Source organism: Kaistia adipata DSM 17808 (assembly GCF_000423225.1).
Classification (GTDB): domain Bacteria; phylum Pseudomonadota; class Alphaproteobacteria; order Rhizobiales; family Kaistiaceae; genus Kaistia; species Kaistia adipata.
In genome coordinates, this window is the sequence record NZ_KE383991.1 from 54,543 (window position 1) to 111,283 (window position 56,741).

Sequence of the window (56,741 nt, forward strand, 5' to 3'; positions counted from 1 at the left end):
CGCGCCGACGGCCGCTTCGGTCATCGCGACATCGACCGCGTCGAGCACGATGAACAGCGTCGCCATCAGGAAGCTGTAGATGCCGAGCAGGACGACGGCGGCGAACAGGCCGCGCACGCGGACAATGCCGATCGTCACGGCCCCGAGCATGAGCAGGATGACGATCGTGACGCTCGTTTCGATCACGGCTTGCCTCCGCCCGACGTCGCCGCCCGCGCCGCGCTCTTCTTGCGGGGTTTGTGACCCTCCGCCTTGCCGCCGCCGGCCTGCTTTCCGGCCAGGATCGGCTTGACGCCGGCCTTGAGCGCCGCGGCGGCGAGCGCATGCGAGGCCACCGGCCCCATGAAGAGCAGGAAGGCGAGCAGGAACAGGAGCTTGACCGTCACCAGCGTGAAGCCGCCGAGGACCACCATGCCGATCAGCATCAGGCTGACGCCGAGCGTGTCGCCGACGGAGGCGGCATGCATGCGGGTGAAGAGATCCGGCATGCGGTTCATGCCGATCGCGCCGGCGAGCAGGAAGAAGGCGCCGGCGAACAGGAACGCCCCCGCGACGATCTGGGGCACGATGTCCATCATGACTTGTCCGCCTCCGCCTCGGCGCCCAGCGAACCGAGCCGGAAGAACTTCAGCACGGCGAAGATGCCGACATAGTTGAGAAGCGCATAGGTGAGCCCGAGATCGAGGAATTCGGGCCGGTCGGTCAGGAAACCGAACAGCGCCAGCACCAGGATCGCGCCATTGCCGATCGAGTTGGCGGCGAGCAGCCGGTCGAAGGTCGTCGGCCCGCGCAACGCCCGGACGAGAACCAGCGCCATGGCGGCCAGGACTGCGAACAAGGCCGCCGCGATCATGCGTCCCTCCCCTCGAAACGGGCGACGCGACGGTCCATCTCGCCGGCCTCGACGTCGTCGGCGCCGGCCTTCGTCAGCGAATGGACCAGGAACCGGTCGTGCTCGCGGTCGATCGCGACCGTGATCGTGCCGGGCGTCAGCGTGATCGAGTTGGCATAGGTCGCGACACCGACGGGCGTGCGCGCCGTCACCTTGGCGTGGAACAGCTGCGGCGAGATCGGCAGCTTCGGATCCAGGATGATGCGGGTGACGCCGATCGCCGACTTGACGATCTCGACCGCAAGCCACGGCCAGTAGCGCAGGCCGGCGAGCAGGCGATCGCTTGGATGCCCCTCCTCGTCGACGAAACCGAAGCGAAGACCAAGAAGCGCCAGAGCCACCGAGACAACCGCCCCCGCCGTCACCAGCCAGACTGTGTAGTGCCCCGACAGCAACAGCCAGAATGCGAACAGGAAGAGGGCGACGCTGGCGGTACGCAGCATGTATTCGACTCCTCCTCTTGCGGACATCTTGAAAACGGAATGCGCGATTCGATGGTGCGGTCGAGATAAAGCACGATGTGCCGGCCAACCCAAGACAAACCGGACGGAAAATCGCACGACTGCGACAAGGCGTTCACCCGCGATTGTGAATTCGCCACAAGGGCCTATCTAGGGTCCGTACTGCATTGGAAACGAGGCAGCGCTTGATGGAAACCGATGCAGTTCCAGGAGATGGCGGTGACGTTGGGCTTCACCCAACGAGCCGACGGCGACGCCGAAATGCGTCGGTTTCCGTCAAGCCCTTCGGGTTGGGCGAAAATCGTGCGCCGGTGCGTCGCCGATCCGCGCCGATGCTTCACCCAACGAGCCGACGGCGACGCCGAAATGCGTCGGTTTCCGTCAAGCCCTTCGGGTTGGGCGAAAATCGTGCGCCGGTGCGTCGCCGATCCGCGCCGATGGACAGCCATCGGCTATGGTCGGCTCCTGCCCGCGCGCGATTTTGGCCCAACGCTGCCGCATTTCCAATGCAGTACGGACCCTAGGACTATGACCGCGTGTTTCCCCGGTATATCTGCAGCCAGGCCGATCCGAGGCTGAGGAGCGCACATGACCACCACCGACCGCACCAAGATCGAGAAGACCGACGCCGAATGGCGGGCGGAACTCACGCCGGAGCAATATGCCGTCACCCGGCAGCACGCCACGGAACGCCCCGGCACCGGCCCCTATCTGCACGAGAAGCGCGACGGGCTGTACGCCTGCGTCGCCTGCGGTGCGCCGCTGTTTCGCTCCGAGACCAAGTATGAATCCGGCAGCGGCTGGCCGAGCTTCTTCGCGCCCGTCGACGAAACCGCGATCGGCGAGACGACGGATCGCACGCACGGCATGGTGCGGACCGAGATCCACTGCGCCAACTGCCAGGCCCATCTCGGCCACCTCTTCCCGGATGGCCCGCAGCCGACCGGCCTGCGCTATTGCACCAACGGCACGGCGCTCAAGCTCAAGACCGACGACGGCAGCGCGGCCTGAGCCGCCCTGCCCAATCGACCGCGCCGGAGCCGCGCCCGCCGCCCAAGGCGGTCGCGTCCGGCTGCGCATTGAACGCCGCCATCCCCGGCAGTACCAATATCCGCCTCAACTCGGGCGGCGCCCTCAACGCCGCCCCGTGATCCTCCCGCAGGAGCCAGCATTCCCGTGACCCCGCCGATCGCCGCCAAGCGCCCCGTGACATCAACCCACCATGGCGTCACCCGCACCGACGACTATGCCTGGCTGCGCGCCGAGAACTGGCAGGAGGTGATGCGCGATCCGAGCGTTCTCGCGCCCGATATCCGTACCTATCTCGAGGCGGAAAACGCCCATACCGAAGCGGCGATGGCCGACACGGAGGCGCTGCAGGCGACCCTGTTCGCGGAGATGCGGGGACGGATCAAGGAAGACGATTCCTCCGTTCCCTCGCCCGATGGCCCGTTCGCCTACGCCATGCGCTTCACCGAGGGGGCCGAGCAGCCGATGGTGGTGCGCACGCTGCGCGAGGGCGGAACCGAGACGGTCCTGCTCGACGGCAACGTTCTGGCCGAGGGCCGCGCCTATCTCCGCCTCGGCAGCGCCGACCACAGCCCGGACCACAAGCTCCTTGCCTACGCCTATGACGACAAGGGCTCGGAATATTACACGCTGCATGTCCGCGACATCGCGAGCGGCGGCGACCTCGCCGACACGATCGAGGCGACGACGGGCGGCGGCGTCTGGGCGGCCGACAGCCGGACGCTGTTCTACACCGTGCTCGACGACAACCACCGCCCCTGCCGGGTCTATCGCCACGTCGTCGGCACGCCGCAGGCGGACGACGTGCTGGTCTTCGAGGAGCAGGATCCCGGCTTCTTCCTCGGTGTCGGCCAGACGCAGTCGTCGCGCTACATCCTGATCGACAGCCACGACCACGAGACATCCGAGATCCACCTGCTCGACGCAGAGGATCCGACCGGCACGCCGCGCCGGATCGCGGAGCGCAAGACGGCGGAGGAATACTCCGTCGATCACAGCGGCGACACGCTCTACATCCTCACCAATGCCGGCGGCGCCGAGGACTTCAAGATCGTCACCGCCCCGGTCGAGGCGCCGGGCCGCGAGAACTGGAAGGACCTGGTGCCGCACAATCCCGGCACGCTGATCCTCGGCATGACGGTCTACAAGGACTTCATGGTGCGGCTGGAGCGGTTCGCCGGCCTGCCGCGCATCGTCGTCCGCGCGCTCGCGACCGGCGAGGAACACGCGATCGCCTTCGACGAGGAGGCCTATTCGCTCGGCATGGGCGACGGCTACGAGTTCGACACCACGACGCTGCGCTTCACCTATTCGTCGATGACGACGCCGTCGCGCGTCTATGACTACGACATGGCGACGCGCGAGCGGAGCTTGCGCAAGGAGGAGGAGATCCCCTCCGGCCACAACCCGGCCGACTATGTGACGCGCCGCGTCTTCGCGCCGGCCGCTGATGGCGAGACGGTGCCGGTGTCGCTGCTCTACCACAAGGACACCAAGCTCGACGGCAGCGCGCCCTGCCTGCTCTACGGCTATGGCGCCTATGGCATCACCATCCCCGCCTCGTTCTCGATCTCGCGCCTGTCGCTGGTCGATCGCGGCTTCGTCTATGCCATCGCCCATATCCGCGGCGGCAAGGACAAGGGCTTCCGCTGGTACACCGACGGCCGTCGCGAGACGAAGGTGAACACCTTCAAGGATTTCATCGCGGCGGGTGAGTATCTGGCCAAGGAAGGCTACACGTCGCGCGGAAAGATCGTCGCCTGGGGCGGCTCGGCCGGCGGCATGCTGATGGGCGCCGTCGCCAACATGCAGCCGGACCTGTTCGGCGGCATCATCGCCGAGGTGCCCTTCGTCGACGTGCTCAACACCATGCTCGACGACACGTTGCCGCTGACGCCGCCTGAATGGCCCGAATGGGGCAATCCGATCGAGAGCGCCGCCGACTACGCCGTGATCGCCGCCTATTCGCCCTATGACAATGTCGGCGCCCACGCCTATCCGCCGATCCTGGCGATCGGCGGCCTGACCGACCCGCGCGTGACCTACTGGGAGCCCGCCAAGTGGGTCGCGAAGTTGCGCGAGAAGAAGGTCGGCGATGCGCCGCTGCTGCTCAAGACCAACATGGACGCCGGCCATGGCGGCGCCGCCGGCCGCTTCGACCGGCTGAAGGAAACGGCGTTCTCGACCGCCTTCGCCATCAAGGTCGCCGGCTGATCTTTTCCTGAACGAACCCCGGCGGCGCTTGACTTCGTCCGGCGCCGCCGCACCTTTATCGACAGCATCAACCGGGGTGATGTCGATGAAACGGCTGGCTTCCATCGCGCTTCTGTCTGCGGCCCTCGCGGCCGCCCTGCCGGCGACCGCCGGCGCACAGGTCTTCTTCGGCCTTTCCTACGGGCAGAACGTCTCCGAGGGCGACTGCAAGGGGCTCGCCGCCAAGATCGGCCCCCGCAAGGTCTGGTTCTCGCGCTTCTCCGGCTCGAAGCCGGATGTCTGGGATCGCGGCCTCGAGCCCGCCTGGGGCGTCGGCTGCTTCCGCACCCAGAAGGAATGCAAGCGCTGGCTCTACAACACCCAGTCCGAATGGCCGCGGCTGATGAATTTCACCTTCTGCAAGCAGGGGCTTCCGGCAAAGTACTGACGGACTCCGCCGCAATCCCCTCCCCCTTGCGGGGAGGGAGATGAACAAAAAACCCCGGCGCGAGGCCGGGGTTTCCGTATCCGATCGAGAAAGCGGATCAGGCCTTCTCGTAGAGCTCCAGGACGTAGTCCCAGTTGATCAGGCTGTCGACGAACGCCTCGAGGTACTTCGGGCGGGCGTTGCGGTAGTCGATGTAATAGGAATGCTCCCAGACGTCGACGCCGAGGATCGGGGTCGCGCCGTGGACGAGCGGGTTCTCGCCGTTCGGGGTCTTGGAGATGGCGAGCTTGCCATCCTTGACCGAGAGCCAGGCCCAGCCCGAACCGAACTGGGTCGTGCCGGCGGCGATGAAGTCGGCGCGGAACTTGTCGTAGCCGCCGAGGTCGGAGTCGATCGCCGCCTGCAGCTTGCCCGGCAGCTTCTTGCCGCCACCGTCCTTCTTCATCCAGTTCCAGAAGTGAAGGTGGTTGTAGTGCTGGCCGGCATTGTTGAAGAGGCCGGCGTTCTTGCCGTAGCTCTCCTTGACGATGTCCTCGAGGCTCTTGCCCTCAAGGCCCGAGTCCTTCAGCAGGTTGTTGCCGTTGGTGACATAGGCCTGATGGTGCTTGTCGTGGTGATACTCCAGCGTCTCCTTCGACATGAAGGGCGCGAGCGCCTCGTAGTCATAGGGCAGCGGCGGAAGTTCGAAAGCCATGGGGGACTCCTATCGACCATGTCGGTTGTTTGAGGCACGCGGAAAACGGTGCCCCGGCGGGAAGGTTCCGCACGCAACATAGGCAGCGCCACCGCGTCCGGCAACTCGTCTGCGGGCCGATGCACAATCAAGGCATGCGAATTTCGCGCGGGCCCTGCGTTCGCGCCGCTCGCGCGCTTTCGTGGAGCGCCATCATTTCTGCGTGACGCTTTTCCGTCTGACTTGCCCCTGTCATGTTTGGCAGGAAGGCTTAGGATGATCTCGCTCACCACGGAGGACTTCGATGCGTTTCAAGACCATTCTGGCCGGCCTGGCGCTTTCGCTCGGCGTACTGACGCTGGCGCACGCCGCCGATCCCGTCGCCGAGCGACAGGCGCTGATGAAGGACAACGCCGCCGCCGCCAAGACCATTTTCCAGATGGTGCAGGGCAAGGAGCCCTACGACGCCGCGGCCGCCCAGGCCGCCTTCGAGAAGATCGCCGCCGACATGAAGACGTTCCCGTCGCTGTTCCCGGCGGGCTCTGACCAGGGCAAGACCACGGCCTCGCCGGCGATCTGGCAGGACAAGGCCGGCTTCGACGCGATCGCGGCCAAGCTCGGCGCCGACGCCGCGGCCGGCGCGGCAGCGGCGACCGGCGGCCTCGATGCGATCAAGGCGGCCGCCACGGCGATCGGCGGCAGCTGCCAGAGCTGCCACGAGAAGTTCCGCGTGAAGAAGTCCTGACCATGCGGATACGCTCGGCCGCCCTCGGCCTCGCCGCCCTGGCCATCGTGGCCGGTGCGGCGTTCTGGGTCCTGACCCTGCCGCAACCACTCGATGCGGCCGTTCTGCCCGACAAGCCCGGCGACGCGGCGAAGGGCGAGCGCTGGTTCTGGGCCGGCGGCTGCGCGTCCTGCCACGCGGCGCCGGGAGCCAAGGACGGCGAGCTGCTGAAACTGTCGGGCGGCGTGGCGATCGCCTCGCCGTTCGGCACCTTCCATGCGCCCAACATTTCCCCCGACAAGGTGCAGGGCATCGGCGACTGGAGCGCGCTCGACTTCGTCAACGCCATGAAGCGCGGCCTGGCGCCGGACGGATCGCATCTCTATCCGGCCTTTCCCTACACGTCCTACCAGCGCATGACGGTGCCGGATCTCCTCGACCTCAAGGCCTATCTCGACACGCTGCCGGCGGACGCAACCGCCAGCAAGCCGCACGAACTCCCTTTCCCCTTCTCGATCCGGCGCGGCGTCGGCCTCTGGAAGTCGCTCTATCTCGATGGCGAGACCTTCGCGCCCGATCCGGCCAAGAGCGAGCAGGTCAATCACGGCGCCTATCTGGTCGAGGGGCCCGGCCACTGCAACGAGTGCCACACCCCGCGCACCGCGCTGGGCGGGCTGGACAGGAGCCACGCGCTCGGCGGGGCGCCGGATCCGAGCGGCAAGGGCCGCGTGCCCGACATCACGCCCGGCCCCGGGGGTATCGGCGACTGGTCCGAGCATGACATCGCCAACGCGCTCGAGACCGGCTTCACGCCGGACTTCGACTCGATCGGCGGCACCATGGCGGAGGTCCAGCGCAACATGGCGAGGCTGCAGGCCGAGGACCGCGACGCGATCGCCGCCTATCTGAAGCAGGTCGCGCCCGTGACGGCGGCGGAAGCCAGATAGACAGCCGGCCAGCGAGGCCCCTCAGGATGAGGGCGGAGGCGGTCGACCAACTCAAGTCCGAAGCAGCGGAAAGGATAAGGCCGCCCCGTCCCTCACGCCTCAGGCGGCAATCTCACCGCTCGGTCGGGCCGATCCATTTCGCCAGCGCGACCGGCTCGTAGCGGTCATAGCGGTCGAGCAGCGAGACCGGATTGTCGTCGACGATCAGCATGTCGCGGTGCTCGGCCCGCACGAAGCCGGCCTCGACCGTGTGGTCGAGGAAGCCCCGCAGCTGATCGTAGAAACCGGCGACGTCGAGCAGGCCGACGGGCTTGCGGTGGTAGCCAAGCTGGGCCCAGGTCCAGATCTCGAACAATTCCTCCAGCGTGCCGAGGCCGCCCGGCAGCGCCACGAAGCCGGTCGAAAGATCGGCCATCATCTGCTTGCGCTCGTGCATGGAGCCGACGACGTGCAACTCGGTCAGCCCCGGATGGGCGATCTCCTTGTCGCGCAGCGCCGTCGGGATGACACCGATCGCCTCGCCGCCCGCCATCAGCACCGCGTCCGCGACCGCGCCCATCAGGCCCACCTTCGAGCCGCCATAGACGAGCGTCGCGCCGCGCAGCGCGATCGCGCGGCCAAGCGCGACCGCCGCGTCGCGATAATCCGGCCGGTAGCCGGCGCTCGAACCGCAGAAGACGCAGATCTTCACGAGGCGCCCTCCTCCGACAGCTCCGCCAGGATGCGGGCCCAGGAGCGGATGCCGCCATGGAAGCTGGAGAGGTCGTATTTCTCGTTCGGCGAGTGGATGCGGTCGCTCTCCTGCGCGAAACCGACCATCAGCGCGTCGAGGCCGAGCACCTCCTTGAAGTCGCCGGCGACCGGGATCGACCCGCCCGAACCGACGGTGACACACTCATGGCCCCACTCGGCGGCCAGCGCGGCGCGCGTCTTGACCAGCGCGGGATTGTCGGCCGGCAGGCGGATGCTGGGAGAGCCGCCATGCGGCGTGAACTCGACCGTGCAATCGGCCGGCAGCTTCGACCGGACATAGGCGCGGAAGGCGGCGCGGATCTTGTCCGGATCCTGCTTGTCGACGAGACGGAACGAGACCTTGGCCGAGGCCTGCGAGGCGATCACCGTCTTGAAGCCCTCGCCGGTGTAGCCGCCGGTGATGCCGTTGACCTCGCAGGTCGGCCGCGCCCAGATTTTCTCCAGCACGCTGCGGTCGATCTCGCCGGCCGGCACGGAAAGGCCGACCTCGCCAAGGAACTCCTCGGGGTCGAAGCCGAGCGACTGCCATTGCTGGCGGATGCTGTCCGGCACCTCGCCGACGCCGTCATAGAACCCCGGCAGCGTGACGCGGCCATTGGCGTCACGGAGCCCGTCGAGGATCGACACGAGGACGTGGATCGGATTGCGCGCCGCGCCGCCATACATGCCCGAATGCAGGTCGCGCGAGGCGGCGGTGATGGTGATCTCCTCGCCGACCAGGCCGCGCAGCATGGTCGTGACGGCCGGCGTCTGGCGATCCCACATGTTCGTGTCGCAGACGAAAGCGAAATCCGCCTTCAGCTCGTCCTTGTTGGCCCGCATGAACGGCACGAGATTGGCGCCGCCCGATTCCTCCTCGCCCTCCAGCAGGATGGAGACGGGAATCGGCAGCTTGCCGGTGACTTCCTTCCAGGCGCGGAACGCCTCGATGAAGGTCATCAGCTGGCCCTTGTCGTCGGAGGTGCCGCGGGCGACGATCTGCTTGGTGCCGTCCGCCGCCGTGACGATCCTCGGCTCGAACGGCGCCGTGTCCCAGAGCTCGATCGGATCGACCGGCTGCACGTCGTAATGACCGTAGAACAGCGCGCGCGGGCCCTTGCCGCCATCCTGGTGGCCGACGACCATCGGATGGCCGGGGGTCGGCCGGGCGCTGGCGTCGAAGCCGATCGAGGCGAGATCGGCGGCGATCAGCTCGGCCGCCTCGCGACAGGCGCCGGCATAGGCAGGGTCGGTCGAGATGCTCTCGATGCGGATCAGCTTGAACAGCCGCTCCAGGCTGTTTTCGAGATCGGCGTCGATATGGGCGAGAACGTCGGCAAGGCGGTCGGACACGGCGGGCTCCGGGAGGTGAGCGCGCGCAGGCACGCGCGGAAACGGTTCTGATACGCCTGCATCCTGGAAAAGAAAAGGCAAGGACTGGTTGACGCTGCGAGCACCGATCGATGGCTTGAATGTCGGCGTTACAAAGCTCACCTTACGAACCGTACGATTTGCCCGGCCCGCGCCCGCGGGCGACCGCTCCCTAGGAAACACGCATGAAGCTCTACTACGCCCCCGGCGCCTGCTCGCTGTCGCCGCATATCGCGCTCCGCGAGGCCGGCCTTCCCTTCACGATGGAAAAGGTCGACCTGCGCGCCAAGGCGACGGAAACCGGCGCCGACTACAAGGCGATCAATCCGCGCGGCTACGTGCCGGCGCTGCAGCTCGAGGACGGTCGCGTGGTCGCAGAAGGCCCGATCATCGTGCAGGTGATCGCCGACCTGGCGCCCGAGAAGGCGCTGGCGCCAGCGCTCGGCTCGGAAGCGCGCTACCAGCTGATGGACTGGCTCGCCTTCATCTCGACCGAGCTGCACAAGGGCTTCAGCCCGTTCTTCAATCCCGCGGTCAACGACGAGGCCAAGGCGAGCTTCAAGGAGCGCCTGATGATGCGCCTCGGCTACATCGCCGATGAGCTGGGCGACAAGCCCTACCTGATGGGAGAGAATTTCAGCGTCGCCGACGGATATCTCTTCACCGTGCTGCGCTGGGCCAAGGGCTTCAAGTTCGAGCTCGGCCCGACGCTCGACGCCTATTTCGACCGCGTCGCGGCCCGCCCGGCGGTCAAGGCGGCGCTCGAGGCCGAAGGCCTGCTCAAGGCCGCCTGAACCGGCCCCGAGACTCCACGAAAACGAAATCCCCGGAGCCTTCGCCCCGGGGATTTTTTTTGTGCCGCGCCGCGATGCGCGTTCAGCGGACGCGCAGGATGCTGCCCAGCACGCCGCGCACGATGGAGCGGCCAACCGAGCCGCCGATCGAGCCGGCGACGCTCTTGCCGATATTGGCGGCGACGTCGCCCGCCACCTTGTTGGTGACGGTCCGCGTCACGTCGCGCGCCACGCGCTGGGTCGCCGTGAACCGTTCGCCGCGCTTCTTGTTGGTGCCGAGCAGTGAGCCGAGGATCGAGCCGACGTCGAAGCCGCCCGACTCCGGCGCGGCGCCGGCCTCGCCCTCCGCCGCCGCGGCCTGCGCCTGCTGCTGGCCGAGGATCTCGTAGGCGGACTCGCGATCGACCGTCTTGTCATAGGCCATGCCGACCGGGCTGGTGGCGATGATCTGTGCCCGCTCGGCAGGCGTCACCGGCCCGATGCGCGAGGACGGCGGCCGGATGAAGGTGCGCGCGACCATGCTCGGCACGCCCTTCGGCTCCAACGTCGAGACCAGCGCCTCGCCGACGGCGAGCTGGGTGATCACGTCCATCGTCTTGAAGGCCGGGTTGGGCCGGAACGTGTCGGCGGCGACCTTGACCGCCTTCTGATCGCGCGGGGTGTAGGCGCGCAGCGCGTGCTGGACGCGGTTACCGAGCTGCGACAGCACGCTGTCCGGAACGTCGAGCGGATTCTGGGTGACGAAATAGACGCCGACGCCCTTCGAGCGGATCAGCTTCACCACCTGCTCGACCTTTTCGAGCAACGCCTTCGGCGCCTCGTCGAACAGCAGATGCGCCTCGTCGAAGAAGAAGACGAGACGCGGCTTGGCCGGATCGCCGACCTCGGGCAGGACCTCGAACAGCTCCGACAGCAGCCAGAGCAGGAAGGTCGCGTAAAGGCGCGGCGACTGCATCAGCTTGTCGGCGGCGAGCACGTTGACCATGCCGCGGCCGTCGATCGTGGTGCGCATCAGGTCGGCGATGTTGAGCGCGGGCTCGCCGAAGAAGGCGTCGCCGCCCTGGTTCTCCAGCACCAGCAGCTGGCGCTGGATGGCGCCGACCGAGGCCTTGGTGACGTTGCCGTACTTCGCCTGGATCTGGTCGGCGTTCTCGGCCATGAAGCCGAGCATGGCGCGCAGGTCCTTGAGGTCGAGCAGCAGCAGGCCCTGTTCGTCGGCGACGCGGAAGGCGATGGTGAGCACGCCCTCCTGGGTGTCGTTCAGATTCATCAGCCGCGCCAGCAGCAGCGGCCCCATCTCGCTGACCGTGGTGCGGATCGGATGCCCCTGCTGGCCGAACAGGTCCCAGAAGATCGTCGGGCAGGCGCTGAACTTGTATTCGTCCTGGAAGCCGAGCTCCTCGGCCCGCTTCATCAGGAAGTCCTGCGGCGTGCCGGCCTCGGCGATGCCGGAGAGATCGCCCTTGATGTCGGCGCAGAAGACGGGAACGCCGGCATCGGAAAAGCCCTGCGCCAGCACCTGCAGCGTCACCGTCTTGCCGGTGCCCGTGGCGCCGGTGACCAGTCCATGCCGGTTGGCGAGGCCGAGCAGGAGGTATTCCGGCTTGTCGCTGGTCCCGAGATAGATCTTGTCCGCTTGCAGCATCGACATCGAGCATTCCTCTGGCGTCATCCCTTCCTGATATCGAAGGGCTTTGGCGACCTTATAGGACTGAAATCCGCCCGTGCAATCTGCCGATTGCCGTCCCGGCCGACGAGATGGCTTGCCATAGCGGAAGGCACAAGCGAACATCCCTGCCTAGACTTCAAACACTTGGGATTCGCTCAGGAGAGTTCGAGAATGTCTTACCCGATCAAGGATATCGAGGGCATCGGCCCCGTCTTCGCCGAGAAACTCACCGCCGCCGGCATCAAGACGACGGGCGCACTGCTCGAGCAGGCGAAGGATCCGAAGGGACGCAAGGCGGTCGCCGAGAAATCGGGCATCGACGAACAGAAGATCCTGAAATGGGCCAACATGGCCGACCTGATGCGGATCAAGGGCGTCGCCGAGGAATATTCCGAGCTGCTCGAGGCGGCCGGCGTCGACACGGTCAAGGAACTGAAGACCCGCCGCGCCGACAACCTCACCGCCAAGATGACCGAGATCAACGCGACCAAGAAGCTGGTCCGGCAGCTGCCGGCGGAAAAGCTGGTCGAGAGCTGGATCGAGCAGGCCAAGGCCCTGCCGCCGATGCTGACCTACTGAGCCGGCGGGACCGCCACCCCGACCAACATCGCAAAAGCGCCAGCGCGTCCGCCCGGCGCTTTTCCATTTGGCGGTCCCCCATGCGGTCGCCGCCCCGGAAGGCGGGGCTTCCTCCGGAGCGGCGCCTTGGCATCCATCGCCGGGAGCGATGGATGCGCGGAAGGTCGACGGCACCGTCAGGAGGCAAGGAGACGGCGTCGCCCACCGGTTCCGCAGATACGCGCTCGCCCGGCGAAAGGTTTCACGTCGTCGGAAATCGGGACGGCGTTCCGCGTTGGCGACAAAAAGAGCCCGGCCGAATGGCCGGGCCCAGATGTCCTCGTCCCGGGGAGGTCAGGGGATGAGAACCGTATCGATCACATGGATGACGCCGTTCGACTGGTTGACGTCGGCAATGGTGACCTCGCCCTTGCCGCCCTTCTCGCCCATCAGCCAGACCTTCTTGCCGTCGACCTTGAACTTGATGCTCTCGCCCTCGACGGTCTTGTACTCGGCCATGCCGTTCATCTTCTTGGCGGCAGCGACGATGTCGGCGGCGGAGATCTTGCCGGGCACGACATGATAGGTCAGCACGGCGGTCAGCTTGTCCTTGTTGGCGGGTTCGAGCAGCGTCTCGACGGTACCCTTGGGCAGCGCGGCGAAGGCTTCGTTGGTTGGCGCGAACACCGTGAACGGACCCTTGCCCGACAGCGTGTCGACCAGGCCGGCCGCCTTGACCGCCGCGACGAGCGTCGTGTGGTCCTTCGAATTGACGGCGTTCTCGATGATGTTCTTGTCGGGATACATGGCCGCGCCGCCGACCATCATGGTCTTGGCGATGGCGGGCGCGGCGATCGTAGCGACCCCGCCGAGCGCGATCGTTGCGATGGCGGCGGCACGGGCGATATTGGCGAAACGAGACATTAGACGTCCTCCTGCGACGGCGAGCCATGCCCGCGCGTCGATCTATGCCCAGATCCGGATGTCACGCCTCGGGAAACGATAATAGAACCTGCGGCAACGGGCCAAAAACATCCCAAGCATGGACAGCATGATTGCCGACCAATCCTGTATAACCACCGATGACGCAGCTTCTACTGGGGCATCCCGAAGCGTTCTTCCACCGACTTATACGAGACGCAGGTAGAACGGTTTCACACCCGCTCCAAAAAAATCGAGCTGGCGCCGCGGACTTTGCCGGCGGCGGGGAAAAGGCTGCTGCGGGAAACCGGCGCGATGGCACGCCATTGCTTGCACCGGCCGAGACCCCGCCATAATCTCCGCGCCGAGTGGAGTTCCCAATGAAAACGACCAATCCCGTCTTTACCGGCCTGCCGACGACCATCTTCGAAGTGATGTCGCGGCTCGCCATCGAGCATGGTTCGATCAATCTCGGCCAGGGCTTTCCCGATGTCGACGGACCGGAAGATGTTCGTCGCGCCGCCGCCGAGGCGCTGATCGCCGGCCCCAACCAGTATCCGCCGATGATGGGCGTGCCGGCGCTCCGCCAGGCGGTCGCCGCCGCGAACCAGCGTTTCTACGGCCTCGACGTGGACTGGAAGACGGAGGTCTTGGTCACCTCCGGCGCCACCGAGGCGCTGTCCGACATCTTCACCGCGCTGATCGAACCGGGCGACGAGATCGTCGTCATCGAGCCGCTCTATGATTGCTACCTGCCGCTGATCCGCCGCGCCGGCGGCATCCCGAAGCTCGTACGCGTGACGCCGCCGCACTGGGAACTGGATACGGACGCGTTGGCCGCCGCCTTCTCGGACAAGACCAAGGCGATCCTGATTAACAATCCGATGAACCCCGCCGCCAAGGTGTTCACACGCGACGAACTCGCCTTCATCGCCGAGCTCTGCGTGCGCCACGACGCCTACGCGGTCTGCGACGAGGTCTACGAGCACATCGTGTTCGACGGACGCGAGCACATCCCGCTGATGACCTTGCCCGGCATGCGCGAGCGCGCCATCCGTATCGGTTCGGCCGGCAAGACCTTCTCGCTGACCGGCTGGAAGGTCGGCTACGTCACCGCGACGCCGCGCCTGCTCGATCCGATCGCCAAGGCGCATCAGTTCACGACCTTCACCACCCCGGCGGCCCTGCAGTCGGCGGTCGCTTTCGGCCTCGGCAAGGGCGACGAGTATTACGCGTCGCTCGCCGGCGACCTGGCCAAGAAGCGCGACCGGCTCGCCGCCGGCCTCGAACGCCTCAGCTTCGGCGTCGCGCCCTGCGCCGGCACCTATTTCGTCACCGCCGACTTCTCCCCGCTCGGCCTCGCCGGCACCGACGCCGAGCTTTGCCAGCGCATGACGATCGAGGCCGGCGTCACCGCCGTGCCGGTCTCCGCCTTCTATGACGGCAACGCGCCGGAGAGCTTCATCCGCTTCTGCTTCTCGAAGCGCGACGAGATCCTCGACGGCGCGCTCGACCGTCTGTCGGCATGGATCGACAAGCGCGTGAAGGCCGTCGCGTAGGACGCTTTCGAGCGATGCAGTGAAGGCTGGCGGCCGCTCACTCGGCCGGCAGCAGATCGCCGATATAGACGACCGGGCCGGTCGCCTGGCCCGTCGGCGAACCGCCCTTCGGCTCGACCGAGATGGCGAGTTTCTCGCCCGGTTTCAGCGAGACGTTCATCGGCATCAGGTCGCTCAGATTGTCGGCGACGCCCATCGAGACGGTCGGCCCCTCGGCCGGCACCTGCCAGAGCTCGAAGCTCTTGTCGGGCGGCGGCGCCTCGCCGACGCGCCGCAGCTTGATCATGCCGGTATCGGTGTTGACCATGGCGACGAAGGCCGGCTTGCCGCCCTCCCCGTTCAGGACCGCGACATAACTCATCCCGGCCATCGGCGGCGGCGCCACCTCGCGCTCGTTCAGGACGAAGATGGCGAGCGCCGCGGCGAGCGCGCCGAAGCCGATCGTGGCGATGCGCAGCCGGCGCACGGTGCGCTCCAGCAGCAGCACGCGCGCATCGCCCCCGACGGCGCGGATCCGGCCGAGGATACCGCTCCAGACGCTGGCGGGCGGCGGCGTCTCGCCGGCTGCGTCGGCAAGCGGCTGCAGGCGGCCGGCCCACTCGCCGATCGCGGCGCGCAGCGCGGGATCGGCGCCGCTCTGCGCCTCGACCGCCGCGCGCTCGCCCTTGTCGAGCGTGCCGAGCACATATTCGCCGGCCAGTCCCTCAATCTCGTCGCTATCGGCCACCGAGACACTCCTTCAAGGCGATCAGGCTGCGCCGCAATATCGTCTTCACCGTCGCGACCGGCTTGTCGAACCGGCGCGACAGCTCCTCGCGGCTGTAGCCATAGCTGTAGGCGAGCAAGACCATGCCACGCCGCTCCCCATCCAGCCCCTCGAGGCAGCGCTGCAGTTGCAGGCCGGTCAGGCCATCGGTCGCCGCACCCGGCGCCGGCAGTTTCTCCGCCAGCTCCTCGTCGATGGCGGCGGCCGTCGCCGACACCCGTTCGGCACCCTTGCGCACGGCATCGATCGCCGCATGCCGCGCGATCGTCGTCATCCAGGTTATCGGGGACGCTAAAGCGGGATCGAACCGGTCGGCATGGTTCCAGATCCGGACCCACGCCTCCTGCAACGCCTCTTCGGCCGCTGCCTCACTGACTGCGATACGCCGGACAATGGCGAATAGTTTCGCGGAACTGCGCTCATAGAGCTGCTTGAACGCGGTTTCGTCGCGCGCCGCGACCGCCCGCATCAGCGCGACCAGATCCGCCTGTGGCGCCGCTCCGGCTTTCCGATCGTCCAAGTTCGTCCTCCCGAGACGGCCTCCGGTCGCGTCAGCTTAGGGCAAACGCCGCCGCGTCACCATGGCCCGGCATGATCCGCCTTGCCCCCGCCCGCGGCGACGGCTACATCCCGCGCATGGCTCCTCCACTGCTTCTCCTCCAGGATATCCGCCTCACCTTCGGTGGTCGTCCGCTGATCGAAAACGCGACCTTGTCGGTCTCCGCCGGCGAGCGGCTCTGCTTCGTCGGCCGCAACGGCTCGGGCAAGTCGACGCTGCTGAAGATCGCGGCCGGCACGGTCGAAGCCGATTCCGGCACGCGCTTCGTGCAGCCCGGCGCGACGCTGCGCTACCTGCCGCAGGAGCCGGACCTCTCGGCCTTTCCGACCGTGCGCGCCTATGTCGAGGCGGGCCTCGGACCGGGCGACGACCCGTATCGCGCCACCATGCTGATGGAGGCGCTCGGCCTCACCGGCGAGGAGACGCCCGGCCAGCTTTCCGGCGGCGAGGCGCGCCGCGCGGCGCTGGCGCGTGCCATCGCGCCGGAGCCGGACGTGCTGCTGCTCGACGAGCCGACCAACCATCTCGACCTGCCGGCGATCGAATGGCTGGAAGAGACGCTGAAATCCATGCGCTCGGCGCTGGTGCTGATCAGCCATGACCGTCGTTTCCTGGAGCGCCTGTCGAAGGCCACGCTCTGGCTCGACCGCGGCACGACGCGCCGGCTCGAACAGGGCTTCTCCGCCTTCGAGGAATGGCGCGACAACGTCCTGCACGAGGAAGAGAAGGAACGCGAGCGGCTCGATCGCAAGATCAGCCAGGAGCTCGACTGGGTGCGCTACGGCGTCACCGCGCGGCGCAAGCGCAACATGGGCCGCCTGCGCAAGCTCGAAGGCCTGCGCCAGGAACGGCGCGACCAGCGCCGCGCCGTCGGCAGTGTCAATCTGCAGGCGAGCGAGGGCAATGTCTCCGGCAAGTCGGTGATCGAGGCGATCGACGTCTCGAAGGCATTCGGCGAACGCGAGATCGTGCGCGATTTCTCGACCCGCATCCTGCGCGGCGACCGTATCGGCCTGGTCGGCGCCAACGGCGCCGGCAAGACGACGCTTCTGAACCTCCTGACCGGCGTGCTGGCGCCCGACAGCGGCACGATCAAGCTCGGCACCAATCTGCAGATGGTGACGCTCGACCAGCGCCGCGAAAGCCTGGACGCGAACCTTCGCCTCGCCGACGCGCTGACCGAGGGGCGCGGCGACAACGTGATGGTCAACGGCCAGCCGCGCCACGTCATCGGCTACATGAAGGACTTCCTGTTCACGCCCGAGCAGGCCCGCGCGCCGATCACCGCGCTTTCCGGTGGCGAGCGCGGCCGGCTGATGCTGGCGCGGGCGCTGGCCCGCCCGTCCAACCTCCTGGTGCTCGACGAACCGACCAACGATCTCGACCTCGAGACGCTGGACCTGCTCGAGGAACTGCTCGACGACTACGAAGGCACGATCCTGCTCGTCAGCCACGACCGCGACTTCCTCGACCGCGTCGCCACCTCGGTGATCGTGGCGGAGGGCGATGGCCGGTGGACCGACTATGCCGGCGGCTATACCGACATGCTGGCGCAGCGCGGCGCCGCCGCGCCGGCCCGCACCGCCGCCAAGTCCGAACCGCGCAAGGACGAGAAGAAACCGGCCGCCGAACGCGCCGCGCCGGCGAGCAAGGCCAAGCTCTCCTTCAAGCAGAAGCACGCGCTGGAGACGCTGCCGGCGAAGATCGACGCGCTCGGCGCCGAGATCGCCAAGCTGGAGGCGAAGCTCGCCACGCCGAACCTGTTCGCCAGCGACCGCAAGGCGTTCGACGCGGCGAACACCCGCCTCGCCGCCGCGCAACACGAGCGCGACGCAGCCGAGGAGGAATGGCTGACGCTGGAAATGCTGCGCGAGGAACTGGCGGGCTAGTCCAGCCGCCGCACGCTCTCGCGTACCACCAGCTCGCAGGGCAGACGCACCTTCGAGGTCGGCACCGCCTCGTTGCGGGCCGCCATACGGCGCAGCAGGTCGGCCGCCGCCAGCCGGCCCATCTCGGTGCGCGGCTGCCGCATCGTCGTCAGCGCCGGATCGTAGTGGATGGCGTAGTCAGTGTCGTCGAAGCCGATGACCGAGACATCCGAGGGGATGCCGACCCCCTGGTTCTTCAGCGCGCGCATGAAGCCGAGCGCGATTTCGTCGGCCGCCGCGAACACCGCCGTGGGCCGCTCGGAAAGCTTGAAGAACTGCGCCGCCGCCCGGTCGCCCGAGGCGAAGTCGAAATTGGTGGCGCCGCGCCAGATCAGCGCCTCATCGACAGGCAGCCCCGCCTCGACCAGCGCATCGCAATAGCCACCAAGGCGCTCCTGGGCCTCGAGCCCGCCCTCCGCGCCGGGGATGTGGGCGATGCGCCGGTGTCCCTGGCTGATCAGATAGCGGACGGCCGCCGCCGAGGCCTGGCGGTTGTCGACGTCGAAGACCGAGACATGCTCGTTGCCGGGAATCTCGGAGAACATCAGCGATTTCGGCACCGTGTCCGGGACGGAGGCGAACTCCTCGTCGCGCGGCACGTTGCCCGTGACGACGAGCACGCCGTCCACCTGGCCCGCGCGAATGACCCGCGCGTAGTGCGTCTCGCGTCGGCGGCTCTGCCGGGTATAGCCGATCAGCACGCCGTAGCCGGCCTCGGTGAACACCTCCTCCAGCGCGTTCAGGACGGGCGTAAAGAAGGAATTGCCGATGCCCGGCAGCAGCACCAGCACCATCTTGGTCGATTTCGCGCGTAGCGAGCGCGCCGCGGCGTTCGGCGTGTAGCCGGTCTCGCGGATGGCCGAGAAAACCGCCTCGCGGGTCGCCGCCGCGACGCGATCCGGCATCGCGAGCGCCCGGCTCACCGTGGCGGTCGAAACCCCCGCCATGCGCGCCACGTCCTGGATCGTGACGGTTCGCGCATGGCCTTCGGCGGCCTCGATATCTGATGAATCCGCCATTCCGCCCTTGCCCGACCTTTTTCTTTCGCACTGCAAAATAAGATTGCGTTGACAGCCGCAGCAAGGAGTATACGCTGGATGTAATCGATTACAACAATACGGACGGCTCAAGTCCGACGGATCGAGCCAACGTTCGTTGAGCAGACGCCTCGACGAGGCGTCGCATGTGGGAGGAAGACATGAAGCGTGTAGCGCGGGCGCTCCTGGGCGCCGTGGCGATGGTCGGACTGGCCGTGGGCGTCGCCCAGGCCGATCCGCAGAAGGCCGAGGTGTTTCACTGGTGGACCTCCGGTGGCGAAGCCGCCGCCGTGCAGGAATTCGCCAAGGCGTTCGACGCCGCCGGCGGCCAGTGGGTCGACACCGCCATCGGCGGCTCGGGCAGCACCGCCCGCCCGATCGGCATCAACCGCATCATCGGTGGCGATCCGCCGGCCGCGATGCAGTTCAACACGGGCAAGCAGATCGACGAGCTCGTCGCCCAGGGCCTGATCCGCAACCTCGACGACATCGCCGAGAAGGAAGGCTGGAAGGCCGCCCTGCCGCCGGCGTTCTACGACGCGGTGACCCGCGACGGCCACGTGATCGCCGTGCCGATCAACAATCACGGCCAGAACTGGGTCTGGTACAACAAGGCCGTCCTCGACAAGGCCGGCGTCGCCGAGCCGACCACCTGGGACGAGTTCTTCGCCGCGGGCGACAAGCTGAAGGCAGCCGGCATCATCCCGGTCGCGGTCGGCGGCCAGCCCTGGCAGCTCAACCTGATGCTGAACGCCATCCTGCTCAGCGAGGGCGGCAAGGATCTCTACCTCAAGGTCTACAGGGATCTCGACCCGGAGGCGGTCAAGTCGCCGGAGTTCAAGAAGGTCGCCGAGATCTTCGGCAAGATCCGTGACTACTCCGATCCGGGCAATCCGAACCGCGACTGGAACGTCGCCACTGGCATGGTCATCTCGGGCAAGGCCGGCTTCCAGTTCATGGGCGACTGGGCCAAGGGCGAGTTCGTGCTGGCCAACCAGGTCGCCGGCAAGGACTTCGGCTGCATCCTCGGGCCGGGCCAGAAGAACTTCATCATGGGCGGCGACGTCTTCATCTTCCCGAAGCTGAAGGATGAAGCCGGCACCAAGGCGCAGGACCTCCTCGCCACGGTGATGATGTCGAAGGACGCGCAGGTCGCGTTCAACGCCAAGAAGGGCTCGGTTCCGGTCCGTCTCGACGTTGACAACTCCGCGCTCGACGCCTGCGCCAAGATCGGCGTGGAAGTCCTGCAGGATCCCGACAAGCAGATCCCGGCCGCCGACATCCTGGCTTCGGCCGACGTCGTGCAGAGCCTGACGGACGTCGTGGCCGAATACTGGGCCAATCCGTCGATGTCGGCCGACGACTTCGTCGCGAAGTGGAACACGGCCGTCGAGCAGGCGAAGTAACGCCTCGGACGCATCAAGCCGGCGGCGCGGGTCCCTCGGGCCGCGCCGCCGGACGCGTCATACCCACGTCCAGTCTGAGCCAGAGAGGTCGGGAAGCGTGAAGCCTCGCCGCCGCCAGAACGTCGCCAGTTATGTGGCGCTGATACCCGCCTTCGTCATCGTCGTCTGCGCCTATCTCGGCACCATGCTGTGGACCGTGCAGATCTCATTCACGGACTCGAAGCTGCTTCCGTCGATGAACTTCATCGGAATCCGGCAGTACGAGCGCCTGTTCACGACGTCGCGCTGGATCATCTCGCTGGAGAACATGGTCATCTTCGGGATCGGCCTGATCCTGGTCTGCCTTGTCCTCGGTTTCCTGATGGCGGCAGCGCTCGACCAGAAGATCCGGTTCGAGAACACGTTCCGTACGATCTTCCTTTACCCCTACGCCATGTCGTTCATCGTCACCGGCCTCGCCTGGCAGTGGATCCTCAATCCGACGCTCGGCGTGCAGCAATATGTGCGCAATCTCGGCTGGACCGACTTCCGCTTCGACTGGATCATCCAGAACGACCGCGCGATCTATGTCGTCATCATCGCCGGCGTCTGGCAGGCCTCGGGCCTCGTCATGGCGCTGATGCTGGCTGGCCTCCGCGGCATCGACCAGGAGCTCTGGAAGGCGGCGCGCGTCGACGGCATCCCCGCCTGGCGCGTCTATCTCAACATCATCGTGCCGATGCTGCGACCGACGATCATCACCTCGGTGGTGCTGCTCTCGCTCGCCGTGGTGCGCGTCTACGACCTCGTCATCGCGCTGACCGGCGGCGGTCCCGGCATCTCCTCGGAAGTCCCGGCCAAGTTCATCCTCGACTACCTGTTCGGGCGCTCGAACATCGGCCTCGCCACGGCGGCCTCGTCGGTGCTGCTGGTCATCGTCCTCGTGATCATCACGCCCTGGCTCTACTACGAATATTTCCGGCCCGAGCGCGCCAAGGGAGGCAAGTGATGCTGCAGGCGACACCCACTCCCGCTACCGCGGCGGCCATGTCCGGCCCCTCCGGCCCACGTCCGCGTTCGGTCACCGCCGGCCGCGTCGGGCTCTATGCCTTCCTCTTCTTCGCGGCGCTCTTCTTCCTGCTGCCGATGTACGTGATGATCGTCACCTCGCTGAAGACGATGGGCGAGATCCGCATGGGCAACATCTTCTCGTTGCCGTCCGAGATGACGATCGAGCCCTGGATCCAGGCCTGGAATTCTGCCTGCACCGGATTGAACTGCAGCGGCATCAAGGTCGGCTTCTGGAACTCGGTCCGCATCCTGATCCCAAGCGTGATCCTGTCGATCTTCGTCGGCTCGCTCACCGGCTATGCGCTGTCGCTCTGGCGCGTGCGCGGCGCCAACCTGCTCTTCGCCGTGCTGCTGCTCGGCGCCTTCCTGCCCTATCAGGTGTTCATCTACCCGCTGGTGCGGATCTATTCGACGGTCGGCATCTACGGCACGATGACCGGCATCGTCGTCACGCACATCATCTTCGGCCTGCCGCTGATGACGCTCTTGTTCCGCAACTACTATGCGAGCCTGCCGATCGAGCTGTTCAAGGCGGCCCGCGTCGACGGCGGCGGCTTCTTCCAGATCTTCTTCCGCCTGATGCTGCCGATGTCGACACCGATCGTCATCGTTGCCTGCATCCTGCAGGTAACCGGCATCTGGAACGACTTCCTGTTCGGCGTGATCTTCGCCGGTCGCGACAACCTGCCGATGACCGTGCAGCTGAACAACATCGTCAATTCGACCCAGGGCGAGAAGCTCTACAACGTGAACATGGCGGCGACGATCCTGACCGCCCTCGTTCCCCTCGTCGTCTATTTCATATCGGGACGCTGGTTCGTGCGCGGTATCGCCGCCGGCGCCGTGAAGGGATAAGCCATGGCCACCGTCTCCATCCGTGACCTTGAAATCGAGTTCGGCAACCTCAAGGTCCTGAAGAACCTCGATCTCGAGATCGAGCAGGGCGAGTTCATCGTGCTGCTCGGCCCCTCCGGCTGCGGCAAATCCACCCTGCTCAACGCCGTCGCCGGCCTGCTCGACATCTCGGCCGGCCAGATCTGGATCGGCGGCAAGAACGTCACCTGGGAGGAGCCGAAGGACCGCGGCATCGGCATGGTGTTCCAGTCCTACGCGCTCTATCCGCGCATGACGGTGACCGGCAACCTCTCCTTCGGCCTGAAGATGGCCAAGACGCCGAAGGCCGAGATCGACAAGCGCGTCGCCCGCGCCGCCGAGATCCTGCAGATCCAGCCGCTCCTGAACCGCCGCCCAGCCGAGCTCTCCGGCGGCCAGCGCCAGCGCGTCGCGATCGGCCGCGCCTTGGTGCGCGACGTCGACGTCTTCCTGTTCGACGAGCCGCTCTCCAACCTCGATGCCAAGCTGCGCACGGAGCTGCGCGTCGAGCTGAAGCGCCTGCACCAGGGCCTCGGCTCGACCATGATCTACGTCACGCACGACCAGATCGAGGCGCTGACGCTGGCCGACCGCATCGCCGTGATGAATGGCGGCGTGATCCAGCAGCTCGCCTCGCCGAAGGAGATCTATCGCCGGCCGCTCAACCGTTTCGTCGCCGGCTTCGTCGGCTCGCCCTCGATGAACTTCGTCGACGGCACGCTCGTCGTCGAGGAGGGACGCGCGACGTTCAAGCTCAAGGATGGCCGCATCGTCGATCTCGCCGGCTATGAATTCGTCGCGCCGCCCGAGCACGGCCGCCCGGCGACGCTCGGCATTCGTCCCGAGCAGATCGACCTCGAGAAGCGCGAGCCGAACGCCACCACCATTCCCGTCAACCTGACGCTGGTGGAGCCGATGGGCGCCGACAGCCTCGTCTGGGGCGACGTCGCCGGCACGCAGTTCTCCGTCCGCATCGACGGCGACGCGCATGTCGACACGCCGTCGGTGGTTGACGCCTGGTTCGAGCCCGCGCAGGCTTCGGTCTTCGATCTGGCGACCGGCGCCAGGCTCTGATCTTTCGCTTTCCTTCCCCTGGGCCCACGGTTTCGGGCCATTCCCGCCGAACCCGCAAGAAAGACATTCGCATGTCGAAGCATAAGATCTCGTTCCAGCTCTACTCCGCCCGCAACTTCCCGCCGCTGGAAACGATCCTCGAGGGCCTCGCCAAGATCGGCTATGACGCCGTCGAGCCCTATTATCCGCTCTATGGCGAGAACCCGGCCGGCTACCGCAAAAAGGTGGATGCCGCCGGCCTCGTCACGCCGACCTTCCATGCGCCGATCGACGGCGTGACCGGCGAGACCAGCCGCTTCATCGACATCGCCAAGACGATCGGCGCCGAGACGATCGTCATCCCCTATCTCGTTGCCGAGCAGCGCCCGACCGACGTCGACGGCTGGAAGAAGCTGCATGAGACGATCGCCGTGGCGGCCGAAAAGGCAAAGGCAGCCGGCCTCGGCCTCGGCTACCACAACCACGACTTCGAATATGCGACGCTCGCCGACGGCTCGCGTCCGATCGACCACATGATCGGCAACGGCGTCTCGGCCGAGCTCGACATCGGCTGGGTCGCCCGCGCCGGCAAGGACGCCGCCGCCGAGATCGACAAGCTCGCCGGCGACACGATCGCCTTCCACATCAAGGACATCGCGCCGGCCGGCACGACGGAAGAAGACGGCTGGGCCGATGTCGGCCATGGCACGATCGACTGGAAGGCGCTGTGGCCGCACATCGCCAAGGCGCCGAAGGCCGGCATCCTTGTCGCCGAGCACGACAATCCGGCCGACTGGAAGCGGTTCGCCGAGCGTTCCTTCGCCTCCATCAAGGCCCTGGTTTCCTGAAAGGCGACCGCTTCATGTCCAAGATCCACCAGATCGGCCTGATCGGCGCCGGTAACATCTCGGAAGCCTATCTGAAGCTGGCGCCACTCTTCCCCGGCACGAAGATCGTCGCCGTCGCCGACCTCTCGGCCGAGGCGGCCAAGGCCCGCGCCGGCCAGTTCGGCGTCCGCGCCCTCGGCGTCGATGAGCTGCTTCGGGATTCCGAGATCGACACGGTCATCAACCTGACCATCCCCTCGGCGCATTACGAGGTGTCGAACGCGATCCTTTCGGCCGGCAAGCACGCCTATTCGGAGAAGCCGTTCGCGCTCTCCGTCGAGGACGGCAAGAAGCTGGTTGCCGAGGCCGACGCGCGCGGGCTGAAGCTCGGCAGCGCGCCGGACACCTTCCTCGGCGGCGGCGGTCAGACGGCGCGCCGGCTGATCGACGAGGGCAAGATCGGCCGCGTCATCGCCGGCACCATGCACGTCATGAGCCGCGGCATGGAGATGTGGCACCCCAATCCCGGCTTCTTCTTCCAGCCGGGCGGCGGTCCGATCCTCGACCTCGGCCCCTACTACATCGCCGCGCTGGTCAACCTGCTCGGTCCGATCCAGACGGTCACCGCCGTGGCCAGCAAGGGTTTTGAAGACCGCCTCGTCACTGCCGAAGGCCCGCTCAAGGGCAAGACCGTGCCGGTGGGCACGCCGACGACCATCAACGCGATCCTGAACTTCGCCTCGGGCGCGCAGGTCACGCTCTCGGCCAGCTGGGACATCTGGAAGCACGGCCACGTCAATCCGATCGAGCTGTACGGTTCGGACGGCACGATGCTGGTCCCCGACCCGAACTTCTTCGGCGGCAAGATCCGCTATTCGAAGGAAGGCGGCGACTATATCGAGGTCGACACCTCGGATGCGCCGTTCGGCAAGGCCAACTGGCAGGACGGCAAGCACGCGAACTACCGCATGCTCGGCGTCGCCGACCTGCTCGACGCGGCGGACAACAACCGCGAGCCGCGCTGCTCGGGCCGCGTCGCCGTGCATGCGCTTGACGCCATGGTGTCGATCCTGCAGGCGGCGGCCGAGAGCCGGGTGATCACGCTCTCGACCACGACCGAGCGCCCTGCCCCGCTGACGCAGGCGGACGCCGACCGGCTGACCGCCGCTCGCTGACCGGCGCCGTCCGGGCAAAACAGAAAGAGGGCCGCGACATCCGCCGCGGCCCTCTTTTCATCGCGGATTGAGGATGACGCCGGTCGGACTCAGACGAGCCCGCCATTCGGCTGCAGAACCTGGCCGGCGACCCACGACGCGTCGTCGGACAGCACGAACGACACCAGCTTCGCCACTTCCTCGGGCGCTCCGATGCGGTTGAAGGGCGACATCGCGGCGGAGCGCGCCACGGCGGCGGCATCCTTGCCATTGCGGAACAGGTCAGTGTCGACCGGGCCGGGAGCCACCGCGTTGACGCGGACGCCGCGTCCCGCCAGTTCCTTCTGCAGCGAGCGGAGCAGAGCCTCGACCGCCGCCTTGGTCGCCGTATAGGGGCCGGTGCCGGCAACCGCATGGCGCACGAGCGACGTCGTCAAGGCGACGACGGCGCCATTGTCGGCGACATGGCGCGCCGCGCCCTGCAGCATGTTGAAGGCGCCGATGATGTTGGTCTCGAACAGCGCCCGCATGTCCTCGATCGGGAAATCGGCGAGCGGGCGGGCGGGCACGTTGATGCCGGCATTGGCGACGACATAGTCGAGGCGGCCGCCGAAGCGGGCAAGCGCCTCCTCATAGGCGGCGGCGACGGAGGCCTGATCCGTGATGTCGGCGCGGATCGCGTGGCCCGGCAGGCCGGTCTCGGCCGACCGCGCATAGGTGAAGGCGGTGTCGACGCCCTTGCGGGTCAGTTCGGTGACGATGGCGCGCCCGATGCCGCGCGTGCCGCCGAATACCAGTGCTGTCCGTACCGTCATGTCGCCGTCCATTCCTTGAAATAATGCGGACGCCGCGCCCTCTGCTCGACGCGGCGTCCGGGGAGCGGCGCCTCGTTTCGAGAAACGCCGCGCCGCTCCAACTCATTGTCTGGTTGCGTGGTCTTCGCGCGAAGACCCTAGACCGTGAAGCTGATGACGCGCTCTTCGGTCATCTCGTGGATGGCGTAGGGCGGGCCCTCGCGACCGAAGCCGCTGTCCTTCGAGCCGCCATACGGCATCATGTCGACGCGCGATGACGAGGTCTCGTTGACGTGCACGCCACCGACGCGCAGGCGCCGCGCGGCCGCGAACGCATCGTCCAGCCGGTTGGTGAAGATGCCCGAGGCCAGACCATATGGCGTGGCGTTCACGCGGGCGATCGCGCCGTCGATCGTGTCGAACGCCTCGATGCAGACGACCGGCCCGAAGATCTCCTGGCAGCCGACATTCATCGTCGGCGCGACATTGCTGAGCAGCGTCGGCGCGACGACGGCGCCTTCGCGCGTGCCGCCGGCCAGCAGCGTCGCGCCCTGCTCGACCGCCTGGTTGATCCAGGCTTCGACCCGCGTCGCGTCGTCGAGCGAGATCAGCGGACCGCAAATGGCGCCTTCCGACTGCGGATCGCCATAGTGCAGGCCGGCGACGAGCTTGGTCAGCCGCGCCTCGACCTCGGCCAGGATCGACCGGTGCACCAGCAGGATCTGGATCGACGTGCAGACCTGGCCGGCCTTGCGATAGCCGGCATTGACGACCTTCGGCAGGGCCTGGTCGAGATCGGCGTCGTCGCTCAATACGGTGAAGGCGATCGAGCCCAGTTCCATCTGCGTCCGGCGCAGCCCGGCCTGCGCCTGGATCTTGGCGCCGACGCCGGTCGAGCCGGTGAAGGCGATGTAGCGGACGCGATCGTCCTGCATCGCATGGGTGACCGCGACGCCGCCGCCGTGGAAGACCTGGAGGTGGCCGGGCGGCAGGCCCGCGTCGAGGAAGGCCTGCGCCATCAGGCAGGCGGTACGCGGGGTCTGGCTCGCCGGCTTGAGCACGACGGTGTTACCGGCGGCGATGGCCGGGCCGACCTTGTGCGCGACCGTGTTGAGCGGCGCGTTGAACGGCGTGACGGCGAGCACGATGCCGAGCGGCACGCGCACCGTCATGCCGATCCGCCGCCCCTGCCCGGCCGCGCCAGCCATGGGGATGACGTCGCCCTTCAGACGCCGCGCTTCCTCCGCCGAGAGCCGGAACGTCTGCACCGTGCGATCGATCTCGTTGCGGCAATCGACCGTCGTGTAGCCCGTCTCGATCTGCATGACTTCGAGGAACGCATCCGCCTGACGCTCGATCCTGTCGGCGACGCCGTCGAGGATGCGGCCGCGATCATAGGCCGTCAGCGTGCTGCCCTCGAAGCTCGCCTGCGCCAGATCCAGCATCTGGTCGATCTGCGCCGGCGAAGACGACGGCAGCAGGGCAAATGGCGTCAGACGAAATTTATCGATGATCTCGCGCGTCTCTGCTGTTCCCGGCACCCAATCCTTGCCGATCAGCATCCCGCAAATGGGATACAGACCATCCACAGCAGCCTCGAATGGAAATTTCATGTATCTACTCGTTGTATTCTCGCCGGCTCTTGGGCACGACATGAATCAAGATGGGGCAGACGAAAAAATGCTTATGAAGCCCATGAGAGGCGACACAGCCAGCAATGAAATTTCTACAGGGAAATCTGGAAGCCAGTTAATACTGATTTCCTGCATTGCTATAGGTTTTCGCGATCACCCGGCATGGCCCATCAGCGCCGAAAGCTGGCTCGCATGGCCGCGCAGCGTCTCCAGATGCGCGGCCACCACCGCGTCCGTCATTTTCCAGATCGGCCCGGACAATCCGATGGCCGCGATCACCGCGCCGGAGAAATTCCGCACCGGGACCGCGATGCAGCGCACGTTCTCGTCGAGTTCGCCACGATCCTCGGCATAGCCGCGCGCCAACACCCGTTCGAGATCGGCGCCGAGCGCCGGCGCGGAGCGGAGGGTGGCGTCGGTGAACGGCTCGAAACGCAACCCCTCGAGATCGCGCTGTGCGGGATCGCAATGCGCCAGCAGCAGCTTGCCGATGGCGGTGGCGTGCGGCGGCCGCGGCTGGCCGATGACATCGGCCATCTGCAGCATGCCGCGCGCCTCGGCCCGGGCGACCAGCAGGATGTCCCTGCCCGACCGGACCGCCAGATGGCTCGCCTCGCCGGTTTCCGCGCTCAGCGCGTCGAGCACGGGCTGGCCGAAGCGGATCAGGGTCTGGATCAGCGGCGCGCCGGCGGCCAGGGCGAAGATGCGCGGCCCGATGCAATAGGCCTTGCCATCGCCCACCCTGGCGACAAAGCCGAGCGTTTCCATCGACTTGATGAGATGGAACGCGGTGGAGGTGTGCAGCCCGGTCTGCGCCGCCACCTCCGTCAGCCCGATGCCGGTCTCCGCCCTTTGGGCGACGACCGACAGGATCATGGCCGCCCGCTCGAGAGACTGGATGCCGCCCTTGGCGGCAGTCTCCTTCGGCGAGGTTTCGTCGTCGGCAGACTTCGAGACGGGCGGCATGAAGGGTCTCACTCGTCGGAGATCGGCGTCGTGACGACGATGAAGGTCAAATCACCCAGCCCGGAATTCTCGATACTGTGCCAGGTGCCCGGCGTAATAAAGATCACATCGTTCTTACGCACGACATGCTTCTTGCCGTCGATCTCCATCAGGCCCTCGCCGTCGAGCACGTGATAGACCTGCTCCTGGCGCTTGTGGACGTGGCGCTCCACATAGGCCATCGGCTGGTAGGTGGAGATGCGGTAGTCGATCTGGCGGGCGCCGGTCGTCTCGGGATGGGCCAGCGCCTTCGACAACGCGCCGCCGTGATGGGCAGGAAACTGCCGCCAGGGCTCCTCGGCGATGTTGCGGATGACGGTCTTGTATTCGCTCATGTCGCGTTCCTTGCGTTCAAGCTCTTGAGGGGATCAGGCCGGCCGCCAGGCCGTGCCGAAGGCCGGCTGCTTCGGCTGGAGCGGCGGCAGTGCCCAGGATCCGGTGGTCGGCGGACGGATGTCGGCGTCGACGTGCACGTCGATCAGGACCGGACGGTTCATGCGGATCGCCGCCTCGAGCGTGCCGGCGAAATCCTCCGAGCGCGTGACCGTGAAGCCCTCGACGCCGGCCGCGCGGGCCCAGGCCGCGAAGTCCGGATTGTAAGGCTGCGAATTCTCGCCCTGGTAGAAAGCGGTGCCGTATTCGCGGCCATCGAAATAACCGTACTGGAGGTCGCGGATGGCGCCCCAGGCGAAGTTGTTCCAGACCACCCAGACGACCGGGATGTTGTACTCGACCGCGGTGCACAGCACGTGCGGCACCATGGTGAAGCCGCCGTCGCCGCAGACCGAGACGCAGACGCGATCGGGTGCCGCGAGCTTGGCGCCGAGGATTGCCGACGGGCCGAAGCCCATGCCGGAATAGCCCCAGCTGTTCAGCATGTTCTGAGGCGCGCGCGCCTTCCAGAACTGCATGAACCAGTTGTGGTGGATGCCCGCGTCGAAGGACAGAATGGCGTCGTCCGGCAAGACCTTCATGCAGTCGGCGACGATGCGCTCGGGACGGATCGGCTGCTGATGCGCGGCGAAGCCGGGGGCGACGAACGCTTCCCATTCCTTCCGCCAGCCGTCGATCTGCTCCAGCCAGCTCGTCAGCCGCGGCTCGCGGCCGACGGCGCGGTTGGCCAGCTCGGTCAGGACCTGCCGAATGAAGGTGCGCGCGTCCGCCTGGATGGCGAGATCCGGGGTGTAGTTGCGTGTGAGCTCGGCATGGTCGAGATCGACATGGATCAGCTTGGTGCTGGGGAAGTTCCAGGAATAGCCCGGCTGCCAGCTCGAGGCCGAGCGGTCGTCGAAGCGCGCGCCGATGGCGAGCACCAGATCCGCATGGCGGCCGGCCTGGTTGGCCTGGTAGGCGCCGTTGCGGCCGATGAAGCCGAGCGAGAGCGCGTCGGTCATGTCCAGCGTGCCCATGCCGTTCGGCGACGACACGACGGGGATCGACATCCAGCGGGCGAGCTCGGTCAGCTCGGGGCCACCCTCCGAGAGCGCCATGCCGTGGCCGACGAACAGCACCGGCCGCTCCGCCGCCAGGATGGCGTCGACCGTGGCCAGCACGTCGTCCGGGCTGCCGCCCGGCCGGCGCACGCCGAAGGCGCTGCCGACGGCTTCCTCGGCGAGGTCACCCTCTTCCTGGAAGAGGTTGTAGGGGATGTCGAGATTGACGGGACCGGGACGGCCGGTGGTCATCGTCGCGCAGGCCTGGCGCATCGCGAGCGGCAGCATCTCGACGCGCGTCGGCTGGAAGCTGCGCTTCACGACCGGGCGGATGACATTGTTGAAATCGGCCTGGTGGTGGAGGTTCAGCTCCTGGAACGGGCCGCGGTTGAACTGCTGCGTCGGCACGTTGGCGGTGATCGCCAGGATCGCCGAGCTGTCGGTCTGCGCGACGGCGAGGCCCATGATCTGGTTGGCGGAGCCCGGGCCCGTCGAGGTCAGCGTGGCGGCCACGCGGTGCGAGACGCGGAAGAACGCGTCCGCCATGTGCACGGCTGTCTGCTCGTGACGCGGCGAGATCATCTGGACCTCGTCCTTCACGTCGTAGAGACGGTCGATCAGGCCGACCGTGCCATGCCCGCAGACTCCGAAAACATACGGGATCTTCTCGCGAACGAGCGTCTCGGCGATGTAGTCGCCGCCCTTCTTCTTGGCCATTTGGGTCTCCTCGAAATTGAACGAATTAGGGATTGCGGGTGATGTGGCGCACGGCGCGCCAGGCGAACGTCATGCCGGCGCCGATCTGGGCGCCTGCGCCGGGGTATTCGCCGGAGAAGCAGGACTGCATGTCGTTGCCGCAGACATAGAGACCGGGGATCGGCCCGCCCTGCCCGTCCCGGACCTCGCCGTCGACGGAAGCGGACAGGCCGCGGCTGGTGCCGAGCGGCGTCGGATAGAGCGCGACCGCGTAGAGCTCGCGCTCCCCCACCGGGCCGAGACAGGGGTTCGGCCCATGCGCCGCGTCGCCGTTCGAGCGCTGATAGCTCGTCTCGCCGCGCGCGAAATCGGCATCCGTGCCGGTAGACGCGAAGACGTTGAACCGCCGGATCGTTTCCGCCAGCTCCGCCCCCGGCACATTGATGGCGCGAGCGAGCTCGGCGACGGTCCGGCCATATTTCAGATAGCCCTCGCGCACATAGCCGCCGAGCGCTGGCGTGCGCGGCCGGACGATGCCCATGCCGTAGCGGCGCAGGAAGCTGCGATCGCCGATCAGCCAGGCCGGAATGGCTGACGTCTCGCGATGGGCCGCGTACATAGCCCGGACGAAGTCGTGGTAGGACAGCGCCTCGTTGGCGAAGCGCCGGCCGGCGCTGTTGACGATGATCGAGCCCGGCTTGGCGCGGTCGAGAGCGATATGCGGGTAGACGGCAAGGCTGCCGTCCGCGCGGGTGCGCAGCGAACTCGGGAACCAGAGCCCGGCATCTGAAAGCTTCGGCCCGAGCGCGGCGCCGACATCGGTCGCCAGGCCGATCGTGCCGGCGCAGGCATAGGGCGAGGCCGGCGTGTGTTCCGGGGCCGGCGACGGCAGCTCGCGCCGACGCCAATCCTCGTTGCCGGGGAAGCCGCCGCCCGCCAGCACGACGCCGCGAGTGGCATCGATCCGCGCCGAAACGCCGTTGCGGGTCACCTCGGCACCGACGACACGTCCGCCCTCCATGCGCAACCCGCCGACGAGGACGTTTTCGTAGAGCAGGCCACCCCGCGCGAGAACCGCATGCACCAGGCGGGCGACCAGGGCGTTGCCCATCACGAGGCGCGTGCCGCGCCGGTGGCCGCTGAGGCGATCTGCCAGGTAGCGCAGCGTGAGCCGCGCGCCGAGCACCATCGCGGACAGCGACTTCTCGGCATGCACCAGCCGCCCTGCCTCGGCCCGCGTCACCATCATGCCGTTGAACACGGTGAACTCCGGAACCGGGTTCGCGATCAGCGGGAAATAGCCGCCGAGCAACCGCCCGTCGAACTCGACCGGCTCCAGCGGGCGCCAGCCCTGCCCCGCGCCGGGCAGATTGGCGCGGTAGTCGGGCGCGCCGCGATACGGCCGGAACACAATCTCCGCACGATCCTCGAGATCGGCCTGCATCTCGGGCGCGGCGTCGAGAAAGGCCTCCCACGGCGCGCGCGGACCGCGCGGGCCAATCAGGGTGTCCAGATAGAGCTCGGCCTGCTCGCGATCGCCCTCCATGCCGGCGGCGCGCATCATCCGGTTGTCCGGCACCCAGCTCGTGCCGGACGAACGGGCGGTCGTGCCGCCGAACGCCGGGGCGCTGTCCACGACGATCACCCGCAGCCCGGCGAGCAGGCCAGCAAGGGCGGCCGTCAGGCCGGAAGCGCCGCTTCCGATGACGAGCAGGTCAGTGGTCACGCGCTCGGCGAGAGCGGGGCGAGCTTCCGGATCAAACAGCGCCATCGAATTTTTCATATTATGAGATTGATTTTCACTATGTGGCATAAACTTGCCCCACGGCGCGGTCAAGAGCTTGGCGCGCACCGCTGCGACGCTCGGGAGCCGGACGCCGGAACGCCGCGCCGCAGCGTGCCGAGGCGACCAGCAGCATCGTGACGCATTCGACATTCAACGCATGGCCGGCTAGTAAGCTGCAGCTCAGACATCCCGCCCGGCCCCGGCCGGCAGCGGGAGCGCCAAGAGGAACCGGATATTGGACGTCAAACAGCTCAAGTACTTCGTCGCGATTGTTGACTGCGAAAGCTTTTCGCAGGCGTCGCGGGAGCTGAACATTGCCCAACCGGCCCTCTCGCAACAGATCTCTCGCCTCGAATACGACATCGGCGCCCCGCTCCTGCTGCGCTCCAGCCGCGGCGTAACCCCGACCAGCAAAGGGCAGACGCTCTACCGCTACGCCAAATTCATCCTCCGGCAGATCGACCAGGCGCTGGCGGCGGCGCGCGGCGTCGCCACCGAGATCACCGGACGGGTGACCATCGGACTGCCGCCCTCGACCATCTGCCAGGTCGGCGAACCGATGGTGGAACGGATCCGCTCGCAATATCCGGGCATCATGCTGAACGTGATCGAAGGCTTGAGCGGCCACCTGCGCAGCCAGGCCGCCTCGGGCGATCTCGACATCACCGTACTGTTCTCCGGCGAAAGCGTGCCGGGCTGGTCTTCCGTCCAGATCCTGCGCGAGGAACTGTTCCTCGTCCTGCCGGCCACCTCGGACCTGCTGCCCGCCACGCAGTCGCAGGTCACGCTGGCCGACATCGCCGACATCCCGCTGATCCTGCCCAGCGGCAGTCACGGCCTGCGCCGCCGCATCGACCTCGAATACGAGCGGATCGATCGCCGCGTCACGCCGGTCGCCGAGATCGACTCGCTGCCCGTGCTGATGCGCTGCCTGCTGCGCGGCATGGGCGCGACGATCAAGCCGCGCGCCGCGATCAACGTCTTCGGCGAGCCGGAATCCGCGCAGTGGCGCTGCCTGCCGATCAGCGACGTCTCGCTGACGCGGATCAACTACCTGCACACCGCCCCGACGGACGAGCTTTCCGAAGCCAGTTCTCTCGTCCGCGACGAGCTGATCCGGCTGGTGCACGAGCAGGTGAGCGAAGGCCGCTGGCTCGGCGTCGAATATATCGGCCCTCCCGTCGCGCCGTAGGTCGGCGCGAGGGATCCCCGGACGGCACGCCGGCACGCTTGGGTGCCGACGCGTCCTGTCGCGGGATCTGGTCACCCCGAGGCGCCTGACGCGCCGCGCGCTTCCTCGATCATCAGATCGATGCCGCGGCGGATCGGGTATTCCGGCGCATAGCCGAGTTCCTGGCGGGCCCGGCTGATGTCGAGCGCCCCCTTCTTCGCGGTCAGGATGCGGTCGCCGTGCCGGTAGGGACCGGCCTCGATCCGGATGTCGGCGCCCGGGACAGCCTCGTTGACGAGCCCGGCGACCTCGGACAGCGTCGGCGCCTCGCCGGTGGCGACGTTATAGGCGTCGAAGCGGTGCTCGGCCTTGTCGAGCGCCAGGACGATGCCCGACACGGTGTCCTCGATATAGACCTGGTCGACGGCCAGATCGCCGCCGCCCTGCTGGTGCAGCGGCTGGCCCTTCAGCGCTGCGTCGACATAGGTCTTCGGCATGCGCGGACGCGGCAGGTTCGGCCCGTAGACCCAGCAAGTCCGAACGTTGATGCATTCGAGGCCGTGATCGCGGCTGTAGACGCGGCCATAGTGCTCGGCCGCCAACTTCGTCAGGCCGTAGATCGAGGTGGGCACCTGCGGATGATCCTCGGTGATCCTCGCCGACTGGAAGTCACCATAGGTTTCCTCGGTCGAGACATGCACGACGCGGCGAATGCCGGTCAGGCGCATGGCCTCGAGCAAATTGACCATGCCTTCGACGTTGACGCGCATCGCCTTCAGCGGGATGTCGGCGCACTGCACCACGCCGACGATGGCGGCGCAGTGGACGATCGCATCCGGCCTGGCCTCGGTCAGCGCGCGCATCACCTGCGGCCACTCGCCGAGATCGACGATGGTGTTGAGGAGCTTCGGGTTCTGCTCGGCAAGCGCCTTCATGGCCGGGCTGATGCCGACATCCGCCGAGATCACCGTGTCGCCGCGCGCCAGCAGCCTGCGGACGACGGCGCTGCCGAGCCAGCCCGATCCGCCGGTCACGAGAATAGTCTTCATTCTCTCAAATCCTGTTCGTGAAGGGGAAACCGCCCGTTCTCAGGCGTCGCCGGAAATCAGGTGGCGCAGGCTGTGCTCGGGCCGGAAGCCCAGCCGCTGCGCGGCGTGGCGCGTGTCGTAGAGGCTGGCATACGGGCTGCCGGCATAAAGCTCGGCATCGCGCACCTCGATCGCCGTGCCGTGCAGGCGGCGGGCCCGCTCGACGGTCGGCTCGGCGGCCAGCGTGTCGGGCGAGGCCACAAAAAACGTCTCGAAGCTGGCCGGCGCCATCTCCAGCTCCAGCGCCAGCCGGAAGGCCCGAGCGAGGTCGCGTGGATCGATGTAGTTGTAGAAGGCGCCGCCACCGGCGCTGGAAGGACCGCCGGCCGGCGTGCCCTTGTAGTTCGCCGGGTCGGCGTGGCGCGCGCGGATCTCGCCATACATTTCGGGATAGGCGACGAAGACGGTGCGGATCGCCACCGTCTGTAGGCCCCAATGCACGGCGGCGCGGGCAATGTCCTCGCCCATCACCTTGCTGAGCGCGTAGGGATCGGTCGCCTGCAGCGGGTGCGCGAGATCGACCGGCATGTAGCGCGGCGGCGCCATGGCGCCCTCCCGCACGGTGTAGCCGATGACGGAATCGCTGGAGCAGAACACGACGCGCGGCACGCCGTTCTTTCGCGCGGCCTCGAAGACGTTCCACGTCCCGAGCACATTGGTGGTCAGGATCTCCTCGCCGGTGCCCTGCCAGATATTGGCGCGAGCCGCGGCGTGGATCACCAGATCCACGCCGTCGACAGCCTTCGCCACGTCATCGGCGTTGGTGACGTCGCCGACATGCCACTCGGCTTCGTCTTCGCCCTGACGCCGATCGAAGCCACGGACGCAGTAGCCATTCGCCACCAGCTCGCGGACGATGTAGCGCCCGAGAAGGCCGGCCGCGCCGGTCACAAGGACCAGCGGAAGTCCGTCTTGTGTCTCTTTGCTCATGTTCATTGTCTCCGTCCGGGTGCCACGGCCTCAGGCCGCGGCAATTCCCAGCAGCCGATCCTGAAGTGCCTGGTCGTTCGCGAGAGTGTCCGACTCGCCGGCGAAGGCGATCTTGCCGTTGACGAGCACATAGGCGCGGTCGGCGAGCGCGAGCACCTCGTCGGCGTGATGCTCGACGACGACGAGGCTGGCGCGGGTCGAGATGCGATTGACGGCGGCCTTCACCTCCTCAACCACGGCCGGAGCGAGACCCTCATACGGCTCGTCGAGCAAGATCAGGCGGGTTGGCACCACCAGCGAGCGAGCGATCGCCACCATCTGCCGCTCGCCGCCCGAGAGGTTCTGGGCCTTGGAGCGTGACAGGATGGCGAGCTTCGGGAAGAGGTCGTGGATCTCCTCGATCGACGCGCCGCCGGCACGCATCGCCAGCGCCAGGTTCTCGTGCACGGTCAGGTTCGGGAAGAGACGACGCCCTTCCGGCACGATCGTGATGCCGCGCCGGTTGATCTGGTCGGAGCGTTCGCGGCTGATGTCGACGCCGTCGAACACCACCTGGCCGGCGGTCGGATGCAGCTGCCCCATGATCGTCTTGAGCGTCGTCGACTTGCCGACGCCGTTGCGGCCGAGAAGCGCCACCACCTCGTTCGGCATGACCTTGAGGTCGATGCCTTCGAGAACGGTGCCGCCGCCATAGCCCGCCTGCACGCCCTTCATCTCGAGCAGCGGCTTGACCGCGCCGTCGACCGGACGCTTGGCGGCCCCGACGCTAGCAGGCGTCGCGACGACGTCGACCGAGGCCTTCTTCTCGTGCTTCGCGCCCATATAGGCTTCGATGACTTCCGGATGCTTCGCCACCATGGCCGGCTCGCCATCGGCGATGATGCGGCCCTGGTGCAGCACGGTGATCCGGTCCGACATCGCGATGACCCGGTCGATGTCATGCTCGATCAGCACGACGGCATGGGTCTCGGCGAGCTTCTTGATCAGGTCGGAAACGACGATGCGGTCCTTCTCGCCGAGGCCGGCGAGCGGCTCGTCGAGCAGCAGCACCTCGGCTTCACCCGCCAGCGTGATCGCGATCTCCAGCAGGCGAACCTCGCCATGCGAGAGCTCGGTGCAGGGATTGGCGGCGCGGTCGGCCAGGCCGACGGCATCGAGGATCGACCACGCTTCCGCGCAGACCACCGTGTCCTTGTGGGCATCGCGCCAGAACGGGATGGTCCGCTCGCGGCTCGCCTGGACGGCGACGCGCACATTCTCGAAGACCGACAGGTTCTTGAAAACGCTGATGATCTGGAACGAGCGCGAAATGCCGAGGCGGGCGCGCTGGTAGGGCTTCAGCTTGGTGATGTCCCGGCCCTTGAACAGGATCCGGCCGGCATTCGGCTCCAGGAAGCCGGTCAGCATGTTGAAGAGCGTCGTCTTGCCGGCGCCGTTCGGGCCGATGATGCTGTGCAGGACGCGGTCGTTGACGTCGAGCGAGATGTCCTTCTGGGTGACGATCGAGCCGAAGCTCTTCGACAGGTTCTGGGTCTGCAGCACCGGACCGGTGGTGACCGACGAGGCCTTCGGCTTGAACGGCGCGATCTTGGCCGGCCGCGCCGGCACCGTGTTGCGGGTCAGCGTCCAATGGTTGCGGCGGATCAGGCGCTGGAAGATGCCCTGCATGCCCTCCGGCGAGATGATCGCGAACAGGATGATGATCGGCGCGAAGATCAGCCACCAATTGTCGGTGATGACGCTGAGCTTCTCCTCGAGGGTGAGGAAGGTGATAGCGCCCCACATCGGGCCGAGGAAGTGGTGCACGCCGCCGAGCGCCGCCATCAGCACCGGGTCACCCGCGCGCTGCCAGCTCATGTTATCGGCATAGGCGCCCTGGATCAGCATCGCCATCAGGCCACCGGCGATGCCGATGAGCATGCCGGCGATGCAGAAGCCGGCCCACTTCGCCATGAAGGTGTTGAAGCCGAGCGTCATGGCGCGCTGCTCGTTGTCGCGCACGGCCTGCATGGTGCGGCCGAGCGGCGTATGGACGAGCTGCCACAGCACGCCGATCAAGAGGATCACGGCGGCAACGGTGAACCAGTGGAAGGCCAGCGACGACGGCATCCACGGACGCGGAACGTTCTGGATGCCGTTCTCGCCGCCCGTGACCGAGGTCCACTTGAACGCGATCTCATAGGCGACCTGCGAACAGGCCAGCGTGATCAGCGAGAAGTACAGCCCCTTGCGGCGCAAGATGACCAGGCCGAGCACCATGGCACCGGCCAGCGAGAACACCGCTGCGAACAGCATCGCGGTGAGCTCGTTCGTCACGGCGCTGCCGAGCGTGAAGGCGACCGCGTAGCTGGCGCAGCCGAAGAAGATGGAGGCGCCGAAGGGAACCAGTCCGAGATAGCCGATGAGCAGGTTCACGCCGAGCGCGTAGAGGACGTAGATCGCGATCTGCGTCACATGGGTGATGGAGGCGCCTTCGTAGAGGACGAAGCCGCTCAGCCCCACCAGCACCAGCGTCGCGATGACGACAGGGTGTTTCAGAAAACTCATTCGAAGCGCTCCCACTGGGTGCCGAGCAGCCCGCGCGGGCGCAACAGAAGAACAATCAGCATCAGGACGTACATCGCGGCGGTGGACGCCTCGGGCCAGAACTGGATCGTCAGCGCGGTGGTGATGCCGACGGCGAGGCCGGCGACGACGGCGCCCGCGAACGAGCCGAGACCACCGATGGCGACGATCACGAAGGCGGGCATGATGGCGTTGGCGGCCATGGAGGGAGAGACGGTCCAGAGCGGCCCGGCGAGCACGCCGGCGATGGCGGCGATGCCGCAGCCGAGGCCGAAGACGGCCGTGAAGACGCGCGGCAGGTTGATGCCGAGCATGTCCACCATCGCGGGATCGCGGCTGCCGGCGCGGATGATGCGGCCGTAGGGCGTGAAGGCGAGGAAGGCCCAGAGCGCGACCAGCACGGCGATTGTCGCGCCGAGCACGGCGACGCGATAGCGGGTCATGAAAATGGGGCCGAGCTCGACGAAGCCGTTCAGGAACTCGGGCGGCGAAAGCGGCTTGCCGTCGGTGCCCCAGACATAGCGGATGATCGCCTCGATCAGCAGCGCCAGCGCGAAGGTGATGACGAGGCTGAGCAGCGGCTCCTTGCCGTAGAGACGGCGGATCAGCGTCACCTCCAGCAGCATGCCGATGCCGGCGACGATCACAGGCGACAGGATGGCGGCGGGCCAACCGAAGAGGCGCACCAGTTCATAAGCAAAATAGGCGCCAAGCGCGAAAAAAGCGCCGTGAGCGAAATTCACAATTCCAAGCATGCCGAACGTAATCGACAGACCGACAGCGATCAAAACATAGATGAACCCGAGCACGAGCCCATTCGCTGCCTGAGACAGTAAGATTTCCATTTATTTATTCCTGGGCTTCGGGCCGGACAAGGTGGCCGCATGACGCGGCCACCCCGGGAATCGAGGACGGAAGATCAGAGATCGCCCATCTTGCAGCCGATCTGTTCCTTCGTGCCGAAGGCAGTCGAAGTCGCCTCTTCACCCTCGGTCGACCAGCCGACGACGTTCATGAAGTCGTACTTGTCGGAGATCTGGTCCTTGACCTGCACGATCAGGGCCGGACGGATCAGCTGGTGGTCCCACTCGCGGTAGTAGTAGGGGAACTCGCCGGCCTCATAGCGCCAGCTCTCGATCGCCGGCACGAGCTTGGTCGGGTCGGTCGAGCCGGCCTTCTCCAGCGATTCCAGCATCGAGCGCATCGCGAACCAGCCCGACCAGGCCTTGTCGGAGGGCGGCATGTCGTAGGCCTCCTGGTAGGCCTTGACGAATTCCTTCTCGACGGCCGGGTTGCGGTCATCGTTGTAGTACCAGGGCTTGACGTGCGTGCCGGTCGCGGCCGCCGGTCCGATATCCCAGAAGTCGGTGTCCGATACCGCGACTTCGTAGATCGGCACCGAGCCCTTCATGCCGAGCTCGTTCCACTGCTTGAGGAAGTTGGAAAGATCGAGGCCGACCAGCGCGCCGAAGATGGCGTCCGGCGCGGCGCGGCGGATCTTCAGAATGTACGAGCTGTAGTCGGCGGTGTTGACGGGGATCTCGTCGGCTCCGGCTTCCGTCGCATTGACGTTGCCGAGCATCGCGCGACCGGTGCGCAGCACGTCCTGGCCAAAGGCATAGGCCGGCGTGAAGAAGTAGATCTTGTTGTCCTTCAGGCGATCGAAGATCGCCGAGACCTGGACCGGCACCGGCGCCTGCGTGCGGAACGTATAGCGGTTGCAGCTCGTTCCGGTCACCTCGGAGGCGGCCGAACCGGCGGAGATGAACGGAAGCTTCTCGCGCTCGGCCACCGACATCATCGCCAGCGTTGCTGCGGAAGAATTGCCGCCGACAACGCCGGCGACCTTATATTCGGTCGCCATGCGCTGCATGTTCTGCTGCGCGACCTGGGGGCTGGCTTCGTCGAGCCAGATCGTCTCGATCGGCTTGCCGAGGACCTTCTTGCCATGCATGGCAACAGCGATTTCCGCGCCACGGGCCATGTGCAGGCCGATCGACGCGCTGGCGCCCTGCTTCGGCGTCAGGATGCCCAGGCGAACGGTCTCCTCCGCGATCGCCGAAGCACTGAGCGATGCGAGGAGGACACCGGTCAGGGCCGAAAGTCGGCCGGCCGCGCGCCATCGTCCGCTTGTGTTCTTCACTGTCATTCCAGGTTTCCTCCTCAGCATACAGCCGGTATGGCGACATCGCTGCCGAACCGGCGCAGCCATGCAGGCAGCCCCGGCCAGCCTCCCCCGCCGTGCCAGCCAGGTTGGTGTAGTTTAGAACCTAATTCGAATTGACCATCGGTTTGAAATAGGACTTTGCTTGAATCCTATAGGGTTCTGCTATGGTCCCGACGCCGTTGGGGCAGGTGGTCAAACGTGTCGCACGCGTCGTGATACCCCCACGCGACGCGGCACAATCAGACTGCGAAACGACGACATCCGCGCACGGCGGGAGCCGGCGCGGATGTCTCGTCCAGATATCGTCTCGGGCAGGCGCGAACCGCCGCCGTCCCCCTCAGGCGGTCTTCTTCTTCGTCTCCTCGGCAAGCAGCGCCGCCAGCCGGAAGAAGCCGTGCACCATCTTGGTGTAGGGCAGGAGCAGGAAGAAGGTCAGCACAGCGCCGAGATGGACGGCGAGCATCGGCGAGACGAGATGGCTGCCGGTCGCGGCATAAAGCGCGAGACCGGAGGCGGCAACGAAGCCGAGCAGCGCGATGAAGGCCATCTCGCCGCCCCAGGCGCGCACGGCGCCCAGCTTCTTGTCCGCCTTGGTCTTCAGCCAAGCGAGGCCGATCGTGCCGACGACGAGCAGGATGCCGCCGGGAACGCCGAGCAGCTTGGGCGGCGTGAGCAAACCATAGGGCGCCTGCCAGCCAAAGACATAGTGGAGGATGGTCGCCACGCTCGTGGCCGCAAAGCACAGCAGGAAGCCGTACATCACCGCCTGGTGGAAATAGCGGCGTGCGTTGGAATAGCGGTCCTCGACCTCGAAATTGCAGCCCTGCCCCTGCCCGCCTCCGAGGTTCCGCATGTTGGCCACCTGGGCACAGGCGCCGACGACATGCCGGATGGCCAGCCGACCCGCCCCGACCTCGCGCCAGTAGCGGACCAGACCGACGGCGACGGCCGCAAGCGGCAGCAGGAAGGCGGGCGCGAAGAGCGCGACCATCGCATTGTGCGACAGGAACGCATAGAATCCCTCGCCCGAGGTCGGGCGCAGGGAGGCGATCAGCCAGAACAGCACGCCGATGCCGGCGACCATCGACAGCATCAGCACCATGCCGTTCTGCTGGAAGGTCCGCGCGACGGGCGCCGGCCCGACGAAGCGCTCCCAGCTGTCCTGCCGGACTTCGGCCAGCGCCGCCGGCAGGTTCAGGTCGAACTCATGCGGTTCGGTGTACTGGCAGGAATAGTAGCAGCCGCGGCAGTTGTGGCAGAGATTGGCCAGGTGGGTCAGGTCGCCATCGGCGAACGACTTCTGCCGCGTCATCGCCGGAAAGACGGAACAGAAGCCTTCGCAGTAACGGCAGGCATTGCAGATTTCGATCTGGCGCCGGGCTTCCTCGGCGAGCGAGGCGGTGTCGAGCGTAGCGAGATTAAGAGACACGAGAAGCGGCCTCCCGGCCCGCGATACGTCCGAAGACCGTTCCAATCGTCATGCCGAAACCGGCGAGGTAGCCCTGGCCAAGGATCGAGCCGGCCATGATCTCGCCGGCCGCCCAGACATTGGCGAGCGGACCGCGCAGCGTGTGCACACGGGCATCCTGCGAGACCTTGAGGCCGAGATAGGTGAAGGTGACGCCCGGCCGGAGCTGGTAGCCGTAATAGGGCGGCTTATCGATCGGCCGCGCCCAGTTGGTCTTGGCCGGTGTCAGCCCCTCGGTCGCCACACCGTCGAGCTCCATCGGGCGGAACTCGCCCGGCCGGCACGCGGCATTGAACGTCTCGACGGTCTGCTTGAGCTTTGCGCCGTCGAGCCCGAGCTTCACGCCCAGCTCCTCGACCGTGTCGGCTTTGACCGGCGGGAAGACGGACGGCATGAAGAGGTCAATCGACTTGCTGTCGATGATCGAGAACCCCTCCTGCCCCGGCTGCGCGGCGACGAGGCGACCCCAGATCGCATAGCGCTTGGGCCAAACGTCCTCGCCCTCGTTGTAGAAGCGGTCGCCATCGCGGTTGACGACGATCGAGAACGGGACGCAATCAAGGCGGGTGACGATGCCGCCGTCGAATTTCGGCGCGCGCCCGTCGATAGCGACGGCATGGCACTGGGTCGGGTCGCCGACGCTCTCGCAATCCTGGTCGAGCATGTCGCGCAGCACGACGCCGCGATTGTAGGGCGTGCCGCGGATCAGGAAGTTGGCGGCGGCAGGTCCCCAGGCACGCGTCAGCCACTCGATGTCGGACTGGAAGCCGCCGGACGACAGCACGACGCTGCGGCCCCGGATGCTCTGCTGCGGCGCGCCGGCAACGGACACCTCGACATGGGTGAAGCGATCGCCCTCGAGGTGCACGTGCTTGACCTGCGCCTCGTAGACGATGGTGACGCCGAGATCGGTCGCGGTGTTGTAGTAGGCGTTGACCAGCGCCTTGCCGCCGCCGAGGAAGAAGGCGTTGGTGCGCGACAGGCTGAGCGTGCCGGAAAGCGAAGGCTGGAAACGCACGCCATGCGCCTCCATCCAGGGCAGGCACTCCTCGGACGAACGGATGGCGAAGCGCGCCAGGCCCTCGTCCGTCTTGCCCTTCGTCACCAGCATCAGGTCATGGAAATACTCGTCTTCCTCATAGCTGCCGGTCAGCACCGAGAGCGGGCCGCGATGCATGCAGCGGAAGTTTCGCGTGTGCCGCGAATTGCCGCCGCGATAGGCCTTCGGCGCCCCTTCGAGGATGAGAACCCGAGCCCCCGCCTCTGCGGCGGTGATCGCGGCGCAGAGCGCCGCGTTGCCACCGCCGACAACGATCACATCCCAGAGCGTCTCGCCGAGGTGAGACGCCGTATCCTTGACATTCGCCATACTAGATTTCGTCCGTGGTACGTTCGCTGGAGCGAAGGATGCGCAAGCGCGAGCGCTGGGCCGACTGGATGTGCGCGCGCATCTCCAGCTCGGCGCGCTGGCCATCGCGGGCGACGATGGCGTCGAGCACGCGAGCATGCTCCTCGACGGCGGAGTCGACGCGCGTGCCCTCCATCAGCGTGGTCGGCCCGAGGATCATCATCGTCTTCTGGAGCGCGTTGATCGCCGCTAGCAGGAAGCGGTTCTTCGCCGAATCCTGCAGCGTCATGTGGAACAGCCGGTTGATCTCGGCCGCCCGGGCGTGGTCGTCCGCCGTCCCCGCGAACTCGGCGTTGAGATCCTGCAGCTCGGCGATCTCCGCCTCGGACGCCGACCGCGCCGCCAGGCGGGCGGCCGTCCCCTCGAGCACGGCGCGCATCTCGTAGAGCTCCATGATCTCCGGATAGTCGAGACTGCGCACCACCGCGCCGAGGCGCGGCTGGTGCACGACAAGGCCATCCATCTCCAGCAGCCGGAGCGCCTCGCGAACCGGCGTGCGCGAATGGCCGAGGCGCTCGCCGAGCTCGACCTCCCGGAGCCGGGTGCCGGGCGGCAGCTGGCCGAGCCGGATTTCCTCGAGAAGCCTGCGGTACACGACCTGGCCCTGGGTGACGTCTTCCTGCGCGTCTGCCATGTGCCTTCCTCCAATGCATCCGAGTGAATACATTTGGATACAATATCGGTCAAGACGCGTTTCAAGCGTTCCGGCGCGCGCGGACGACCGATCAAAAGGCAATGAAGACGACGACGGGAAGCAGCCGGGAACCGCCAGCGGCGCTGGCACGCCGGACATCCCACCCAGAACGTTGCGGCGTCGCCACAGCCTCCGGATTTGTGATGCCGGCTGTCGCCGGCGATGGCCCTGCAACTTTAGAATGTACCGAGGCTGTGCTAGCCATCGCAGCCCATTTCAATGCAGCCGGAGTCACCCTCGTGGCCCTACCGAGCGTTTCGATCGTCGTGGAGATGGAGAACATCAAGACGGTGGAACCGGACCTGCTCGGTGTCGTCCTGGAGAGCCTGGCGGCACAATTGAAGCCGCATCTTGGAGCGCTGCCGAGGCCGCCTCAGATCATCTTCTCCTATCCCGGGCAGCCGGACGAACGGGAAGAGGTCCTGCACCGGATCCGGCGGGACGGGCCGGGCCTGGCAGCGATGGATCTCGATGCTGTCGGCACCCCTGATGGCCGCTACTACGAGATGAAGAACGCCGGCGCGGCGCGGGCGGACGGCGGCATTCTCATTTTCGTCGATTCCGACGTGGAGCTAGCCGACGGCTGGCTGGGGAAGTTGCTCGAACCTTTCAACGACGCGACGACCATGGCCGTGAGCGGCCACACGTTCCTGCGCCACGACAACTTCGCGTCACGGACCCTCGCCCTGATCTGGATCTTCGCATTGGAGCGCGGTGACGACCGCGAGGCCGCACGGCGATCGATCAACGCGAACAATGCCGCTTTCCGCCTCGACTGGTTCCGAAGCGTCGGCGGCTTCCCCTACGATCCCGGCTTCAAGGTCTCCTGCGCCCTGCTCTATTACCGGCTGCGCCAGCAGGGCCTGGACTGCGTCCGGGCCGACGCGCGGGCTCGTCATGAACCGCTGCGCGGCTGGCGCTTCCTGCTCTGGCGGGCGGCCGTGACGGGACGCGACGCCGACAGGAAGTACCGCCTGATGAAATCGCCGTCGCGAGCGAGGCGGCTCCGGCACGCAGGCAGCCGGTGGGGCACGATGTTGTGGCGCTCGACCCGGCGCATCCTCGGCAAGCGGAAGATCGTCGGCCTCCCCCTCTGGCAGGTGCCGGCGGCGCTGCTGATGGGCTGGGGCTTCTATTCCATCGCCTTCGTGAACCAGGCCGCGAGTGCGATCGGTCTCTTCGGCAACGCCGTCGAGCACGTACCCGACTATGCCGAGGTTCACTGAATGCCCGCCATTTCCGTGGTCATCCCGACCCATAATCGCTCGGGCTCCTTGCCGCGCGCGGTCGAGAGCGTGCTTGCGCAGACCATGGGCGATTTCGAGCTGATCATCGTCGATGATGGCTCCACCGACGGCACCGGGCGCTATCTGGCGACGATCGCGGATCCGCGCGCACGGGTGATCTGCTTCGCCGCCCGGCGCGGCGCCAATCCGGCTCGCAATGCCGGGATCGAGGCCGCGCGGGCCGGGATCGTCACCTTTCTCGATTCAGACGACGCCTACCTGGCCAACCGGCTGGAGACGACGATCTCGATCCTCGACGCCAATCCGGGGATCGAGCTCGTGCTGAGCTCCTTCCTGACGATCGAGGGCAGGCGGCGCTCCGACTGCGTCAATCCCGGCTGTTTCGTCGACGCGGCCACGCTCGAGGAGGCGCTGGTCGCGCATTCCGTCTTCATCGCCGGCTCGGCGATCACGGCGCGGACGGCGGCGCTCCGGCAGGCGGGCGGCTTTGATCCGGACGTCCGCCGCATGCAGGACCGCGACCTGCTGCTCCGCCTCGCCCGCTTCACCGGCGCGGCGCTCAGCCCGACCGTCGACTGGCACAAATTCACCACCGTCGGCGCGATCTCCTATTCGAAGACGGGCTATTTGCAGTCGCTGGTGGAACTGATCCGGCGCCATCCGGTGATGCTGGCGCGCTACCAGCCATTGGTCCGCTATCTGGTGGCGCGGCCGATCATCGCCGACCTGCTGCAGGGCGATCTGCTCAACGCCTATCGGAACTGGCGCTACTGCCGCGCGGCCGACATGCTGCGCGAGCGCGGCATCCGCGCGCCCGCCGGCTATCTGGCCGGCAAGCGGGTCCGTCGCGCCATTCGCGCCCGCCTCGTCGCGGCGCCGGACCGGCCGGCCTAGAGCCGTTCATCGTTTCATCGAGACGCCGAACGCGAACCGGCATCCGCTTCGCTCCTGACAGTTCTAGTCCGTCCGGGCCTGCGCCAGCGCCGCGCGCTCGGCCGCCGGCAGCGCCATCACCGCTTCGAAGGTGCGGGACTGGATCTGCTCCTGCATGGCGCCGACCTCGAGGCGGATGTCGCGCAGATGCGCGTCGATCGCCGCCTTGTCGGGCGTCGGCGCCGCCACCAGCGTGTTGAGTTCGGAGCGGAGCGTCTTCAACCGATCGAGCCGCGCCACGATGTCGGGCCGCAGCGTCGCCAGTTGCCCCTCGATCTGCTTCACGGCATCCGGTGACAGCCTGTCCTTCAGCCAGCGCAGCTCCGTGCGGATGATGCGCGGTTCCTTGTCGCCGCCGCCGTGGCGGAAGCGGATCATGTCGGTCACGCTCGCGCCGATGAAGAAGGCATTGACGCCGAGCGAGACGACCAGGAGGCCCCAGAGCAAGGCGCGCCGGGTGCTGGGAGCAATCGACAACGCCATCAGAAATCCACCTCCGACGGCCCGAAAACCAGCGTGTCCAGCTGCACCACCTCGATCCTCGGCTCGGCGCGATACTCCGGCACGAAATCGGCGAAGACGCTGCCGAGCGCGGCCGCCACCACCATCACGGCGGCGAGCGCCGCGAGGCGGCGGCGCCAATGCACCACCTTCGTGCCCGTCGCCTCGAGCAGCTTGCGGGTGATGCGCTCGACGGAACCATTCTCGGCGATGCGCCGGTCGAGCAACGCCGCGGCGCGCTTCAGCCGTTCGGCCTCCGCGACGGTCTTGTCGCGATAGGCGCGGAAATCGCGGTCGGCCAGCAGCGCCTCGCGCGCCCGCCGCGCCAGGACCGGATCCGGCCAGCGGCCGGGGTCGGCGCCCCAGCGGTCGATTGCGTCGTGCAGATTGGCCGGACCGCTGACCAGTTCGGTATGCCGGTCGCCCATGGTCTTGCTCATGTCCGCCTTCCTTCCCGCTGCCCCTCGACGTCCCTGCCGGTCAGGAGGGCGCGCAAACGGCGCCGCGCCCGTGCCAGCAATGATTCATAGGCGTGTTCGCCGATCCCCATGATGTCCGCCGCCTCGGCCTGCCCCAGCTCCTGGAAATGGGCGAGCACGATCACCGCGCGCTGGCGCTCCGACAATTTGTCGAGCGCGGCCTGGACGACGCGGCCGTCGTCCTTCTGCGCCAGCTGGCGCTCCGGCGTCGGGCCGTCGTCCTCGAGGACGTCGTCGAGCCCGTCAATGTCGACATGCGGCCGTCGCCGGCGCAGCCGATCGATCGCGATCCGGTAGGCGACCTGGTGCAGGAACGTGCCGATGCGGGCCTGCGGCTCCCAGCTTTCGGCCTGCTTCCAGAGCCGCAGCAGCGCCTCCTGGACGACCTCCTCGGCCTCCGACAGGTCGGAGAGGATCGAGGCGGCGAAACGCGTCAGCTTCGGCGCCTCGGCCGCGATCAGCCGCGCGAACGCGCCATCCTCGCCGTCCGCCACCGCTCGCATGAGCGCGTGGTCGGCGCGGATCGCGTCGCCGTCGTGCGGATCGTCCAAACCAGCCAATGCCTGCGCCCGACCTTTCCATGCATCGAGCCCGGCCGCCTCGCCGGCTCGCCCTCCCGCGATCAGACGATAGCGCATCGGCGCCGCCGTGACAGCCGGCCGACCCTGCTCATCCTGCCGCAGTCGGGATCCGGGAAAGGCCACGATCCCCCCTATTCCGCCGCGATCGCGATCGGCGCCGGCACGCGGGCCGGAACCGGTTCGTCCTTGCGCCGCGCGGCCTCCTTCGCCTCGACTTCGGCGAGCTCGCGCGCCAGCCTCTCCTCCTCGGCGACGCGCGGCTTGGAGAAGCCGGCGAGCAGCAGGAAGGCGACGGGCGTCAGGAAGAGCGTCGCCAGCGCCGAGACGCCGAGGCCGCCGACCATGATCCAGCCGAGCGCCGCGCGGGCCTCCGAGCCGGCGCCACCGGTCAGGATCAGCGGCAGGCCGCCCAGAACCGTCGCGATCATCGTCATCAGCACCGGGCGCAGGCGGATCAGGCAGGCGTCGCGGATCGCGTCGCGCACCGAAAGCCCCTCGTCGCGGAGCTGGTTGGCGAATTCCACGATCAGGATGCCGTTCTTCGCCATCAGGCCGACCAGCATGACGAGGCCGATCTGGCTGTAGATGTTGATCGAGCCGCCCGAGAGCAGGATCGCGTAGACGCCGGAGGCGATGCCGAACGGCACCGTGGTGAACAGGATGACGGCCGAGACGAAGCTCTCGAACTGCGCCGCCAGCACCAGGAGAATGATGATGATGGCGAAGATGAAGGTCTGCAGGATGCCGCTCGAGGTTTCCGACAACGTCTTCGCCTCGCCCGTCAGCACGATGTTCATGCCGGCGGGCAGGTCCTTCGCCGCCGCCTCGTCGAGGATCGTCATGGCCGAGCCGAGGTCGACGCCGGGCGCGAGCGTCGCCGTGATCGGCACGGCGCGACGCAGCGACTGGCGGGCCAGCGTCGGCGAGGTCGCGCCCTCGCTGACCGAGATCACCGAGGAGAGCGGCACCATGGCGCCGCTCGCCGTGCGGACCTGGACGTTCATCAGGTCGTTCGGCGTGACGATCATGCCGTCGGGCGCCAGCGCCGTGATGTCGATCTTGTCGTCGTCGATGTAGAAATTGCCCATGTCGGCGCCGGCGAGCAGCGTCGAGACGATGGTGCCGATATCGGAAACCGAGACGCCGAGATCGGCGGCCTTGTCGCGGTCGATGTCGACCGAGAGCTGCGGCTGGTTGAGGTCGTAGTTGAGCTGGACGTTCGAGAAGGCCGGGTTGGCGCCGAGCGTGTTGATCAGCTGCTGGGCGGCCTTGGTGATGCCGTCATATTCGACACCGGTCACGGCGAAGGTCAGACCCTGGCCGCCGCCGCGGATGCCGAGGCTGTTGCCCTGGCGCAGGTTGATGACGGCGCCGGGAATCGAGCGCAGCTTCTGGCCGATCTCGGCGCTGATCTCTGCCTGGCTGCGGCTGCGCTCGCCCCAGGGCGCCAGCGTCACGAACATGAAGCCATTGCTCGGGCTGCCGAAATTGCCGGCCACGGAGAAGATGTTGGTCGCCTCGCCGGATTTCAGCAGCGGCTCGACGACGCGGGTGACGAGCTGCATCTGGCCCTGGGTGTAGTCGACGGTCGCCCCCTGCGGCGCGTTCATCGCGATCATCACGGCGCCGCGGTCCTCCTGCGGGGTGAGCTGCTGCGGCAGCGTCTCGTAGGCGAGTACCGCGCCGCCGGCGAAGACCAGGCTGATCAGGATGATGACGAGCGGCGCCTTGAGCGAGAAGTCGAGCACCCGCTCATACAGGCGATGGCCATAGGTGCCGACGGCATCGAGCCCGCGCTTGAGCAGGTTGGGACGCTTGCCGGGCTCCTGCGCCTTGGTGTCGAGGATGCGCGAGGCCAGCATCGGCGCCAGCGTCAGCGCGACGAAGGCCGAGAGCGCCACGGCGAAGGCGAGCACGAAGCCGAATTCCGAGAACAGGCGGCCGGCCGTGCCCTTGAAGAACGAGATCGGGATGAACACGGCGGCGAGCGTCGCCGTCGTCGAGATAACGGCGAAGAACACTTGCCTTGCGCCGAGCACGGCGGCGGCGCGAGCGCCCATGCCCTCGGCGCGGCGGCGGCTGATATTCTCGAGCACGACGATGGCATCGTCGACGACGAGGCCGGTGGCCAGCACCAGCGCCAGCAGCGTCAGGATGTTGAGCGAGAAGCCCATCATGTACATCGCCGCGATCGTGCCGAGCAGCGAAACCGGGACGGTCACGGCCGGGATCAGCGTGGCGCGCAGCGAGCTCAGGAACAGGTAGATGACGCCGATGACGATGACCACGGCGAGCAGCAGGCTGCGCTCGACCTCCTCGAAGGAGCCGGCGATGAAGTCGGCGTCGTCGGAGGTGATGCGGATCGAGACATCCTTCGGCAGCGTCGTCTCGAGCTCCTTCACGGCGGCGCGCACGGCGCTGGAGATGGCGAGCGTGTTGGAGCTCGCCTGGCGCACGATGCCGATGCCGACGCCGGTGCGGCCATTGACCTGCAAGCTCGAGGATTTGGCGGCGGGACCGAACACGACGTCGGCGACGTCGCCCACCCGCGTGTCGCCCTTGATGCGGATCGCCTTGACGTCGTCGGCGCTCTTCACGCTGGCGTCGGCGCGCACGAACATGTTGCGGTTCGTGTCCTTGAGATTGCCGGCCGGCACGTCGAGCGCGACCGTGTCGAGCGCCGTCTTCAGGTCGGCGACCGTCAGCCCGTAGGCGGCGAGCCGCATCGGGTCGATATAGATCGAGATGTTGGGCGAGCGGTCGCCGTTGATCTGCACGTCGGCGACGCCGTCAACTGCCTTCAGCCGGTCGACGATCACGTCGTTCACCAGCTTGGTCAGGTCCTCGATCTTCGTCGTCGGCGAGGTGATGGCGAGGCGCATGATGGCGTCGCCATTGGTGTCGGCCTTGGCGATCGTCGGCGGATCGGCGTCGTCGGGCAGGTTGCGCTGCGCGTTGCCGACCGCGTCGCGCAGATCGTTGGCGGCGACGTTGATGTCGGTCGAATCGGAGAACTGCACCGTGACGCGGCTGCGGCCGCTGGTCGATTGCGAGGAGATGTCGGTCCAGCCGGTGACGCCGGCGGCCGCCTTCTCGATGACGCTGGTGATCTCCTTGTCCATCGTGTCCGGCGTGGCGCCGGTATAGGTCGTCGTGATGGTGACGACCGGCTGGTCGATGTTCGGCAGTTCGCGGATCTCGACGCCGCCATAGGCCGCGAGACCGGCGACGACGATCAAGAGGTTCATCACGATCGCCAGCACCGGCCGGCGCACGGAGAGCGCCGAGATGCCGCCGGGAACCGTGCCGGCCTTCGGCATCGGGTCATGCGCCATGTCGTGCTCGGGAGCGGCGCCGGCGGGGCGCGGATCGGGCGTATCGGAACCGTCGACGCGCATCGTCAGCTTCCCTTCGCAGCAGCGGCCGGCGCGGCGCCGGCCTGGCCGGGCTTGCCGCCCTCGGCCTCGGCACGGGTGGTCTGGTCGGCGCCGAGCTCGGCGACCTTGGCGCCGTCGCGCAGCCGCTGCAGGCCCTCGACGACGACCCGGTCGCCCTTCTCCAGCCCGTCGCCCGAGACCAGCACCTGGCCGCTCTGGCGTTCCAGCACCTTGATCGGCACGCGCTTCGCGGTGTCGGCGTCGACGACCCAGATATAGGAGCCGTTGCGGTCCCACTGGATCGAGAGCGCCGGGATCGCCAGCCTCTCCTCGCCGCCGAAGCTCAGCGTGACAACCACCGACATGCCCGGCTTGACGCCGACGGCGTTCGCCTCCGCCGCGTCGAGCGACGCCTCGACCTTCAGGGTGCGCGCGGCCGGATCGACGCGCGTATCGATCGAGGTCACCTGGCCGGAAATGCGGGCGTCGGGCTTGCTCGCGGCGACCGCCGTGACCGGCAGCCCCTCGGCCAGGCGGCCGGAATAGCGTTCGGGCACGGGGAAGCTCACCAGCAGCGTCGAGACGTCATCGAGCGTCGCCACGATCGTCGAGGAGGTGACGAAATCGCCGACCGAGATGTCGGTCAGGCCGACGACGCCCTCGAAGGGTGCCGTGATCGTGCGGCGGTCGAGCGCGATCTGCGCGCTCAACACGGCGATCTGAGCCTTGCGCTCGACCGACTGCGCATCCTCCAGCGCGGAAACCGCGATGTTGCGGCTGCTGGCCAGCTTCTGCGCCCGGTCCAGCGCCGCCTTCGCGTCCTTGAGCGCGACATTGGCGAGGTCGAGCGCGACACGCTGGTCGGAATCGTCGAGACACACCAGCGGCTGGTCCTTGGCGACCTTGTCGCCCGCCTTGAACAGCACCTCGGTGACGATGGCCGAGACCTGCGGGTAGACATTGACCGAGCGCGGCACCTTGACCGTGCCGACGGAGCGGACCTGGTCATTCTCGGCGACCGTCGTCACCGCGTCGGTGACGACATAGGTCGGACCGAAGCGCATCGGCCCGCCGCCTCCCCCGCCCTGTCGCGCGGTCGTGGCGCCATCGGCGGCCGATTCGCGGTTCTGGTGGTAGTACCAGCCGCCGGCCGCCAGAACGACGACGACGAGACAAAGCAGAAACTGTTTCCAAAGCGCCATGTTCAATCCGGTATGTGGGCCCGTTCATGCCTTGAACGCAAAACCGCGCCGCTTCCGTCGCCGCCGGCCGAGAAAGTTTCCCCGCCGGACCGGCCCCTGCCCCGTCGCGGCGGGCGGATGCGGGGGGCGCCGTTCGGCGAGGCGCGACCCCGAAGACATGTCGCGACATCGAATTTCGACAATTCCGTGGCGACGGAGACGGACTATGCACAGTCCATGACCTTGCATCCGGCCCGTCGTCTCGCGCCGGGCCCGCCGCGCCGGAAACCGACAGCCGGCGCCCCCTCGAACCGCGAAAGGGGAAAGAACGGGGCCATACCGGCATTTTTCCGCCGCTGCGGGAAGGCATGGATGAGGTTCGCACCTCAGATCCGGCCCGGGATCAAAATGATCATTTCGGAACCGTGAGCCGTGTTGCAATTCTGGACTTTACTCAGCGGCTTGGATCGTGGACGGTATGCGCCGGAGAAATGATCCTGCGCGCGGATCCTTGCGGGGAACAGAGGAGACCCGTCCGCGCGTCCATCTTGGAGGTTGATTGATGGCAAGTCTGACGTTGCGCGAAGTCCAGAAGTCGTTTGGAGAGGTGCCGATCATTCGCGGCGTCGATCTCGAGGTGAAGGACGGCGAGTTCTGCGTCTTCGTCGGCCCGTCGGGTTGCGGCAAGTCGACACTTCTTCGTCTGATCGCGGGCCTCGAGGGCACGACGGACGGAACGGTCCGCATCGGCGACCGCGACGTGACCCGTCTCGCGCCGGCCGAGCGCGGCGTGTCGATGGTGTTCCAGTCCTACGCGCTCTACCCGCACATGACGGTCGCCGAGAACATCGGCTTCGGCATGAAGATGGCGAAGATGCCGAAGGCCGAGATCCAGGAGCGCACCCAGAAGGCGGCGAAGATGCTGCATCTGACCGAGCTGCTGCAGCGCCGTCCTGCCCAGCTCTCGGGCGGTCAGCGCCAGCGCGTCGCCATCGGCCGCGCCATCGTGCGCGAGCCCGACGTCTTCCTCTTCGACGAGCCGCTGTCGAACCTCGACGCCGCGCTGCGCGTGCAGATGCGCATCGAGATCTCGAAGCTGCACAACGACCTCGGCGCGACGATGATCTACGTCACGCACGACCAGGTCGAGGCCATGACCATGGCCGACAAGATCGTCGTGCTCAACGCCGGCCGCATCGAGCAGGTCGGCTCGCCGCTCGAGCTCTACCACCGCCCGAACAACCTCTTCGTCGCCACCTTCATCGGCAGCCCGAAGATGAACCTGTTCAACGTCAACGTCACCGAAGTGACCGGCGGCTCGGCGATCGTCGCCCTCCCCGGCGGCTCGACGCTGGCGGTGCCGACCCGCGGCGCCTCGGTCACCCCGGGCCCGATGACGCTCGGCGTGCGTCCGGAGCATCTCACGATCGCCCCGACCGAGACCGGCGGCATCCCGGGCACCGTGTCGCTGTCCGAGCATCTCGGCGGCGAGACCATGCTCTATGTCGACGTCGAAGGCGCCGAATCGACCATCGTCAAGGCCGACGGCCTGGCCGGCCAGCGCGCCGGTGACAAGGTCCGCATCGTCGTCGCCCCGGAGACGGTCCACCTGTTCGACAAGTCGGGCAAGGCGATCGTCAACGGCTCGCTGATCTAAGCTCGTCGCCGGAAACCGCTTCCGGCTACACCCGACACCGACGCCCGGAAGGTTCGCCTTCCGGGCGTTTTTCATGCGCCATTCGTTAACGCTCGCGGCCTTTTCCGGGCCGGTTTGAACCGCTCACGGGCAGCCGTCTCGCCGCCCGAGTTGAGTTCCGGAAAAGGTTACTCTAAATAGAAGGTATTAACGGCCGACGCGGCTGCGACCGATTCCGGGCGCCTGCGCGACGAGACTATCGAGGGACGCCCATGCGCCTGACCCAGCAGACCAGCTATTCCATCCGCATCCTGCTCTATTGCGCCGCCAACCCGGACAGCAACAGCCGGATCAAGGACATCGCCGCCACCTACAGCATCTCCGAGCTGCATCTCTTCAAGATCATGCACGTGCTCGTGGAGAGCGGCTTCGTCGAGACCATCCGCGGCCGCAATGGCGGCATCCGCCTCGCCCGCCCTGCCAACGCCATCTCGATCGGCGAGGTCGTGCGCGCGACGGAAAGCAATTTCTACCTGACCGACTGCTTCGACACCGCGAACCGCGATTGCCCGCTCGTCGATTCCTGCGGCGTGAACCGGATTCTCGCCGAGGCGCTGCGCGCCTTCTTCGCCGTGCTCGACAGCTACACCATCGCGGATGTCGCCAAGGACCGCGGCCAGCTTCGCGGCCTGCTCGACCTCGACCCGATGCATTCGATGGTCACCGCCTCCTTCGCGCCGCAACCCTCCTGAGTTGTGGCGATCTCCACTTTATAGTTGACTTCAAGCCTCATATTTTAAATAGCTGCACATGCGGCCCTCATCGTCGAACGATGGCGCCGGCTTCCATCGCGAGACGGAGTGGACCATGTCAGTTTCGAGCGGCCGGGCGCGGTCGGGCCTCATCCAGAGTTTGACCTGCGCCGCCCTCCTGGCGACCGGCGCCAGCGCGGCCCGGGCGCAGGACGCGGCGGAAGCCGCGAGCGCGCCGGGCGCCGGCAGGATTGCCATCGAACTCAATGGTGCGGAAGCCAACGGCCCGGCCTGCCGCCTCTCCTTCGTCGTCGCCAACGGCCTCGCGCAGTCGATCGACGACATGGCGCTGGAACTGGTGCTGTTCGACAGGGATGGTCGCGTCGACCGCTTCGTCATCGTCCGCACCGCCAAGATCCCCGCCGGCAAGAGCCGCGTCCGCCGGTTCGACATGCCCGAGACCGCCTGCCCGTCGATCGCCCGCATCCTCGTCAACGACGTCAAGGAATGCGCCGGCGCCGGCCTGGATCCAAGCGGCTGCGCCGACAGCATCGACGTCACCACCCGCACCGACATCCGGTTCGAGAACTGATGGCTGCGTGACACGGGGCTGGGCGATGAACTTTCGGCGCGCATCCTGGGTCTGGGCCCTCGTCCTGTCGATCGCGGCGCACGGCGCCGTGGTCGCAGCGTTCACGCCCGATGCCGACGACATCGCCGAGGCCGGCAGCGGCGCCGGCAGCCAGGTCGAGGGTTCGATCGACGCGGTGCTCGGTACCGATGTCGAATTCGAGGATCTCGTCAGCGAGGAGCTGAAGCCGGCGCTCGACACGGAGATCGCCGCCGCCGCCCGGCCGATGACGCTGGCCGCCCTCGCGCCCGTGCCCGTCGAGATCGCCCCGGCCGCGATGGAGACGCCCGCCGCCATCGCCCCCGCGCCGGCCGCCGAGCTCCAGCCGAGCGAGCCCGACAGCACCGTCGCCCCGACGCTCGCCGCCGACATCGCCGCCGCGCCGATCGAGAGCGACCTGGCAGCCGCGCCGGTCGAGACACCGCCTGAAATCACCCCGACCGAGACGCGGACCGCCAGCCAGCCGGCGGAAGTGAAGCCGGTCGAGACGCCGCCGGCGCCGACCGGGATCAAGCCCGTCGAGGCGAAGCTCGCCGAGGCGACCCCGGTCGAAACCAAGCCCGTCGAGACCAAGCCGATCGAAGCGAAGCCCATCGAGCCCGAACTGGAAGAAACCACGACCGCGGAGAAGCCGGTCGAGAAGCCCGAGCCGAAGAAGCCGACCAAGGAAAAAACGCAGCGCGTCGAAAAGGCAGAGAAGGCCAAGAAGACGCAGAAGGCCGAAGCACCGAAGCGCGGCAATGCCGAGGCGGAAAGCCGCGCCGGCGCCGCCAACGCGGACCAGACCGCGACGGCGCGCGACAACGGCACCGGCCGGTCGCGCGAGGCCGGCGCCGGCGCCGCTGCCAACTCCAACTACAAGGGCAAGGTGCAGTCGGCCATCCGCCGCCACACGCGCACGCCGTCCAAGGCGGCCCGCATGGGCATCACCGGCCGCGCGCTGGTGAGCTTCACCGTGCA

General features: G+C 67.2%; 53 protein-coding genes (2 of these 53 cut by a window edge). 22 read left to right on the top strand and 31 right to left on the bottom strand.

Going from position 1 to position 56,741, the window contains the following annotated elements; translation table 11 throughout:
• The 4 genes in view from G539_RS0113150 to G539_RS0113165 are tightly spaced (each overlapping or abutting the next) and all read right to left on the bottom strand, a layout consistent with a single transcriptional unit that may run on beyond the window.
• Window positions 1–186: the beginning of a DUF4040 domain-containing protein gene (locus G539_RS0113150; protein ID WP_029075608.1), read on the bottom strand. The gene continues 354 nt to the left of window position 1, outside the view; only the first 186 of its 540 coding nucleotides appear in the window; it begins with the start codon at window positions 184–186; its stop codon lies beyond the left edge, outside the window.
• The gene (gene mnhG, locus G539_RS24720; RefSeq protein WP_210162821.1) at window positions 183–578 is read right to left on the bottom strand and encodes a monovalent cation/H(+) antiporter subunit G; all 396 of its coding nucleotides are present in this window, start codon (window positions 576–578) and stop codon (window positions 183–185) included. Before mnhG ends, G539_RS0113150 begins: the two co-directional genes overlap by 4 nt.
• Complete coding sequence (locus G539_RS0113160) at window positions 575–853, bottom strand: MrpF/PhaF family protein (protein WP_029075609.1); 279 nt, start codon at window positions 851–853, stop codon at window positions 575–577. Before G539_RS0113160 ends, mnhG begins: the two co-directional genes overlap by 4 nt.
• The gene (locus G539_RS0113165) at window positions 850–1,335 is read right to left on the bottom strand and encodes a Na+/H+ antiporter subunit E (protein WP_029075610.1); all 486 of its coding nucleotides are present in this window, start codon (window positions 1,333–1,335) and stop codon (window positions 850–852) included. Before G539_RS0113165 ends, G539_RS0113160 begins: the two co-directional genes overlap by 4 nt.
• Before the next feature lie 606 nt (window positions 1,336–1,941).
• On the opposite strand from G539_RS0113165, the gene msrB reads away from it, so the two are divergent.
• The 3 genes from msrB (at window position 1,942) to G539_RS0113180 (ending at window position 5,023) form a co-directional block, all read left to right on the top strand.
• The gene (gene msrB / locus G539_RS0113170) at window positions 1,942–2,364 is read left to right on the top strand and encodes a peptide-methionine (R)-S-oxide reductase MsrB (RefSeq protein WP_029075611.1); all 423 of its coding nucleotides are present in this window, start codon (window positions 1,942–1,944) and stop codon (window positions 2,362–2,364) included.
• A 165-nt stretch (window positions 2,365–2,529) separates the two neighbouring features.
• Window positions 2,530–4,596 carry a S9 family peptidase gene (locus G539_RS0113175; RefSeq protein WP_029075612.1) on the top strand — a complete coding sequence of 689 codons (2,067 nt, stop codon included), beginning with the start codon at window positions 2,530–2,532 and terminating at the stop codon, window positions 4,594–4,596.
• Window positions 4,597–4,681: 85 nt separating this feature from the next.
• Window positions 4,682–5,023, top strand: coding sequence for a hypothetical protein (locus G539_RS0113180; RefSeq protein ID WP_156911964.1), 342 nt, complete (start codon window positions 4,682–4,684; stop codon window positions 5,021–5,023).
• Window positions 5,024–5,120: 97 nt separating this feature from the next.
• Here G539_RS0113180 and G539_RS0113185 read toward each other — a convergent pair whose 3' ends face one another.
• Entirely contained in the window at window positions 5,121–5,717 is a 597-nt protein-coding gene (locus G539_RS0113185; RefSeq protein WP_029075614.1) for a superoxide dismutase, read from the bottom strand.
• Window positions 5,718–6,000: 283 nt separating this feature from the next.
• Between G539_RS0113185 and G539_RS0113190 the strand changes: the two genes are divergently transcribed.
• Window positions 6,001–6,441 (top strand): c-type cytochrome, encoded by a 441-nt coding sequence (locus G539_RS0113190; RefSeq protein ID WP_029075615.1) that lies wholly within the window; start codon window positions 6,001–6,003, stop codon window positions 6,439–6,441.
• Window positions 6,438–7,367: a c-type cytochrome gene (locus G539_RS0113195; RefSeq protein ID WP_425402368.1), complete on the top strand. Its 930-nt coding sequence runs from the start codon at window positions 6,438–6,440 to the stop codon at window positions 7,365–7,367. Before G539_RS0113190 ends, G539_RS0113195 begins: the two co-directional genes overlap by 4 nt.
• A gap of 112 nt (window positions 7,368–7,479) precedes the next feature.
• On the opposite strand, the gene G539_RS0113200 is transcribed toward G539_RS0113195, so the two are convergent.
• Together G539_RS0113200 and G539_RS0113205 are read right to left on the bottom strand one after the other, a co-directional pair.
• Window positions 7,480–8,058 (bottom strand): LOG family protein, encoded by a 579-nt coding sequence (locus G539_RS0113200; RefSeq protein WP_029075617.1) that lies wholly within the window; start codon window positions 8,056–8,058, stop codon window positions 7,480–7,482.
• Window positions 8,055–9,452, bottom strand: a complete 1,398-nt coding sequence (locus G539_RS0113205; protein ID WP_029075618.1) for a M20/M25/M40 family metallo-hydrolase — start codon at window positions 9,450–9,452, stop codon at window positions 8,055–8,057. The genes G539_RS0113200 and G539_RS0113205 overlap by 4 nt, the downstream gene beginning before the upstream one ends.
• 203 nt (window positions 9,453–9,655) lie before the next feature.
• Here G539_RS0113205 and gstA point away from each other — a divergent pair, with 203 nt between their 5' ends.
• Window positions 9,656–10,264, top strand: coding sequence for a glutathione transferase GstA (gstA, locus tag G539_RS0113210; protein WP_029075619.1), 609 nt, complete (start codon window positions 9,656–9,658; stop codon window positions 10,262–10,264).
• An 82-nt stretch (window positions 10,265–10,346) separates the two neighbouring features.
• On the opposite strand, the gene G539_RS0113215 is transcribed toward gstA, so the two are convergent.
• Window positions 10,347–11,915: a helicase HerA-like C-terminal domain-containing protein gene (locus G539_RS0113215; RefSeq protein WP_156911965.1), complete on the bottom strand. Its 1,569-nt coding sequence runs from the start codon at window positions 11,913–11,915 to the stop codon at window positions 10,347–10,349.
• A 189-nt stretch (window positions 11,916–12,104) separates the two neighbouring features.
• Here G539_RS0113215 and G539_RS0113220 point away from each other — a divergent pair, with 189 nt between their 5' ends.
• Window positions 12,105–12,512, top strand: coding sequence for a DUF4332 domain-containing protein (locus tag G539_RS0113220; protein WP_029075621.1), 408 nt, complete (start codon window positions 12,105–12,107; stop codon window positions 12,510–12,512).
• Window positions 12,513–12,845: 333 nt separating this feature from the next.
• On the opposite strand, the gene G539_RS0113225 is transcribed toward G539_RS0113220, so the two are convergent.
• A complete protein-coding gene (locus G539_RS0113225) occupies window positions 12,846–13,415 on the bottom strand; it encodes a fasciclin domain-containing protein (RefSeq protein WP_035831334.1) in 570 nt (189 codons plus the stop codon).
• A 377-nt stretch (window positions 13,416–13,792) separates the two neighbouring features.
• Here G539_RS0113225 and G539_RS0113230 point away from each other — a divergent pair, with 377 nt between their 5' ends.
• The gene (locus G539_RS0113230) at window positions 13,793–14,971 is read left to right on the top strand and encodes an aminotransferase (protein ID WP_029075623.1); all 1,179 of its coding nucleotides are present in this window, start codon (window positions 13,793–13,795) and stop codon (window positions 14,969–14,971) included.
• A gap of 37 nt (window positions 14,972–15,008) precedes the next feature.
• Here G539_RS0113230 and G539_RS0113235 read toward each other — a convergent pair whose 3' ends face one another.
• Both G539_RS0113235 and G539_RS0113240 read right to left on the bottom strand, forming a co-directional pair.
• Window positions 15,009–15,698, bottom strand: coding sequence for an anti-sigma factor (locus G539_RS0113235; RefSeq protein WP_029075624.1), 690 nt, complete (start codon window positions 15,696–15,698; stop codon window positions 15,009–15,011).
• On the bottom strand, window positions 15,688–16,257 hold the full coding sequence (locus G539_RS0113240; RefSeq protein ID WP_029075625.1) for a sigma-70 family RNA polymerase sigma factor: 570 nt from the start codon (window positions 16,255–16,257) through the stop codon (window positions 15,688–15,690). Before G539_RS0113240 ends, G539_RS0113235 begins: the two co-directional genes overlap by 11 nt.
• A 116-nt stretch (window positions 16,258–16,373) precedes the next feature.
• On the opposite strand from G539_RS0113240, the gene G539_RS0113245 reads away from it, so the two are divergent.
• Entirely contained in the window at window positions 16,374–18,185 is a 1,812-nt protein-coding gene (locus G539_RS0113245; protein WP_029075626.1) for an ABC-F family ATP-binding cassette domain-containing protein, read from the top strand.
• On the opposite strand, the gene G539_RS0113250 is transcribed toward G539_RS0113245, so the two are convergent.
• A complete protein-coding gene (locus G539_RS0113250) occupies window positions 18,182–19,243 on the bottom strand; it encodes a LacI family DNA-binding transcriptional regulator (RefSeq protein WP_051231365.1) in 1,062 nt (353 codons plus the stop codon). The genes G539_RS0113245 and G539_RS0113250 overlap by 4 nt on opposite strands.
• 179 nt (window positions 19,244–19,422) lie before the next feature.
• Between G539_RS0113250 and G539_RS0113255 the strand changes: the two genes are divergently transcribed.
• The 6 genes from G539_RS0113255 (at window position 19,423) to G539_RS0113280 (ending at window position 25,645) form a co-directional block, all read left to right on the top strand.
• Window positions 19,423–20,667 carry an ABC transporter substrate-binding protein gene (locus tag G539_RS0113255; RefSeq protein WP_035831672.1) on the top strand — a complete coding sequence of 415 codons (1,245 nt, stop codon included), beginning with the start codon at window positions 19,423–19,425 and terminating at the stop codon, window positions 20,665–20,667.
• 97 nt (window positions 20,668–20,764) lie between these two features.
• A complete protein-coding gene (locus G539_RS0113260) occupies window positions 20,765–21,655 on the top strand; it encodes a carbohydrate ABC transporter permease (RefSeq protein ID WP_029075629.1) in 891 nt (296 codons plus the stop codon).
• Window positions 21,655–22,572, top strand: a complete 918-nt coding sequence (locus tag G539_RS0113265; protein WP_084639984.1) for a carbohydrate ABC transporter permease — start codon at window positions 21,655–21,657, stop codon at window positions 22,570–22,572. Before G539_RS0113260 ends, G539_RS0113265 begins: the two co-directional genes overlap by 1 nt.
• Before the next feature lie 3 nt (window positions 22,573–22,575).
• Window positions 22,576–23,664 carry an ABC transporter ATP-binding protein gene (locus G539_RS0113270; protein ID WP_029075631.1) on the top strand — a complete coding sequence of 363 codons (1,089 nt, stop codon included), beginning with the start codon at window positions 22,576–22,578 and terminating at the stop codon, window positions 23,662–23,664.
• Between the two features lie 71 nt (window positions 23,665–23,735).
• Window positions 23,736–24,491, top strand: coding sequence for a sugar phosphate isomerase/epimerase family protein (locus G539_RS0113275; RefSeq protein WP_035831343.1), 756 nt, complete (start codon window positions 23,736–23,738; stop codon window positions 24,489–24,491).
• A gap of 14 nt (window positions 24,492–24,505) precedes the next feature.
• Window positions 24,506–25,645, top strand: a complete 1,140-nt coding sequence (locus tag G539_RS0113280) for a Gfo/Idh/MocA family protein (RefSeq protein WP_029075633.1) — start codon at window positions 24,506–24,508, stop codon at window positions 25,643–25,645.
• Between the two features lie 89 nt (window positions 25,646–25,734).
• On the opposite strand, the gene G539_RS0113285 is transcribed toward G539_RS0113280, so the two are convergent.
• The 6 genes from G539_RS0113285 to G539_RS24730 all read right to left on the bottom strand — a co-directional run bounded on the left by G539_RS0113285 (window position 25,735) and on the right by G539_RS24730 (window position 32,957).
• Complete coding sequence (locus G539_RS0113285) at window positions 25,735–26,439, bottom strand: SDR family oxidoreductase (RefSeq protein WP_029075634.1); 705 nt, start codon at window positions 26,437–26,439, stop codon at window positions 25,735–25,737.
• A gap of 137 nt (window positions 26,440–26,576) precedes the next feature.
• On the bottom strand, window positions 26,577–28,031 hold the full coding sequence (locus G539_RS0113290; RefSeq protein ID WP_029075635.1) for an aldehyde dehydrogenase family protein: 1,455 nt from the start codon (window positions 28,029–28,031) through the stop codon (window positions 26,577–26,579).
• Between the two features lie 174 nt (window positions 28,032–28,205).
• Window positions 28,206–29,018, bottom strand: coding sequence for an IclR family transcriptional regulator (locus G539_RS24725; RefSeq protein WP_035831347.1), 813 nt, complete (start codon window positions 29,016–29,018; stop codon window positions 28,206–28,208).
• Window positions 29,019–29,026: 8 nt separating this feature from the next.
• Window positions 29,027–29,392, bottom strand: coding sequence for a cupin domain-containing protein (locus tag G539_RS0113300; protein ID WP_029075636.1), 366 nt, complete (start codon window positions 29,390–29,392; stop codon window positions 29,027–29,029).
• Between the two features lie 33 nt (window positions 29,393–29,425).
• Window positions 29,426–31,207: a thiamine pyrophosphate-binding protein gene (locus G539_RS0113305; RefSeq protein ID WP_029075637.1), complete on the bottom strand. Its 1,782-nt coding sequence runs from the start codon at window positions 31,205–31,207 to the stop codon at window positions 29,426–29,428.
• A 25-nt stretch (window positions 31,208–31,232) separates the two neighbouring features.
• Window positions 31,233–32,957 (bottom strand): FAD-binding protein, encoded by a 1,725-nt coding sequence (locus G539_RS24730; RefSeq protein WP_051231745.1) that lies wholly within the window; start codon window positions 32,955–32,957, stop codon window positions 31,233–31,235.
• A gap of 250 nt (window positions 32,958–33,207) precedes the next feature.
• Here G539_RS24730 and G539_RS0113315 point away from each other — a divergent pair, with 250 nt between their 5' ends.
• The gene (locus G539_RS0113315; protein ID WP_029075638.1) at window positions 33,208–34,164 is read left to right on the top strand and encodes a LysR substrate-binding domain-containing protein; all 957 of its coding nucleotides are present in this window, start codon (window positions 33,208–33,210) and stop codon (window positions 34,162–34,164) included.
• A 71-nt stretch (window positions 34,165–34,235) separates the two neighbouring features.
• Here the strand turns inward: G539_RS0113315 and G539_RS0113320 are convergent, their stop codons facing one another.
• The 8 genes from G539_RS0113320 to G539_RS0113355 form a co-directional block, all read right to left on the bottom strand.
• On the bottom strand, window positions 34,236–35,192 hold the full coding sequence (locus G539_RS0113320; RefSeq protein ID WP_029075639.1) for an NAD-dependent epimerase/dehydratase family protein: 957 nt from the start codon (window positions 35,190–35,192) through the stop codon (window positions 34,236–34,238).
• A 39-nt stretch (window positions 35,193–35,231) separates the two neighbouring features.
• A complete protein-coding gene (locus G539_RS0113325) occupies window positions 35,232–36,161 on the bottom strand; it encodes an NAD-dependent epimerase/dehydratase family protein (protein WP_029075640.1) in 930 nt (309 codons plus the stop codon).
• 30 nt (window positions 36,162–36,191) lie between these two features.
• Complete coding sequence (locus G539_RS0113330) at window positions 36,192–38,708, bottom strand: branched-chain amino acid ABC transporter ATP-binding protein/permease (protein ID WP_029075641.1); 2,517 nt, start codon at window positions 38,706–38,708, stop codon at window positions 36,192–36,194.
• The gene (locus G539_RS0113335) at window positions 38,705–39,571 is read right to left on the bottom strand and encodes a branched-chain amino acid ABC transporter permease (RefSeq protein ID WP_029075642.1); all 867 of its coding nucleotides are present in this window, start codon (window positions 39,569–39,571) and stop codon (window positions 38,705–38,707) included. Before G539_RS0113335 ends, G539_RS0113330 begins: the two co-directional genes overlap by 4 nt.
• A 74-nt stretch (window positions 39,572–39,645) precedes the next feature.
• Window positions 39,646–40,875 carry an ABC transporter substrate-binding protein gene (locus G539_RS0113340; protein ID WP_029075643.1) on the bottom strand — a complete coding sequence of 410 codons (1,230 nt, stop codon included), beginning with the start codon at window positions 40,873–40,875 and terminating at the stop codon, window positions 39,646–39,648.
• Between the two features lie 355 nt (window positions 40,876–41,230).
• On the bottom strand, window positions 41,231–42,322 hold the full coding sequence (tcuB, locus tag G539_RS0113345; RefSeq protein WP_029075644.1) for a tricarballylate utilization 4Fe-4S protein TcuB: 1,092 nt from the start codon (window positions 42,320–42,322) through the stop codon (window positions 41,231–41,233).
• A complete protein-coding gene (gene tcuA / locus G539_RS0113350; RefSeq protein ID WP_029075645.1) occupies window positions 42,312–43,730 on the bottom strand; it encodes an FAD-dependent tricarballylate dehydrogenase TcuA in 1,419 nt (472 codons plus the stop codon). Before tcuA ends, tcuB begins: the two co-directional genes overlap by 11 nt.
• Window position 43,731: 1 nt before the next feature.
• Window positions 43,732–44,403 carry a GntR family transcriptional regulator gene (locus G539_RS0113355; protein WP_029075646.1) on the bottom strand — a complete coding sequence of 224 codons (672 nt, stop codon included), beginning with the start codon at window positions 44,401–44,403 and terminating at the stop codon, window positions 43,732–43,734.
• Window positions 44,404–44,504: 101 nt separating this feature from the next.
• On the opposite strand from G539_RS0113355, the gene G539_RS0113360 reads away from it, so the two are divergent.
• Together G539_RS0113360 and G539_RS26240 are read left to right on the top strand one after the other, a co-directional pair.
• Window positions 44,505–45,689 carry a glycosyltransferase family 2 protein gene (locus G539_RS0113360; protein WP_084639985.1) on the top strand — a complete coding sequence of 395 codons (1,185 nt, stop codon included), beginning with the start codon at window positions 44,505–44,507 and terminating at the stop codon, window positions 45,687–45,689.
• Window positions 45,690–46,604 carry a glycosyltransferase family 2 protein gene (locus tag G539_RS26240; RefSeq protein ID WP_051231367.1) on the top strand — a complete coding sequence of 305 codons (915 nt, stop codon included), beginning with the start codon at window positions 45,690–45,692 and terminating at the stop codon, window positions 46,602–46,604. It abuts the gene before it with no gap.
• Between the two features lie 63 nt (window positions 46,605–46,667).
• Here G539_RS26240 and G539_RS0113370 read toward each other — a convergent pair whose 3' ends face one another.
• The 5 genes from G539_RS0113370 to G539_RS0113390 form a co-directional block, all read right to left on the bottom strand.
• On the bottom strand, window positions 46,668–47,126 hold the full coding sequence (locus G539_RS0113370) for a periplasmic heavy metal sensor (RefSeq protein WP_035831352.1): 459 nt from the start codon (window positions 47,124–47,126) through the stop codon (window positions 46,668–46,670).
• Window positions 47,126–47,584, bottom strand: a complete 459-nt coding sequence (locus G539_RS0113375) for a hypothetical protein (protein ID WP_029075649.1) — start codon at window positions 47,582–47,584, stop codon at window positions 47,126–47,128. Before G539_RS0113375 ends, G539_RS0113370 begins: the two co-directional genes overlap by 1 nt.
• Complete coding sequence (locus G539_RS0113380; protein ID WP_169516648.1) at window positions 47,581–48,183, bottom strand: sigma-70 family RNA polymerase sigma factor; 603 nt, start codon at window positions 48,181–48,183, stop codon at window positions 47,581–47,583. Before G539_RS0113380 ends, G539_RS0113375 begins: the two co-directional genes overlap by 4 nt.
• A 152-nt stretch (window positions 48,184–48,335) precedes the next feature.
• The gene (locus G539_RS24740; protein ID WP_084640103.1) at window positions 48,336–51,524 is read right to left on the bottom strand and encodes an efflux RND transporter permease subunit; all 3,189 of its coding nucleotides are present in this window, start codon (window positions 51,522–51,524) and stop codon (window positions 48,336–48,338) included.
• A gap of 80 nt (window positions 51,525–51,604) precedes the next feature.
• The gene (locus G539_RS0113390; RefSeq protein WP_029075651.1) at window positions 51,605–52,783 is read right to left on the bottom strand and encodes an efflux RND transporter periplasmic adaptor subunit; all 1,179 of its coding nucleotides are present in this window, start codon (window positions 52,781–52,783) and stop codon (window positions 51,605–51,607) included.
• A gap of 541 nt (window positions 52,784–53,324) precedes the next feature.
• Here G539_RS0113390 and G539_RS0113395 point away from each other — a divergent pair.
• From G539_RS0113395 to G539_RS26245, 4 genes are all read left to right on the top strand, one after another.
• Window positions 53,325–54,419, top strand: a complete 1,095-nt coding sequence (locus G539_RS0113395; RefSeq protein ID WP_029075652.1) for an ABC transporter ATP-binding protein — start codon at window positions 53,325–53,327, stop codon at window positions 54,417–54,419.
• Between the two features lie 251 nt (window positions 54,420–54,670).
• Window positions 54,671–55,150 carry an iron-responsive transcriptional regulator RirA gene (gene rirA, locus G539_RS0113400; protein ID WP_029075653.1) on the top strand — a complete coding sequence of 160 codons (480 nt, stop codon included), beginning with the start codon at window positions 54,671–54,673 and terminating at the stop codon, window positions 55,148–55,150.
• A 115-nt stretch (window positions 55,151–55,265) separates the two neighbouring features.
• Window positions 55,266–55,742, top strand: a complete 477-nt coding sequence (locus G539_RS0113405) for a hypothetical protein (protein ID WP_156911966.1) — start codon at window positions 55,266–55,268, stop codon at window positions 55,740–55,742.
• Between the two features lie 25 nt (window positions 55,743–55,767).
• Window positions 55,768–56,741, top strand: partial view of a TonB family protein gene (locus G539_RS26245; RefSeq protein ID WP_029075655.1) — the 5' portion only. The gene runs 172 nt beyond the window's last position; the window shows 974 of its 1,146 coding nt (coding positions 1–974); the start codon lies at window positions 55,768–55,770; its stop codon lies off the right edge, out of view.

Coding starts and splice junctions, on each gene's coding strand:
- G539_RS0113320 (WP_029075639.1), bottom strand. CDS start 35,192: ATGAAGACTATTCTCGTGACCGGCGGATCGGGCTGGCTCGGCAGCGCC.
- G539_RS0113360 (WP_084639985.1), top strand. CDS start 44,505: ATGAAGACGACGACGGGAAGCAGCCGGGAACCGCCAGCGGCGCTGGCA.
- G539_RS0113215 (WP_156911965.1), bottom strand. CDS start 11,915: ATGTCGATGCTGCAAGCGGACAAGATCTATCTCGGGACCAGCGACAAG.
- G539_RS0113285 (WP_029075634.1), bottom strand. CDS start 26,439: ATGACGGTACGGACAGCACTGGTATTCGGCGGCACGCGCGGCATCGGG.
- G539_RS0113265 (WP_084639984.1), top strand. CDS start 21,655: ATGCTGCAGGCGACACCCACTCCCGCTACCGCGGCGGCCATGTCCGGC.
- G539_RS0113220 (WP_029075621.1), top strand. CDS start 12,105: ATGTCTTACCCGATCAAGGATATCGAGGGCATCGGCCCCGTCTTCGCC.
- G539_RS24730 (WP_051231745.1), bottom strand. CDS start 32,957: ATGGCGCTGTTTGATCCGGAAGCTCGCCCCGCTCTCGCCGAGCGCGTG.
- G539_RS0113355 (WP_029075646.1), bottom strand. CDS start 44,403: ATGGCAGACGCGCAGGAAGACGTCACCCAGGGCCAGGTCGTGTACCGC.
- G539_RS0113340 (WP_029075643.1), bottom strand. CDS start 40,875: ATGACAGTGAAGAACACAAGCGGACGATGGCGCGCGGCCGGCCGACTT.
- G539_RS0113160 (WP_029075609.1), bottom strand. CDS start 853: ATGATCGCGGCGGCCTTGTTCGCAGTCCTGGCCGCCATGGCGCTGGTT.
- G539_RS26240 (WP_051231367.1), top strand. CDS start 45,690: ATGCCCGCCATTTCCGTGGTCATCCCGACCCATAATCGCTCGGGCTCC.
- tcuA (WP_029075645.1), bottom strand. CDS start 43,730: ATGGCGAATGTCAAGGATACGGCGTCTCACCTCGGCGAGACGCTCTGG.
- G539_RS0113190 (WP_029075615.1), top strand. CDS start 6,001: ATGCGTTTCAAGACCATTCTGGCCGGCCTGGCGCTTTCGCTCGGCGTA.
- G539_RS24740 (WP_084640103.1), bottom strand. CDS start 51,524: ATGCCGAAGGCCGGCACGGTTCCCGGCGGCATCTCGGCGCTCTCCGTG.
- G539_RS0113370 (WP_035831352.1), bottom strand. CDS start 47,126: ATGGCGTTGTCGATTGCTCCCAGCACCCGGCGCGCCTTGCTCTGGGGC.
- G539_RS0113280 (WP_029075633.1), top strand. CDS start 24,506: ATGTCCAAGATCCACCAGATCGGCCTGATCGGCGCCGGTAACATCTCG.
- G539_RS0113275 (WP_035831343.1), top strand. CDS start 23,736: ATGTCGAAGCATAAGATCTCGTTCCAGCTCTACTCCGCCCGCAACTTC.
- gstA (WP_029075619.1), top strand. CDS start 9,656: ATGAAGCTCTACTACGCCCCCGGCGCCTGCTCGCTGTCGCCGCATATC.
- G539_RS0113330 (WP_029075641.1), bottom strand. CDS start 38,708: ATGAGTTTTCTGAAACACCCTGTCGTCATCGCGACGCTGGTGCTGGTG.
- G539_RS0113290 (WP_029075635.1), bottom strand. CDS start 28,031: ATGAAATTTCCATTCGAGGCTGCTGTGGATGGTCTGTATCCCATTTGC.
- G539_RS0113335 (WP_029075642.1), bottom strand. CDS start 39,571: ATGGAAATCTTACTGTCTCAGGCAGCGAATGGGCTCGTGCTCGGGTTC.
- mnhG (WP_210162821.1), bottom strand. CDS start 578: ATGATGGACATCGTGCCCCAGATCGTCGCGGGGGCGTTCCTGTTCGCC.
- G539_RS0113325 (WP_029075640.1), bottom strand. CDS start 36,161: ATGAGCAAAGAGACACAAGACGGACTTCCGCTGGTCCTTGTGACCGGC.
- G539_RS0113250 (WP_051231365.1), bottom strand. CDS start 19,243: ATGGCGGATTCATCAGATATCGAGGCCGCCGAAGGCCATGCGCGAACC.
- G539_RS0113270 (WP_029075631.1), top strand. CDS start 22,576: ATGGCCACCGTCTCCATCCGTGACCTTGAAATCGAGTTCGGCAACCTC.
- G539_RS0113165 (WP_029075610.1), bottom strand. CDS start 1,335: ATGCTGCGTACCGCCAGCGTCGCCCTCTTCCTGTTCGCATTCTGGCTG.
- G539_RS0113185 (WP_029075614.1), bottom strand. CDS start 5,717: ATGGCTTTCGAACTTCCGCCGCTGCCCTATGACTACGAGGCGCTCGCG.
- rirA (WP_029075653.1), top strand. CDS start 54,671: ATGCGCCTGACCCAGCAGACCAGCTATTCCATCCGCATCCTGCTCTAT.
- G539_RS0113180 (WP_156911964.1), top strand. CDS start 4,682: ATGAAACGGCTGGCTTCCATCGCGCTTCTGTCTGCGGCCCTCGCGGCC.
- G539_RS0113300 (WP_029075636.1), bottom strand. CDS start 29,392: ATGAGCGAATACAAGACCGTCATCCGCAACATCGCCGAGGAGCCCTGG.
- msrB (WP_029075611.1), top strand. CDS start 1,942: ATGACCACCACCGACCGCACCAAGATCGAGAAGACCGACGCCGAATGG.
- G539_RS0113390 (WP_029075651.1), bottom strand. CDS start 52,783: ATGGCGCTTTGGAAACAGTTTCTGCTTTGTCTCGTCGTCGTCGTTCTG.
- G539_RS0113305 (WP_029075637.1), bottom strand. CDS start 31,207: ATGGCCAAGAAGAAGGGCGGCGACTACATCGCCGAGACGCTCGTTCGC.
- G539_RS0113375 (WP_029075649.1), bottom strand. CDS start 47,584: ATGAGCAAGACCATGGGCGACCGGCATACCGAACTGGTCAGCGGTCCG.
- G539_RS0113405 (WP_156911966.1), top strand. CDS start 55,266: ATGTCAGTTTCGAGCGGCCGGGCGCGGTCGGGCCTCATCCAGAGTTTG.
- G539_RS0113230 (WP_029075623.1), top strand. CDS start 13,793: ATGAAAACGACCAATCCCGTCTTTACCGGCCTGCCGACGACCATCTTC.
- G539_RS0113395 (WP_029075652.1), top strand. CDS start 53,325: ATGGCAAGTCTGACGTTGCGCGAAGTCCAGAAGTCGTTTGGAGAGGTG.
- G539_RS0113245 (WP_029075626.1), top strand. CDS start 16,374: ATGGCTCCTCCACTGCTTCTCCTCCAGGATATCCGCCTCACCTTCGGT.
- G539_RS0113225 (WP_035831334.1), bottom strand. CDS start 13,415: ATGTCTCGTTTCGCCAATATCGCCCGTGCCGCCGCCATCGCAACGATC.
- G539_RS24725 (WP_035831347.1), bottom strand. CDS start 29,018: ATGCCGCCCGTCTCGAAGTCTGCCGACGACGAAACCTCGCCGAAGGAG.
- G539_RS0113255 (WP_035831672.1), top strand. CDS start 19,423: ATGAAGCGTGTAGCGCGGGCGCTCCTGGGCGCCGTGGCGATGGTCGGA.